We start from the raw sequence: 57,671 nt of genomic DNA, 5'->3' as shown, positions 1-57,671 counted from the left end.
ATGGTTCACGCCAGCGTCTCGACGGCGAGCTCACCGTCGGCATGCTGGCGGCGCAGCTTCTTCTTGTCGAACTTGCCAGTAGACGTCAACGGAACGTCGGCGACGAACGCCCACCGTTCCGGTAGCCACCACTTGGCCACCCGTGCACGCAGGAACTCAGTCAACTCCGCAGCGGTGGCGGTGCAGTCAGCGGCCAGGACCACCACTGCCAGCGGCCGTTCCTGCCACTTGTCGTCGGGCACTCCAATCACCGTGGCGGTGCGTACTGCAGGGTGAGCGGCCAACTCGTTCTCCAATTCCACCGAGGAGATCCACTCCCCTCCAGACTTGATCACGTCTTTGGCGCGGTCGGTGAGAGTGATGAACGCATCGGCGCTGATGGTCCCGACATCCCCGGTGCATAACCAACCGTCCGGCGACACCGCCGGACTGTCATGCTCGTAATAGGACTGAGTGATCCACGGGCCGCGGATCTGAATCTCCCCCACCGACAGTCCGTCCCAAGGTTGTTCTGCACCGCTGTCATCAACGATGCGCGCCTGCACACCGGCCACTACCCTGCCTTGGGTTCCCCGCAGGTAAAGGGACCTCTCCGGGGTGTCGGTGTTCCGCGGCAGAGCGACCGCAGCCAGCGGGGAGGTCTCAGTCATCCCCCAGGCCTGCACGATTCGGATGCCCAGTTCGTCATAGGCAGTCATCAACGACCTCGGAACCGCCGAACCACCGCACGCCACCATCTCCAGCGAACTCACGTCGTGGCCGGGATTGTCGCGCAGGTAGTGCAAGACATCGGTCCAGATCGTCGGCACAGCGCCCGCCATCGTGGGCCGGGCCGCCTCGATCATCTCCACCAATGGCCCCGCCTGCAGGAAACGGTCAGGCAGCAGAAGCTGCGCCCCCGCCATCATCGCCGCATACGGCAACCCCCAGGCATTAGCGTGGAACATCGGAACGATCGCCAACACCGTGTCGTCATGACCGATGCCCAAGGCGTTCGAGGTGCACGCCGATTGAGAGTGCAACCACGTCGAACGGTGGCTGTAGACAACGCCTTTCGGGTGCCCGGTAGTACCGCTCGTGTAGCACATCGCTGCGGCCGACTGCTCGTCGACGTCGGGCCAGTCGAACGTGCTCGGCTGGGCTGCCACCACATCGTCGTAGCGAAGGACGTCCTTTCCGCAGCCCTGCACTGCGGTAAGATCACCCGTGCCGGTCACCAGCACCGTGCGCACCGAGGTCATCGACGGCAACGCCGCCGCCAACAGGTTCAGCACCGTACCGTCGACGATGATCACCTGATCTTCGGCATGATTGGCGATCCACGTCAGCTGTTCAGGTGGCAGCCGCAGATTCAACGTATGTAGCACCGCACCCATCGACGGCACCGCCGCGTAACAGTCCAGGTGCTCCTGGTTGCTCCACTGCAGCGTCGCGACACGCTCGTCTCCACAAATGCCTATCTCGCGCAACGCATTCGCCAACCGCGCCGCACGCTGCCCCAACTCATGATACGACACCCCAGAGATCTGTTGGGGTCCGCGTGCGGTCAACACCTCGCGATCGCCATGGACTGCCGCAGCATGGGCCACGATCGCGGGCACCGTCAACGCAACGTCCTGCATCGTGCTCCTCATCGAGAGCCCGCCCGACAACCCTTGATGAGGCGACGGTCACGCATCGATGAGGTCCTGCCGATCCTGACTCTGCAGCATCAACCGGTACTCGGGGAACAGATTCTTGGCCTGCGGAATCAACTTGATCAACTTCGGCACCGGGCCCTTTGCGCGCACCGTCCCCTTGGCCATCGCCATCGTCAGGTTCACCTTGCCCAGCCAGAACTTGTTTCCAGTGTCCGCCGACATGAACAACTCCACGTTGGGCACCGCGGTACTGGCCGCTCCGGTCTCCACCACCTTCTTCGGCATGTCCACCGTTACCACCGCGTCCGGATCGGTGTAGTGCACCCGTAACACCACACCCGAATTTGCGAGCTTGTCCGCCAGTCCCTCCTTCTCCAAGCCCCGTTGAAAGATCCCACCCAAGAAGGCATAGACCTCGTCCTCGTCCTTGAATACCGCCACCGTCAATCTCCACCAATCTCGTTGTCAGAACAGAACAGTCGCGAGCATCGACTCAAGACGATGCTCCCCCCGCAAAAATCGTCACGCCTGTTGGCGACCTCCACTAGCTTCTGATGCGCTGCGGTAACACCGCCGAGGTGCCCGGCGGCATCCGCTAGCCAGTCCCCGCGGCCAGCGGAGTTGGATGGCGGTTCTCGCTGACGTTCGTCTCCGACACACGCGTCGCAATCGCAGTCGCCGTCCCATCGCCCATGCAGCCATGACCTCAGACCGAGCCGGCGAGCATGAGTTCGGCCCGTTCGACGGGGACCTGCTGCGTAATGACCCGCTTGCTGAACATGAAGTCGCGGGGGCGATTGATGCAGTCGGCGGCGATGAGCTCGCCGGCACGCAGGTAGAAGCAGGTGAAGTCGCGGTCGCGGGTCGGGTCGCCGCTGAGGACCACCTCGTCGTACCCGGTGTTGAGACCCGCGATCTGGAGCTTGAGGTCGTATTGATCTGACCAAAACCAAGGCAGCGCTGATATCTTCTTGGACTTCCCGCACAAAGTCGCCGCCGCGACTTTGGCCTGCTCGGCCGCACTGGGCACGGACTCCAGACGTATACGGCGGCCGTAACGAGCCATGTCGTGGCTGACGCAGTCCCCGGCGGCCATGATGGCGGAGTCGCTGGTCTGGGCTTGGTCGTCGATCACGACGCCGTTGTCGACGACCAAGCCCGCGGCAGCGGCGAGCTCGGTGTTCGGCTCAACGCCGATGCCGACAATGACGAGGTCGGCGGAAATCGATTCGCCACCGGCCAGGACTACTTCGCCGACTTTGCCGTCGCCAGACAGAGCCTCGACCCGCGCGCCCGTCTGGATGTTGACGCCCGCCTCCCGGTGGATCCGGTCGAAGAACGCCGATACCTCCGGGGCGGTCACCCGTTCGAGGACGCGCTCCGTCGCCTCGAGCACGGTGACCTCTAGACCCAACGCACGCAAGGAGGCAGCCGTCTCCAATCCGATGTAACCGCCGCCGATGATCACGGCTCGACGCCCCGGTCTGGTGGCGTCTCGGATCATCTCGACGTCCGCCGCGGTGCGTAGGTAGAAGACTCCGGCCAGGTCGGCGCCTGGGGTGGAGAGCCGACGGGGGCGCGCGCCCGTGCACAGCGCGAGCCTGTCGTAGGGCAGCACCTCGCCGGTGCTCAGCGAGAGGTGACCCGCTGCGCGATCGATTGCCTCCACCGTCGCATCCAGAACTTCGATTCGCAGCTTTGTGTAAAACTCGGCGCTGCGGATCGCGAGCTTGTCGACTGTGCAGTTCCCGGCCAGATATGCCTTCGACAGCGGAGGGCGTTGGTAGGGCGCTGCCGATTCATTGCCGACGAGGACGATCTCGCCGTCCCATCCTTCTTGACGAAGGCTGGCCGCCAGTTGGGCGCCCGCGTGGCTGGCGCCCACGATGACCGCTCGATGCAAAGTCATGCGCCGGCTTTCGGGGTGAGGCGGACCATCAGCTTGCTGATTCCCCTGACGAAGTTGGATTGCACGTATTCGGGCTCACCAATGACCTCGATCTTCTCGAAACGAGGAAGCAGCTCCTCCCACAGGATCCGCAACTGCATCTCGGCCAACCGGTTGCCCATACAGCGGTGGACGCCGAACCCGAAAGAGATGTGGTTGCGGGCGTTGTCCCGGTCGATGATGAAGTCGTCGGGCCGATCGAATACGCGCTCATCGCGGTTTCCCGATGCGTACCACATCACGACCTTGTCACCCTTGCGAATGAACTGACCATTCAGCATGGTGTCGGCCTTGGCGATCCGGCGCATGTAGGCGAGTGGCGTCTGCCATCGGATAATCTCGGAGTTCATGTTGGGGATCAGGTCGGGATTTGCTTTCAGCTTCTCGAACTGGTCCGGGTAGCGGTTCAACGCGAGAACGCCGCCGCTCATCGAGTTCCGGGTCGTGTCGTTGCCTCCGACGATCAGCAGCAGAAGGTTGCCCAAGAACTCCATCGGCCGGTCGATCAGGTCTTTGGTGCTTTCATTGCTCTGCAGCATGGTGATCAGATCGAACCCAGGCTCTTCTCCGGCACCGGTCCGGGCCGCCTTGTCGTGCCAGTGCCGGCTGAGATCTCGGGCCATGGCGCGCATGCCGACGAACGTCTCGTCAAGGTCCGAGGGACCGCCGTTGGTTTGCTCCATCGAGGTTGCCAGATCCGACCACTCGACAAGCTTGCGACGCTGCTCGTACGGAAAGTCCAGCAGGGTCGCAAGCATTCGAGCGGTCAGCTCGATCGAGACGTCGTGAACCCAGTCGAACGGCTGATCCACGGGGAGGTTATCCAGCACCTCCCTTACGCGCGAGCGAATCAGACCCTCCATTTCCCGTAGGTTCTTGGGTGCGACCACCCCTTGGACAGCCGCCCGCTGCAGGTCGTGGCGTGGTGGATCCATCGCGATGAACATCTTGATATCCAGGAAGCGGGGCGGCACCCCGATGACGATCAATGGCTCAGCGGAGAAGACCTCATGATTCTTGTCGACGGCCACGATGTCGGCATGCCGGGTGACGGACCAAAACGGGCCGAAGGCACTGTGCCGCTGATAATGGACCGGAGCTTCGTTACGCAGGCGCTCGTAGTATGACTGCCAGCGCCCCTGGCGATAGAGAAAAGGATTGCTGAGATCGATGTCGGCGAGTTCGACCTCCTCGGCCGGCGGAATAGGACGCTCTACAAAGAGTTTCTTCCCGTTCGTACCGGTCACCCAACGCCGAGTTTTGTCGTAGGCGTGTGCACCTTGAATCTGCAGGTCGATCGGGATGGTCGCCTGAACTTTCTCGGCGACCTTTTCAGAGATTTTTACCATGTTTGACCACTTCCCTTCGTCGTCACATCTGGAACTCCGGCAGATGGACGATCAAGCCGTCCCATGCCTCGGAGGCCGTCATCTGGCAGGACAGCCGAGAGGTCGGCTGACGCTCGGGGTTCATCGCGAGCATCTCCTCTTCGCCGACGCCGGAGGAGCCGACCTGATCGGACCACTGCGGATCGACGACGACGTGGCAGGTACCGCACGCCGCTTCGCCTCCGCAGTCGCCGTCGATGCCAGGCACTGCATTGTTGGTCGCGACCTGCATGAGTGACTGGCCTTCATCGAGAGGCACCTGGTGCTTGTCGCCGTCGTGGGAGACAAAAGTGACAACGGCCATTACCGACTCCTCTTAAGTTGCCCTGAATGTGAATACTTGTTAACAGGATTGTCCAATCCGAGCGCTTCCGCTATGTTTGCGCGGATCAGGAACTTGTGGATTGGGCTCAGGGGGCACGATCGGTGAAGTTCAGCAACGCCGGTGTGCCTCCGGTCGCGTTCGTGCAAATGCTGGAGAGCCAGGCACTCGACCCGGACGCCGTCGCGCGGCTTCGCACCATCATGGCGCGCGAGGGAACCGACGAGGCGACGCTGATGCAGCACGATGTCCAGGCGCCACTGCGGTGGTTTCGCGATCTGTACCCCGATCTAGACGTCGACCGGGCAACCCTGCTCGGCTTCTCGTTTGCAGGACAGGCACAGTTGACATCTTTCGGCCCGTTGAGCGTCCCGCTGGTCAGCGCAGGCTCGGTAGCCGAGATCGTCGAGCTGCTCACCTATCTACCGTTGATCACCACGGCGATCAATGCACAATTCCGTCCAAACGACCAAGGTCTCACCGTCGGGCTCTGGGGGCACACAGGCGATCGGGCCCTGGACTGCTTAGCAGTCACATATACCGGCTCGGCGTTGTTACGACTGCTGGACATGCTCGTCAGTGACGCGCTGACCGTCACGCTCCACTTGAGTTGGTCAGCGCCGGTCTCCCTGAACAAACTCGCGGCAGAGATGGTACTAGCCGGGCGCCTGTTCTTTGACGCACCGATGTCCTACCTTCATGTTCCCGTCAACGCGCTCAATGAAGTGTGCCGGTTCTCCGATCCCCTTGCGTATCGACTCGCCGTCGCCGAGCTGAGGCGGACCCTCGACGAGCAGAGCGGAGCCACGTCCTTCTCCAAGAAGGTGAGACGGTTGTTGGACGAGGATCCCGGACAGCGAAGTTGCCAGCGGGTCGCAGACGAACTCTCGGTATCCACCAGCACACTCAAACGCCGGCTCGCCGAAGAGGGCACCACGTTTCGCGAGTTGCGCCAGTCGTGTCTGCGGGAGAGCGCGATGATGCTGTTAATCACCCGATCAATGTCGGCAAGCCAGATCGCGACCGAGCTCGGATACGGCGATCTTGCTAACTTCTCACACGCCTTCAAGCGATGGACCGGCCGCTCTCCGAGCGAGTACCGACGCTCACAACGCTGAGGATGTCCCCGCACGCCCGGAGATAGCCGGTCATGGGTAGCTTCTTCTTCTGAAAAGAAGTAACCGGTGCTTAAGAATCAGCCACGACGTCACCGAACGGCCGTGGAGGCCGCTGACCGAAGTCGAGTGAGTCATCAGTAGCAGGCCAAACCGTGCCCGACACGGCGACTGAACGGCAGAGCCGGGCGCTGGTGTGAATAGTCATTCGCTATTGTCGATACATGCCAGCGAAGACAGTCCGCACCGAACTCACCTCGGGCGCCATCGAAGGATTCACGCGGGACGGCGTCAATCGCTGGCGTTCCATTCCCTACGCCAAGCCACCAGTCGGCGCGCTGCGGTTCAAGGCTCCCCAGCCGGTCGAAGCGTGGGACGGCGTCCGACCCTGCCACCGATTCCGCTACTGCGCTCCACAGCCCCGCCGATACACCATCGTCGGTCCGGGCAAGTTCCAGCCCATGAGCGAGGACTGCCTCACCCTCAATGTCGTTGCACCCGACGGCGGCTCGGACCGACCTCTGCCCGTGATGTTCTTCATTCACGGCGGGGCGTACTTCCTGGGCAGTTCCGCGACACCGATCTATGATGGCGCGTCGCTTGCCCGCAGCGGTTGCGTGTACGTATCGGCAAACTACCGCCTCGGCGCGCTAGGGGCTGTCGACCTGTCGTCGCTGTCCACCGCAGACATCCATATTGACGACAACCTCTACTTGCGTGACCTCGTGTCGGCGCTCAGGTGGGTACGCGAGAACATCGCGGCATTCGGCGGCGATCCCGATAACGTGACGATCTTCGGAGAGAGCGCGGGCGCGCACGCCGTTACCACTTTGCTGGCCGTGCCAGCGGCGAAAGGGCTTTTCGCACAGGCTATCTCACAAAGTCCGGCCGGCGCGCTATCCCGCTCCCAGGAGCTGGCCGCGGAGTTCGCCGCCAAGTTCGCATCCATTCTCTGCGCCGACGAGCGGGAGCCCGCCCGCCTCCTGTTGGCGGCGCGTCCGGCTCAACTGGTGAATGCATTCGATCGCTTGCTCACCACGAGTGCATCGGACCTTGCTGGCGGTTACCCGGTGGGATGCACATTCGGAACCGACTATCTACCGTCCGAGCCCATTCAAGCGATGCGCGACGGCAAGGCGTACCGTGTGCCGCTGATCGTCGGTACGAACGCCGACGAGGGCCGGTTGTTCACTCGCTTCCTCAAACTCCTCCCGACGAACGAAGCCAAGATCGAAGCGTTACTAGCGGGAGCGGAACCCACCTGTCGCGAGCGAATTACTGCTGCCTATCCCGAATATCCGGCCCCCGATGCCTGTATCCGACTGGGGGCCGACTTCACATTCGGATCGACACTGTGGCAGCTCGCGGATTCCCACAGTCGGCACGCCCCCACATATCTGTACCGCTATGACTTCGCCCCGCGAACTCTGCAATGGGCCGGGCTGGGTGCCACCCATGCGACGGAGCTTCTTGCGGTGTTCGACGCCTACCGCACGCCGCTCGGTCGGCTACTCAGCGCCGGAGCCGATCGCCGCTCGGCCCTACGCGTGAGCGACGACATGCAAGGGCGCTGGGATGCTTTCGCACGCACCGGAGTTCCAGGAGACGGCTGGCCGCGCTACACCAGCGACGCCCGTCCGGTCCTCGTCTTCGATCGCGCTTCGCGAGTGGACAACGACCCCCACGCCGACCGCCGGAAAGCATGGGAAGGTTTTCAAGTCCTCGGACGCTGACGAGCGGTTCCCCGCGGCGACGCATGCGTTCACAGCATTTGGCACCGATTGTTTCTGGGAGCCAAGGGTGAAACGGTGGCAAGGAGCACCTCCGGCGTGCCAATCCCAAAAGGCCGAAGAGGGCCACATTCTTGCCGAGGACTTGACGTACGAATGCAACCCCGTGTTGCGGCCTTGGGATCCGATCTCGTCAATCGCTCGAACCGAATGCGGCCGACGAGGTGGCGAACCCAACATTTACGGAGCTGGCCACGCCGGTCGGGTTGCGCCGCCGGACGCAACGCGTTCGCTCACCAACTGGTCCTCGCGACATTCTGCCGGGTAACGTACTGCGAGTGAACGAGCCCTCACATCGGGAGGGCGGGTGCCGATCAGGACGGGGATTGATGAGCGAGGAAGCGATCACCTACGAGGTCGTCGACGGGGTGGCCTGGTTGACGATCAATCGCCCCGAGGCACGGAACGCGCTCAACGGGGCGGTCCGGCAGGGACTGTTCCACAGCGTTCACCGCTTCAACGCCGACGACTCCGCCAAGGTTCTGGTGCTGACCGGGGCAGGCGATAAGGCGTTCTGCGCCGGAGGGGACCTTAAAGAGATGGCGGAGACGGCGCTCACGGTTCCGCCGCCAGACTTCGCGCCGCAATTCGGGCGCAACATCCAGGTCGCCAAGCCGACCATCGCCGCGGTGAACGGCGTCGCCTTCGCCGGCGGATTCCTACTGGCCCAGCAGTGCGACCTCGTCATCGCAGCCGAGCACGCCAGGTTCGCGGTCAGCGAGGTCAAGGTAGGCCGCGGCTCGCCATGGGCTGTCCCGCTGTCGTGGCTGCTGCCGCCGCGGATTGCGCTGCAGATTTTGATGACCGGCGACCCGATCACTGCCGAGCGCGCCCGCGAGGTAGGCATGGTGAACGAGGTCGTGCCCGCAGCGGAGCTGCGGGTACGAGTTCAGGAGATCGCCCTGCGGATCGCTTCCAACGCACCGCTGTCCGTACTCGCGGCAAAAAAGACCGTATACCTCTCCGCAGCGCACCACCTGACGGAGGCCTACGCCCACGCCGACCAGATATGGGAGCCGGTGTACCTCAGCGCCGACGCGCTAGAGGGTCCCGCCGCGTTCCGCGAGAAGCGCACACCGGTTTGGAAGGGACGTTAGACGTGGCCGTGCCGATGGAGTCCTTGATCACCGACATCGGGGCGGAAACGGCCGAGCTGTGGTCACTGATCGCCGAGCTGCCCGAGGGGCAAGCCGGGTGGGACGCGCCCACCCCCGCGGCAGGCTGGGCGGTCCGCGATCAGATCAGCCATCTTGCGTTCTTCGACGACGCCGCGGTGCGCTCAGCCACCGACCCCGAAGGGTTCACGGCCGAGGTGCTGCCCATGCTCGCCGACGGCCGGATCTCCCCGGACACCATCGCCGAGCGCTACCGGCCGATGCCGACAGCGGAGCTGCTGTCCTGGTTCGACGGCGCGCGCCGCGCCCTCGTCGCTGCCTTCGCAGCGATCGACCCCTCGATGCGGGTGCCGTGGTTCGGCCTCCCCATGAGCGCGGCTTCCTCGCTGACCGCGCGGATCATGGAGACCTGGGCGCACGGTCAGGACATCGCCGACGCGCTGGGAGTGACCCGTGTGCCCTCGGCCCGGTTGCGCCACGTCGCCCACATCGGCGTGGGAGCGCGGGCGTTCAGCTACATGGCCAACGGCCTGGAGGTGCCCGAGGAACCCGTCCGTGTCGAGCTCACCGCACCGGGGGGCACGCTGTGGACCTGGGGCCCCGACGGCGTGCCCAACCGGGTCACCGGCACTGCGCACGACTTCTGCCTGCTCGTCACCCAGCGCAGGCATCGCGACGACACCGCACTGCACGTCACCGGTCCGCTCGCCGACCAGTGGCTCTCCATCGCGCAGGCCTTCGCCGGACCTCCCGGTGGCGGGCGCACCGCAGGACAGTTCGACGGAGGTGTGTCGTGAGGGACCCGGTACGCATCGGAAATTGCTCGGGCTTCTACGGCGACCGGATCGCCGCGGCGCGGGAGATGGTCGAGGGCGGGACGGGCGAGCAGAGCATCGACGTGCTGTGCGGGGACTACCTCGCTGAACTGACGATGCTCATCCTGGCGAAGGCCCAGGCGAAGGATCCGGCGGGCGGTTACGCGCGCACGTTCCTGACCCAGATGGAGCAGGTGTTGGGCACCTGTTCCGACCGCGGTATCAAGATCGTGGCCAACGCCGGTGGGCTCAACCCGGCCGGGCTGGCCGTCAGATTGCGCGAGCTTGCGGACCGGCTCGGTATCACCGTCCGGATCGCCCACATCGAAGGTGACGACTTGCGCGGGAACCTCTCCGCGATCACCCCTGCGGTCGGTGAGGTCAAGCCGGTCTCGGCCAACGCCTACCTCGGGGGTTGGGGTATCGCCGAAGCGCTGGGTGCGGGCGCCGACGTCGTCGTCACCGGACGGGTGACAGACGCCTCGCTGGTCGTCGGCCCGGCCGCCTGGTGGCACGGGTGGGAGCGCACCGACTGGGACCGGCTCGCCGGTGCCGTCGTGGCCGGCCACGTCATCGAATGCGGACCACAGGCCACGGGCGGCAACTACGCCTTCCTCGACGAGATCACCGACCGTCGCTACCCGGGCTTCCCGATCGCGGAGGTGGCGGCCGACGGCTCGTCGGTGATCACCAAGCACGCCGACACCGGGGGGCTGGTGTCGGTCGGTACGGTCACCTCCCAGCTGCTCTACGAGATCGCCGAGCCGGCCTATCTGGGGCCCGACGTGGTGACTCACTTCGACACGATCTCGCTGGCCCAGCAGGCCGAGCACCGGGTGGCGATCACGGGTGTCACCGGCAGCCCGCCACCGGAGACGCTCAAGGTGGCGCTGAACGAGGTCGGGGGCTACCGGAACACCATGACGATGGTGCTCACCGGCTTGGACCTGGAGGCGAAAGCCGCGTTCGCGCAGCAGCAGCTGTTCGACATCCTCGGCGGCCGGGGATCCTTCGCCGAGGTCGACGTCCGGTTTCTGCGTTTCGACACACCGGACGCCCCCACCAACGACCAGGCGTGCGCGCACTTGCGGATCACGGTCAAGGACACCGACCCGCGCAAGGTCGGCCGGGCGTTCTCGAGCGCAATCATGGAGATCGCTCTGGCCGGGTATGCCGGCTTCCACACCACCACGCCACCCACGTCGGAGTCAGTGTTCGGCGTGTATCGCCCAGCGACCGTGCCCCGGTCGAGCGTGACGCAGGTCGTGGTGCTGCCCAACGGTGAGCGCCGGAGGATCGCCGATCCGCCGACCGGTAGCGTGCCGGCCGCGAAGGTCCGGGGCAGCGCGGCAGCCGCGCCGCCGACCGAGCCGACATGCCGCGCGCCGCTGGGCGCGGTTCTGGGCGCGCGGTCCGGCGACAAGGGCGGCAACGCCAATATTGGTCTCTGGGCCCGCGACGACGCCGGCTATGCCTGGGTGCGCGAGCACTTAACCGTCGAGCGACTGCGCGGGCTGCTCGGCCCGGAGGCTGCGCAGCTGCGCATAGAGCGATTCGAGCTGCCCAACCTGCGTGCGCTCAACGTTGTGGTGCACGGGCTGCTGGGGGAAGGCGTGGCATCCTCGACCCGGCCGGATGCCCAGGCGAAGGGCTTGTGCGAGTACCTGCGCTCCCGCATCGTGGACATACCGCAATCCCTTGTCGGCGCGACCTGACAAATCCCGAATTTGGAGTAGCCGGGCCACTCTGTCGACGTATCGCCAATCAAGTCGCCGTCCTCTGCCTGCTGCTTGACGTAGCCCCTTTGCCAAAGCCGTGTTGCCGAACGATGTGATGACGATCGGATGACGCCAACAGCGTCCGGCAGACGGAGAGATGGCTTTGTCCAGTTCCTTGCCGAACTGGACATCCAAAGAGGGCGCAGCGATCTGCCCACGCGGTTGCCGATCTTGGCCAATGAGCGGGCACATCCACGAATGGGGATCACACGCGCAGGCGCCAGCCACCTGCCACTGGGCGTCTACATTTCAACTCAACCTGGGATTGTGAGCAGGTGTTAACGTTCGTAGTGTAGCTCCCGGCGCTGCAGTGCTGCGCGAGCCCTGGTTGCGAGCGAAGGAAGGTAGTAGTGAACAAGGTGGTCGTTGCCGGACGTACCCGGGTCGGCGGCGAACGTCGGGAACGGATTCTCGCCTCTGCCACCGAGTTGATTGCCGAGCGGGGCTACCACGCTGTCTCCATGGCCGACATCGGCGTTGCATCAGGGGTTGTCGGGCCGGCCATCTATCGCCATTTCAACAGTAAGAGCGATCTACTGGCGGCCCTCTTCGAGCGAGTGGTGGACAAACTCCTTAAGCGTGCGACGGCGATCGTCGAGCAGTCCCGCGACGAGGCGGAGGCGCTGACCCTGCTGGTGTCAGACCAAGTCGCCTTGGTAATGGATCAACGCGAGCTGGCAATGGTGTATTACCGCGAAGTGCACAATCTGTCGGATCAGCACCAGAGCCGGTTGCGCCGAAAGCAGCGACTCTATCTAGAAGAGTGGGTACACCTCGTCGGAGAATTGCGGCCCGCGGTCGATGAGATTGAACTTCGGGCGATGGTTCATGGAGCGATCGGAGCCATTCAATCGATCTTGCACTACCGCGGCACTGGCCTGGCTCCCGAACAGACCTCTGCGCTGCTCGTTGCGATGGGTCACGCCGTGCTCGGCGTCCCCGCGTCGAGTCACCAGGTGCGCGGCGTGAACACTGAACCATCCTGTCCGCGTCCCGGTACGCCGCAGCACTAAGCAGGTCCAGGGTGTCAGCAACACACGAAGACGACCTCGCTCAGTATGTCTGCACGACGGTCTTGAGGGCGACAGCCGCCAGGAAAGGACTCATCTAATTGCCTGGCTGCATGCCCAGGGCTTCACGATTGATCAAAGCCGACTGGTGGCCCCAACCCCTCTCCTTCTTCCTACAAGCCGCGTACTGGGTGATGAGGGACGGTACGTCTCTCTGCGCGAGCTGAGCACGGAAACCGGAATCCAGACGAAACAGTCGCCATATTGCGGGCCCTCACGGAAGGCATCGGGCAGGCCACGGAGATGATGCGTGGCTTCGCGCGCTGAACATGTTGAAAGCTTCAGCCCGACGATTTGGAGAGGCTCGCGAATCGACTCGCGACTGCTGCGCGCGAGGCTGCCAACCCACCGGTTGAGATTCGTGAAACCCTCGGGGCGCGGTCATGCTGGTCTCATCACGACCGACGCCGCTGGTGACGACGATGCTGGACCTGATCGACAGCGCGTCAGCAAATGACCTGCCTTCCTTGAGGATTGGCGTGGCGTCCGGGTCAGCGGTCTCGCGCGCGGGCGACTGGTTCGGCAACCCCGTGAACCTGGCCAGCCGAGTGAGCGCGGCGGCGCGGCCAGGCGCAGTGTTGGTGGGACTCCACGCGGGTGATCGTCGACGACGCAGGCCTCCGGTGGTCGTCCGCCGGCGCATATCGTCTGAAGGGCGTCAGCAGCAAGGTCAACCTGTCTCGGGCGCGGCGCGCCCAGGCCGGCCGAGTAAGGCCCCCGTTTGAAGCGAGCTCGCCGGGTATCCGCCTAGTGAACAGTGACCGCCTAATGAACAGTCACCACCGACTTGATAAGCGAACGCCACCTCGCTATCGCGGCCCCTCGTAACCAATCTAGCGGTCGAATTCGATCTAAAGCGACCGAGCAATGATCTCCTTCATAATCTCGTTTGTCCCACCGTAGATCTTCTGAACGCGAGCATCGGCCCACATCCTGCCGATGGGATACTCGGTCATATAGCCGTAGCCGCCGTGGAGCTGCAAGCAGTCATCAAGGGCGACCATCGCACGCTCAGTAGTCCACCATTTCGCCATCGCGACGGTGGGGATGTCGAGTTCACCGCGCAGATGGCGGGCGACGCAGTCGTCGATGAAAACGCGGCTGATGTGGGCGTCGGTGGCGACCTCGGCGAGCTTGAACTTGGTGTTTTGGAAGGCGAAGACGGGCTTGCCGAAGGCATGCCGATCTTTGGTGTATTCCACAGTGAACTCGAGCGCTGTTTCTAGTACTGTCACTGCACCAAGCGCAAGGATCAATCGCTCTTGGGGAAGTTGCTGCATCAACTGAATGAACCCCTGGCCTTCAGTCGTACCCAGGAGGTTCTCAACCGGAATGTGCACATCTTCGAAATAGAGCTCGGAGGTGTCCTGTCCGCGCTGACCGACCTTGTCCAACACCCGACCCCGCCGAAAGCCCGGTCGATCGCCTTCGACCAAAACCAACGAGATTCCGTTCGCTCCGGCACTGGGGTCGGTCTTCGCAACGACGATGATGAGGTCGGCCTGAGCGCCGTTGGTGATGAACGTTTTGGAACCGTTGACAACGTATTCGTCTCCAACGCGCGATGCCTTGGTCGTGACAGATTGGAGATCGGAGCCAGTGCCCGGCTCCGTCATCGCAATCGCGCCAACCATCTCACCAGTTGCCAGTCTGGGAAGAAAGCGTTCCTTCTGCTCATCGGTGCCGTACTCGAGCAGGTAGTGGGCGACGATTCCACTATGAAGCGGCGCGCCCCATGCCGAATCGCCGATGCGGGCCTGTTCCTCAATCAAGACTGCTTCGTGAGCGAACGTTCCCCCACCTCCGCCGTACTGCTCGGGGATTGACATGCACAGCAACCCAAGATCACCCGCCCGGGTCCACAGGTCCCGATCCACGTGGTGCTGCTCGATGAAGCGGGCACTGTGCGGCGCGACCTCCTTCTCACAGAACGTACGTGCCAAATCCCGCAGTGCGTCGAGGTCGTCGTCCATCCAGCTAGAGCGGTTGGCTGCCATTACAAAGTCCTCACTGTGTTTGCTTGCGCACCGATCCCGCAATGGTCTCGCTTCGCCTGTGGGTACATGGTGTACCACGAATCGCACGCCGGGTACAACACGTACCCAGAACTTTCCAGAGCGCGGGGCGTTACGGTGACATCGTGGAGCGACAGCACTGGGTGGACACCACAGCGGTACGCCGCGCGGCCAGTAGGTTGCCGGGCCGTGAACTACGTCGTGAACAGATCATCGAAGCGGCGCTCAGCGCAATCGAAGAGAACGGGCCCCACGCACTCACGGGCCAAATCGCAGACAAGGCCGGTTTGGGACGCACACACTTCTACCGCCACTTCGCAAGTAAAGAAGAACTCGATCTTGCCGTGGCTCGTCACGTCCACCGCGAACTCACTGCGAAGATTCGCCTAACTCTGGATGTCCAGGGATCGCCGCTAGACGTGATACGCGCGCCGGTCACTCAGCACGTCATGTGGGCTGACGAACACCCCAACCTCTATCGGTTCCTGGTGAACCGACACTATCGGCGCAGCACCGAGAAGACCGCGCCCGGCAGCAGCGCATTCGCCTCTGAACTCGCCGTCGCGGGTGCCCGTTACTTTCCTCGCTACGGCGAGGACTCAGAGGCGGCAGACCGCAATGTCGCCGCCATCATGGGCTTGATGGACGCTTCGGTCCTATGGTGGCTGGACCATCGCGACTCCACTCGTGACGAACTCGTCATTCGGTTGACACGGCAAACCTGGTTGATAATCAATGACAGGCTGCAGGAACTGGGATTCCAGCTTGATCCCCACTTACCACTCTGCGAACCGAAAACCTGACCAGGTACAATTCGAGCCTCCCCACGCTAAACCCTCCGTCTTCGACACCGCCATCAACGATGATTGCGTTGGCGCCGCTCACCGACGCCGCGCATCAACGCGAAAGCTTTCAATCCAAGCGACGGCGCAGCATCGCTAGTGCGCGCAACTACGCCACGCCACCGAGGAACTACCCGGAATATCTGGCGACTCTCCAGCAACTCGAGTCCCGCGCGGGCCACGGCCGCAGCATCCATTGGACGCGGTCCGGCGAACAGAAGCGCCGCCCCAGGGTCGGCAACCCGGTCGGTGACCATTTTCGTACTTACCACGTCAGGGCATAGCGCCCGTGCGTGGATTGGCAATCCCGCATGGTCAAGGTCGCCCTGCAGCGATGTGGTGAACGACAATACGGCCGCTTTGGTTGCTGCGTACATCGCTAATCCAGGGATGGGCGCCAGAGCCGAGAGGGACGCGATGTTGAGGATCGCGCCCCCACCCGCGCCCATAGCGACAACTGCCGCGTGTGAGCCGGCAACGACACCTCGTACATTGACATCGAGGATCGACGCAATCTCGGCATCGCTGTGACTCCAGCTGTTACCCGCGAGTAGGATCCCAGCGTTGTTTACCCACACCGCCAGAGGGCCAGCGGCTAAAGCCTGAGCAGCGACTTCCCGATGACCCGACGGATCTCGTACGTCGTGCGTGGCGCTCCAAGCGCCACCGCCGACCTCGGTGGCAGCGCGCTCCGCTGCGTCGCCATCCACATCCGTGAGCAAAACCTTGTGACCGGCAGCGGCGAGTTGTCTCGCGATCTCCAGACCAATCCCTCGACCTGCTCCTGTGACGACGGCTGTTGATGGTTCTAGCATGACCATCCTTTCCGGCAGTTTGCGTAGGTTTGCCGACTACGGTTCGCCGGGGTTTGTTGAGGATCTCCGAGGCCACTTGGAGGACTGCGTCGATTCCGCCGGCGCCCTGTAAGGGCGATGTGCTCGGCTAAGCACTCAAAAGTCTCGTGGAATGACCTAGATATCATCGGCGACACAACGTAATAGGTAGGCCGTCGACAGGGAACAGGCAGGGACGTATTGTCCCACCGAACGCGGTAGCCGTCATCCAGACTCCAGGTGAATTCCCGCAGCATCTCGTGCAGTATTGCCTTCACCTCCAAGGTGCCGAAGTGCATCCCGATGCGCTTGTGCGCGCCTCCTCCGAACGGAAGCCAGGCGAAGCGGTGGGCCTGATCCTCGCGCCGTGGCGGCTCGAGTCGCGTTGGGTCAAACCGGTCCGGCTCGGTCGACACTGTGGGCGCAAAGTGGTTGACCGCAGGCGTGATGACGACGAGCACTCCGGAGGGGACGTAGTAGCCATCAATTAGGGTGTCGGTCACCGTCTTACGCATAACCAACGGTACCGGTGCAACTAGTCTGAGCGACTCCTTGATGACCAAGTCCATCGCCGTAAGCCCCTCCAGGTCCTCAATGTCCGACAGATCGTCGCCTAGACGGTCAGACTCAGCACGAAGTCGATCCTGCCATTCAGGATTCTTCGCCAAGAAGTACGCCACAGCGGCAGTGGTGATCGTTGACGTGTCATGAGCGGCCATCATCAGAAAGATCATTTGATTTATGCTGTCCGCATCAGTGAAGCGTTCGCCGTCCTGGCGCGCGCCTCACATAGCGCGGCGAGTAAATCACCATTCTGCCCCGAGCGTGCCGCCGGTAAGTTCCGGGCGAAGGCCAACGAGAGGCAATCCCTGATCGCCGATAACTGGCTTCAATCCGCTACCGGTCGGCGGCGCGGCAAGTTCGCGAACCGGCCATCGTCGACTCACTCCTGGATAGCGCGCTCGACGCGCTGCGGGAGGGGATTCAGTAGTACCGACAACAGCCGGTCACGGGACTTGCTTGCCGAACCGGACGGCGATTTGGTCATCGAGTGCCCCCTTGATGTTGTTTCTCGCATTATCGGAAGGATTTCACCCATCGTTTACACCGGTGACCACCCTGTCAACGGCGGTCACAGTTGCCGCTCGAATGTCAGCGACTCCCCGCCGTCCTCGGATACCCGTCACTGAACAGAGCCGCCACTAGTCGACGCTATCGGCCCCGCTTGGGGCATAGGGCATGTCGGCCAGATGGGTGTTGGCCGGCTCGGGTGTCCCCCTGCGCGACGAGTTCGCGGGCGCGGGACGCGACAGGACGTAAGCGCGCCGCTTCGGCCTGCGCGCACGAAGGCGATACAAGAAGGTCGGGCTGGGCCAGTTGGTAGAGATCGACCCCCGCGCCGAGCGATACCAGCTCGTGCACATAGTCCACACGGATCTGTCCAGGCGGCGACTCAACCGGTCGTTGAAGCGCTTCTCCACATCGGCACGGACCTCGATAACACTTCCTGGATGGGCACGGAGAACCTTCATCAACCTGACGATGTGTCGGGCCTGCGATTCGAGCATGTAGACGATGGACCCGGATCCCACGTTGGTGTTGGGCCCGTACATCATGAGGAAATTCGGAAACTCTGGCACCGATAGGCCGTAGTAGGCGTGCGCGCCATCCGCCCACACGTCCGACAATTTCCGGTCCGAGCGGCCGTAGACCTCCATCGGGGAAAGAAACTCGGTGGCACTGAAGCCAGTGCCGTAGATGATCACGTCGGCGGCGTGGAAGTCGCCGTTCACCGTGCGGATTCCGCCAGGTTCTACTGCCCGGATATCGTCGGTGACCAATGAAACGTTGGGACGTGCGAGCGCGGGGTAATAGTCGCTGGAGAACAGAATCCTCTTGCACCCGGGCGCATAGTCCGGCGTCAGGTGGGAACGCAGCCGGGCATCCGACACCTGGCGACCTAGGTGCCGGAGGGCGATGACTCCCAAGACTCGCGCTACTGGCTTCGCGTCGACGAGTGCCAACGCCAAGAACTCGAATATCGTCCAAATCATCAGACGTTCGCTGAGCCGCAGAATGGGCAACTTGCGCAGCAGTTGGTGATGCCGCCCACCGTACTGACGGTCGAATTTGGGCAGCACCCATGGGGCTGACCGTTGGAAAACGTCCAAGTGCTCAGCGCCTGCGGCGACCACCGGGACGAACTGCACCGAACTAGCGCCGGTGCCGACGACCGCAAGCCGCTTGCCGCTGAGATTCAGATCGTGGTCCCAATTCGCGGAATGAAACGACGGGCCCGCGAAGCCCGAGATTCCAGGAATATCAGGAACTGAGGGTCGGGACAGCTGGCCCACGGCCGAAATGACGACATCGCACTCCAATTCCTGACTGGTAGTCGTGGTCAGACGCCATGTGTTCGTGCGCTCATCGAAGGCCGCCTTAGCGATTTCGGTTTTGGTCCGAAGGAGGGACAGCAAACCACTTTCGTCGGCGACGCGGCGAAGGTAGGCGAGGATATCGCCTTGTTCTGCGTAACGCCGACCCCACCTGGGATTCGGCGCCGAGGAGATCGAGTACAACTGCGACGGGACGTCACAGGCCGCCCCTGGGTAGGTGTTCTCCCGCCAGACTCCCCCGACACCATCGCCCTTTTCGACAATGAGGACCCTGTCGAACCCTGCGCGTTTGAGGCGAAGTGCAAGGGTAATTCCGGCGAAGCCAGCGCCGATGATGACGATCGAGGGGTTACCAGGGGGATTGTCCTGGGTTGGTTCACGTTTCACGGGTTTCATCGTTAGCTCATACAACCTTCGTGCTGGGGCGCCTCGTGGTCAAGGCGTGCGCAGGGACGCTGTCAACGGACGGTGGCCGAAGTAGCCAAGAACTCGCCACCGAGCCTGAGGGCCTCACGTGCTTCTGGCAGTAGGCGAAACATCGCCTGGAAGACATGGATCTGGCCGCGGAAAACTTGCAACTGCGAGGAGACCCCTGCAGTTTGCAGACGTTTGGCAAAGACTCTGGAGTCGTCGAGCAACATCTCTCGTCCGCCGACCTGAATCAAAGTTGGTGGCATGTCCGTGAGATCAGCATCGAGCACGCTTATCCTCGGGTCGGCTGGATCGGCGCCCGCCACGTACAGACCAATTGTTCTCGACGCAGAGATGGCGGACGCAAAGGGGTCCCGTCTGCGCAGATCACGGTCCATCGCGAGTTGGCATGTCAAATCCAGCACCGGCGACATCAGCAGCATGGCATCCGGCGTCGGCAGTCGATGTTCCCGAGCGCCAAGCGCCGTCGCCGCAGCAAGCTGGCCGCCTGCGGAATCGCCGGCGAGCGCCACCGTGCCAGAAGACGCGGTGATCGCGCTTCCCTCTGTCAACCATCGATAGGCGATCAGTGCATCATCTGCGGCCGCCGGGAAGGGATATTTCGGGACCAATCGATAGCGCACGGCAAATACCGGCCTGCGGGCGGCCGCGGACAGTTCGCTGATGAGGCCACGGTGGGTCTCGGGAGAGCACATAGAAAATGCGCCGCCGTGTATATAAAGAATCGGCGGAGCATCCGAGGCCACGTTGGCCGCCTTGACCCAGTCGCCTCGCACACGTTCACCGGCGAAGGGCGTGTCTACCTTCTCGACACTGATTGCGCGCCTTGGCCGCGACACCACGAGTGTTCCCCGTAGCACGCGGTCCATGACCGCGAAGCCATGGTCGTTGGCCGGAATCACTTGCGTGAGAGGTCGAAGAACGCCTCGCGCCGTTGCCGCGACCAGGTGGCTCGCCATGCTCGGATTCGGCCTGGCAGGTGAACTCATCCGGCGGTGTCCACCTTCTGTGGGGCAGTGTCCGCCTTTTTCGCCGGTCGCCGTTCGAAACGGTAGTCGGCCAAGTCGAATCGTCGACTGCGCCAGATCGACTCGACCGTCGTCGTGGGACGCAGAGGCACGTCCCCATGCTTGTCGAAGTAATAGCTGTTCGCGCCCGCGCAGCTGTCCTGCCAGAAGACCTGCGTATGCCGCCGTGCCAGCATCTCCGCGAAGAAGCGTTGATTCGCCTCCTCGCGTACCTCGACGTAGTTCGAGTCGGCCGTCCTGGCATGCCGGAGGCAACGGAGAATGTGACCCGCCTGTGCCTCGATGAGTGCGAAGTAGGACGACCCGTTGTATCCGTACGGGCCAAACACTGAGAAATGGTTCGGGAATCCTGGCACGCTGACTCCCTCATATGCCTGGAGTCGGTTCTCGTCCCACCACTGTGCCTGGTCTCGGCCGGCGACACCTCTGAGCGAGTAGGTGGGCATGCTGTCCGATTCCATGACCTTGAATCCCGTTGCCAGGACGAGCACGTCGATCTCGTGTCTGACGCCATCGGCCGTAATTACCGCGGTCTCATCCACCCGGGTGATGGGGTTGGTTTCAAGAAGGACGTTCTCGCGGTTGAACGTCTTCAAATATTCGTTGTGAAAGCTTGGTCGCTTGCAGCCCAGCGCGTAACGCGGCGTCAGCTTCTCCCGAACGACCGGGTCGGTGACCTGCCGACGCATATAGCTGATCGCTGCACGCTCGATCGCCGACGCCAGCGGTATGGCGGTATGGAAGTGCGCTGCGACGGGAAAGGTGAGTTCGACAAAGGCCTGGCTGGCTCCCCGCGCGGCGATCTGCGCTCCGGGTGCGAGCCGGAGAAGAGCACTCAGCGGGCGGGGCACCGCGAAGTCGAATTTCGGCAGACACCATATCGGGGTGCGCTGAAAGACGGTGAGTGTGTCCACGTCCTTGGCTATCGAGGGGATCAGTTGCACCGCCGAGGCGCCCGTCCCGATGACGGCGACCCTCTTTCCGGTGAGGGTCTGCTGGTGGTCCCAGCGCGACGTGTGCATCGTGACCCCGCCGAAGTCCCCGACCCCCGGTATGTCCGGCGATTTTGGTCGCGTGAGAACCCCGGAGGCATTGATGACGAACCTCGCTGTCAGTTCCTCGTCCGTCGAGGTAAACAAACGCCACAATGTCGATTCTTCGTCGAACTCAGCCCTCACAACCGTGACTCCGAAGCGGATGCGCGACGCGAGGCCATATTTTTTCACGCAATGCTTCGCGTAGTTCTTCAGTTCGATCCCCGGCGCATAGGTACGGGACCACGACGGGCGTTTCTCAAAGGAGAATTGGTAACTATATGACGGAATGTCTACTGCAATCCCCGGGTAGGTATTCCAGTACCAGGTTCCACCCACCCCTTGGGCCTCATCAACGATGAGGAAGTCCGAGAAACCTTCCTTCAGCAGCTTGATGCCCACTCCGATCCCGGAGAATCCAGCTCCGATGACCAATATCTCGTGGGTGGGGACCTCGTACGTAGGGGCTCCGGAGGTGGGGGCATTCTCGTCGCCCGCAACATGGACACTCAAGCGTCTTTCCTCACTCTCGAGGCTGCGCGCTTAGGCGGTACCTTCCCGACGCCCACGTCCAGGATGTCGGCTTTGACGTCAGACCGCGTTGGCAGGGCGCCTGCGCTTTTTCGGCCCTGGGCTACCTTGGCCTTGCGGCCCTGGGCAACCTTGGCCACATTCGAGCCGTTTTGGGCGTGTTCGGTTGGGTGGTGCTCAGTTCGTGCGGTTGTCGGGGTCGTTACATAATCACCCATGTCGACCTTGGACAGTGCGCGCTTGAACTGGGTGGCGAAACCGGGGTACATGGTGCCGTTGTATCCGTCATTCGTGAGGTACCAGCTCTTGCAACCCGAATTCCAAGTCGTACTTCCCAACCGCTGCTGTACCTCGCCGTGGTAATTATTTTGCCGATCTTCGCGGACCTCGAGCGTACTGAGATCATTCGCGATGATCGCGCCGATGGCTTTGACGATGTAGTTGATCTCGGCCTCCATGTACACGAGGGCCGAGTTATGGCCGGGCCCTGAATTTGGTCCGAAGGTGAAGAAAAGATTGGGATAGCCTGCGACGGTGACGCTCCGGTACGCATAGGCGCCCTGGGACCACTCGTCGGAGAGCTCACGACCATGCGCGCCTCGGATGGGAAAAGGTGTGCCAGCCTTGCATACATCGAAGCCGGTGGCGAAGACGATGCAGTCCAGTTCGTGTTCGATGCCATCTGCGGTCCGTATGCCATTCGGCGACAGGGTCGCGATCGGCCATGAGACGAGCTTGCAGTTGTCGCGCTGAAGAGCGGGGTAGTAATCGCTGCTCATCAGCATCCGTTTGCAGCCGGCACGGAAGTTCGGCGTCAGCTGGCGCCTGAGCCAAGTATCCGATACCTGCCTCCGCAAATTCGCCTTCGCCAGTAGCTGGATGCCAGTGGTGACCGGGGTATCCCAGACCATGCCGACGGCCATGAGCTCGTGGCCCCAAAACCACGCCTGCCGTCCGACGTTCTGCACGCGAGGCAAGCGACGAAACGCCGTCCGCACCCACTGCGGATGGGAGAAGTCGGGCCGAGGGAGGACCCAGCCGGGGGTGCGTTGGAAGACCTTGACCGACCGCGCAGTCTTCACCAGTTCGGGAATGATCTGAACAGCGCTGGCTCCGGTGCCGATCACGGCGACACGTTTGTCGCTCATGTCGTAGTCGTGATCCCAACGCGCACTGTGGATCTTGTGACCATCGAAGGTGTCCAGTCCGCGGATGTCCGGCAGGCTCGCATTCGCCAGCGGCCCACTGGCCATCACTGCGGTGCGCGCCGTGAACTGCGAGCCGTCAGCTGTCTGCGCCGTCCACAGTGCGCTTTCCTCGTCGAACTCCAGACCGGTGACGTTCACTCCGAACCGGATGAAACGCGACAGCGAGTACTTGTCGACCATCGTCTTGATGTAGCCGAGGATCTCGGCGCTGCCCGAATACGCGCGGGACCAGTCCGGATTTTGCTCGAACCCGTAGGAATAGAGCAGCGACGGGATGTCGCACGCCGCGCCGGGATAGGTGTTGTCCCGCCAGGTACCACCCACCTCGTCGGCACGTTCAAGGACAACGAAATCGTCGATACCCTGTTGTAGCAACCGGATTGCGGTTCCCAGGCCGGCGAAACCCGCACCGACGATCAAGACGGTCGTGGTGTCGCTCATCTGGCCACCGGTTCGTAGGTCAGCTCTTCTGTCCACGTCGGTGACTTACCGAGCACCTCGGTGGGGAAGTGGTCGATCGCGGTACCCAGCCGCTGCGAAATGAAATGCAATGGCTGAGAACGCTTGATGCTGGCGGACATGTGAGCCTTCAAGATGTGGTAGCCCGGAACGCGGCGCGTGAACTCACTACGATCTCCGACGTTCTCGTACCGCATCACCGCGTTGTAGAGCTTCTCCTCCGACAATCCCATGGCGTTGAGATTGGTCAACATCCTGGTGAGCAACGGCACGTAGAGGACGCCGCCGAGAAGGATTCTCGGGTCGATGAGCGCCCCCATCGTCTGAGTCGCATGAATGCGCATGGGGCTGGCGCCGAGGTCGTTCAGAACCTGGAATCCCACTGCCAAGTGCCGCGATTCGTCGTTGTTGACCTTGTTGAAGACCTCGGCGCAGAGCGGATCCTGCACCTCGTCGAGAAGGAACTTGAGCAATGCTCCGTCGAGCGCAGTCTCCAAGGCTGGGATCGCCGCTCCGATCACCGTCAGCGGGAGGGCCTCGGCGTATCGGTCGATCCACTCGATGACCAGTCGAATATTCTTGTTCGGCACCGGGATTTCCCCTTCCTCGAGCATCCCCCACCGCTGCATGAGCGCCAGCTCCGCGTTGGCGTGCCGCTGCTCCTCGGCATGGAAATACCGGTAGATGTCACCTAGAGCCTCGAACGGCGCTTTCGGCGCCATGGCGGCGAACGCGCGTGCACCGACGTGTTCTATCCACACCACGTCAGCCATGAACTGCTTCAGTTCGGGCCGCTGCTCATCAGTGATTTTATCGGCGCCCGGCGCATCCCAATCGATGTCGGCCAGCGCCCACTGCCGATTCTTGATCGTCTCGAGCATATCGCTGTATTTGAATGCCATTGGAGTCTCCTTTGTCTTTGTCTGGAATGACTTAGCGCGCGATTCGCTCAACCAAACCGAGCGCACGGGTATACGTGGCAGGCACTGCCCGCTTAAATAACCAGAGAATCTTCGCGTCGACTTGGGGTAGGACGTGCAACTGACCGCGATCGTTCGCGTCCAACGTTTTGCGCGCCACCGATTCCGCCGACACGCCGGTCCACTTCATCAAATTCGTTGCCAGCTTGGCGGCCGACTCCTCAATACCAGGGTTATCGACGATGTTGGTCTTGACAAATGTCGGGCACAGTACAGTCACCGCCACACCAGTACCACTCAGCTCGGCCGCCAAAGTCTCGGATAGCGAGAGCACGCCGGCCTTGCTGACGTTATAGGCACCCATCCGGGGCGCTGCTCCAAAACTTGCAGCCGATGCGACGTTGATAATTCCCCCGCTGCCCTTCGCACGAAGTCGCGGTACGAAGATCTCGCAGCCGTAAATCACTCCCCACAAGTTGACTGAAAGTGTCGCTTCCCAGTCCCGCTTGGGCGTCGCGCCGATGACATTGCCACCGATTCCGATGCCCGCGTTGTTGATCACCAGGCTGGCTGCCGCGCCGAACCACTTCTCGGCGCTGTCGGCGAGTTCGCGGACCTGCTCTTCGTCCGTGACATCGCATGCGATGTCGAGCCCCTCGCCGCCGGCTTGGACGACGAGCCCGACCGTCTCCTTGGCACGCACCGGGTCGATGTCGGCACACACCACTCGTCCACCTCTACGGGCGAGCTCCACCGCGAAGGCACGGCCAATTCCGCTGCCCGCTCCCGTTACGACCGCGTTGGCGCGGCGGCTCAGGCGAGGCGGTCTGTCCCACCTCAAGATATCCATCACTACTGAATCCTTTGCAGATTACGGCGACGCCTGACCTGTGAGACAAGCCGGCCTGCAGCCATCTGGTGGCGGCGAACACAATTGTGGTCGCCTGCCACCAGTTTGATGCGGCGCTCCTGCCTTTGTCAAGATGTATTCGTGCGGACAAAGGCAGCAAGGTGGGGCGGGCGTACTGGCGCCGAACGACGGGCTGACCGGCGGCGGCGCCTAGTGAACGCGGCGACGGAGATCTGGACGGAAAGCGGATGGGCTGCCGTGACAATGCGTGGGGTCTGCTCCAGAGCCGCGCTGAACGACCGATATTTCTACGAGGAGTTCAAGACGCGCGATGAGTTGCTCGTAGCAGCGTGGGACAACGTGCGGGACGAGATGCTCGGCGAGGTTTCGGCAACATTTGCCGAACGCGTCGGTCAACCACCGATCGAAACCATTCGCGCCGCAATCTCGATCGTTGTTCTCCGCATCGCGCAGGATGCCGGGCGAGCACAGATCCTGCTGACACAGCACGTCGGCAGTTCAACATTGCAAGATCGCCGAGCGGTGGCCTTGCAGGAAGCAACCCAGCTCGTCATGGCCGCCAGCAAGCCGCATCTGAAGCCTGACGCAGACGAAATGGCTCTGCGTATGGACACGTTTGTAGCGGTCGGCGGCTTCGTCGAACTGATCAGCGCTTGGCACGCAGGACTACTGGTCGATGTAAGTCAGGTCGACATCGTCGAACATACGAGTAGACTTGCTGAGACGCTGGCTCGCCGCTACGTGGTTGATAAGTTTGGCTAGCTGGTACTCCGGAGGCAATTTCCCGGTGGCGGAGGCTGCATTGGCCGCAGGGGTCGTGACACACCGTTGACTTACCTTAGAAACGGTGGAAGGTCCGTCTCGTCGACCTGCCAAGCCGACGCTCCTGCTGTCGAATGGCGGCTTCACTCAGAGGCCAATCTGCTTGGCGATGATCTCCTTCATGATTTCGGTGGTGCCGCCCCCGATACCCAGGATGCGCGAATCGCGATAGTGCCTTTCGACCTCGGTCTCGCGTAGGTAGCCCATGCCACCGTATAGTTGGACGGCCGTGTCAACGGCGAGCGCGCAGGCCTCTACGGCTTGGTTCTTGGCCATCGAGACCATCCGCACGTCGGTGTCTCCGGCGACGATGCGGTCCACAGCGGCACGGGTGTACGTACGGGCGACGTCGACGGCCGTCGCGATATCGACGATCTTGTGCCGCACCACCTGTCGGGTGGATAGCGGTCGACCGAAGGTTTCGCGCTTCTTCACCCAATCCAGCGTCAGGTCGAGGCAGCGCTGGGCCGTGGCGTAGCACTGGACGGCGATGAAAGCACGTTCGACCTGGAACTGTTGCATGATCTGCAGGAATCCGCTGCCTTCGGGGCCAACCAGATTGACCACCGGCACGCGCACGTCGGTGAATCCGAGTTCGGCGGTATCGGAGCACAGCCAGCCCATCTTCTTCAGTGCCCGCGAGACCAAGAAACCCGTGGCGCCACGCTCCACCACGAGCAGAGAAATCCCCGACGGGCCCGGGCCGCCGGTACGCACGGCGGTGGTCACGAAATCGGCGCGGACACCCGAGGTGATGAACAGCTTCGCACCGTTGACCACGTAGTGGTCGCCGTCGCGCCGTGCGGTAGTGCGGATGCCGGCGACGTCAGAACCGGTGTCGGGTTCGGTGATGCCAAGGCTGCCGATCTTCTCCCCGGCCAGGGTCGGCGCCACGAAGCTGCGGATCTGCTCGGGATCGCCCTGCGCGGCCATATGGGGCACTGCGATGTGATGCGTAAGTAGGCTGGCCAGTAAGCCCGACGAGCCGCCGGCCTCCATCACGGCCTCGGTGAGCAGCACCAGGTCGCGCAGGTCACCGCCGGAGCCACCGATCTCTTCGGCGAACCCGATGCCCAGCAACCCCGCTGCGGCTGCGCGGCGGTGGAGTTCTCTAGGGAGCTCTCCGGCGTCCTCCCAGTCTTGCAGGTGAGGAACGATCTCCTTCTGGGTGAACGACATCGCGAGGTTGCGCAACGAGATGCGCTCGGGCGTCATCCACGGGTCGGCTGCGGCCGCCTCCGCTTCCCGCTGATCCGGCTGTTTCATGTGAGTTGCTCCTGCTGTGATCACTCGGGGACGGCACGATTGCCACGTCGACCCCATTGTCGTCGAATGTTAATGACCGATAACGTAGCGTGTCAGGAGATCGACGTTGATGTCACCTGGAGGAAAGTTGATTGACGTCCTGCCCGACCGGGTCGACACCCGCGCGCCGGTATACCTCGAGAATCGCGAGGGACTCATCGCGCAGCTCCATGCGCTCGCCGAACAGCTGGCGCTGGCCAACGGTGGCGGCGGCGAGAAGTACGTCGCCCGGCACCGTAGCCGCGGCAAGATGCTGGCTCGGGAGCGCGTCGAGCTGCTCATCGACCCCGACACGGCCTTCCTGGAACTCTGTCCGTTCGCGGCGTGGGGCACGAAGTTTCCGGTGGGCGGCAGCGTTGTGGTCGGCATCGGCATCGTCGAAGGCGTCGAGTCGATGATCATCGCGCACGACCCGACCGTGCGCGGCGGAGCCTCGAACCCCTACACCTTCCGAAAAGTGTTCCGGGGCATGGCAGTCGCCCGCGAGAACCGGCTGCCCATCATCAACGTCGTCGAGTCGGGCGGGGCGGACCTGCCCACGCAGGCCGAGATCTTCGTGCCCGGGGGCCAGCTATTCAACGACCTCACCCAGCACAGCGCGCAGGGCCTGCCGACACTGGCGCTGGTATTCGGTAACTCGACGGCAGGCGGCGCGTACATCCCCGGCATGTGTGATTACGTGGTGATGGTCCGCAACCGGTCCAAGGTCTTCCTCGGTGGTCCGCCGCTGGTGAAGATGGCGACCGGCGAAGTGTCCGACGACGAGTCGCTCGGCGGCGCCGACATGCACGCCCGCACCTCCGGGCTGGCCGACTACATGGCCGAGGACGAGCAGGACGCCATCCGGATCGGGCGGCGCATCATGGCCAGACTGAACTGGCGCAAGCTCGGGCCCGGCCCGACACAGCCACCGACCCCCCCGCTGCGAGACCCCGACCAACTCCTCGGGATCGCTTCGGTGGACCCGAAGGTTCCCTTCGACCCACGTGATGTCATCGCCCGAATCGTGGACGGGTCCGCCTTCGACGAGTTCAAGCCGCTATACGGCACCTCGCTGGTCACCGGTTGGGCCTCGATCCACGGATACCCGGTAGGGATCCTTGCCAACGCGCGCGGAATCCTGTTCAGCGAGGAGGCGGAGAAGGCCGCCCAGTTTATTCAGCTGGCGAACCAGATCGACACGCCACTGGTGTTTCTGCAGAACACCACCGGCTACATGGTCGGCGCGGAGTACGAGCAGGGTGGCATCATCAAGGACGGCGCGAAGATGATCAACGCCGTCTCCAACAGCGCTGTCCCACACCTGACGATCGTGATGGGCGCGTCCTACGGTGCGGGCAATTACGGGATGTGCGGGCGGTCCTACTTTCCCCGCTTCCTGTTCACCTGGCCCAACTCGCGTTCGGCCGTCATGGGCCCGGCCCAGCTCGCGGGCGTGCTGTCGATCGTGGCCCGCGAGTCGGCCGCCGACCGGGGGCTCCCGTTCGACGAGGAGGCCGACGCCCAGATGCGCGCTGCCGTCGAGGGCCAGATCGAGCGTGAGTCGTTGGCGCTGGCCAACAGCGGCAGGCTCTACGACGACGGGATCATCGACCCGCGCGACACCCGTACCGTTCTCGGGTTCTGCCTTTCCGTGGTCCACAACAGCGAGATCCGTGGCCAGCGTGGCTACGGCGTGTTCCGGATGTGATGGCGATGCCCGTGATCAAGAAGCTGCTGGTGGCCAACCGGGGAGAGATCGCCCGACGCGTGTTTCGCACCTGTCGCGAACTCGGCATCGCGACCGTCGCCGTGTACTCCGACGCCGACGCCGACGCCTGGCACGTGGACGATGCCGACGAGGCCGTCCGGCTACCGGGTTCCTCGCCGGCGGAGACCTACCTCGACGGTGACCGGGTGATCGCCGCCGCCCTCCTCACCGGCGCCGACGCCGTGCATCCCGGCTACGGCTTCATGTCGGAGAACGCCGGCTTCGCGCGGGCCTGCGCCGACGCCGGGCTCGTGTTCGTCGGCCCGCCGCCGGATGCCATCGACGCGATGGGTTCCAAGCTGACGGCCAAGGCGATGATGGCCGATGCGGGCGTGCCGGTTCTCCCGGGCGGCGACGCGACCGGCCTGGACCCCGACAAGCTGCGCAAGCTCGGCGCCGAGATCGGCTACCCGCTGCTGGTCAAGGCGAGCGCGGGTGGCGGCGGGCGCGGCATGCGGGTTGTCGAGTCGGCCGACGACCTCGACGGAGCCGTGGCCTCGGCCTCGCGCGAGGCGATGTCGGCGTTCTCGGACGGCACGGTGTTCCTCGAGCGGTACGTGCAGCGTCCCCGCCACGTTGAGATCCAGCTGTTGGCCGACATGCACGGCACGGTTGTCTCGCTGTTCGAGCGGGAGTGCTCGGTGCAGCGCCGCCACCAAAAGGTCATCGAGGAGGCGCCCTCGCCCGTCGTCGACGACGACCTGCGCGCCCGGATGGGCGCGGCGGCGGTCGCGGCGGCACAGGCCGTGGGTTACGTCGGGGCCGGAACGGTCGAGTTCGTCCTCGACGCGAACGGCGGCGATGACGACGGGACGTTCGCCTTCCTGGAGATGAACACCCGGCTGCAGGTCGAGCACCCGGTCACCGAACTCGTCACCGGGCTCGACCTCGTGCGCCTGCAGTTGCTGGTGGCGATGGGTCGGCCACTGCCTGCCGAGGTGAGCAAGCCGCGGATCACCGGCCACGCGGTCGAGGCCCGGCTCTACGCCGAGGACCCCACGAAGGGCTACCTGCCGCAGACCGGAACGCTGCGCACGATGCAGATCCCCGACCACGTCGGGGTCCGGGTGGACTCCGGCGTGCGCGACGGCTCGGTGGTCAGCCACCACTATGACGCCATGCTGGCCAAGGTGATCGCCTGGGCGCCCACCCGCGCCGAGGCGCTCGGCGCGCTGTCCGCCGCGCTCGCCGGCGCCCGGATCCACGGACTCACCACCAACCGGGATCTGCTGGTTCGCGTTCTGCGCCACGACGAGTTCGCCGGACGCGGCACCGACACCGGGTTCCTCGACCGCCACGACGTGGCCGACCTCGGCGCAGCCCTCATCGACCGCGACGGGGAGGGCTTGCACGCCATCGCGGCCACACTCGCCCAGGTCGCGGGACGCCGCGCGGCGGCCCCCGTCCAGCCGACGCTGCCTGCCGGGTGGCGCAACAACCCGTCCCAACTGCAGTCCACCGGATGGCTGACCGCCGACGGCCGCGAGCGTCGGGTGGGCTATGCGCTGCTCCGCGACGGCGTCGAGGTCGAAGTCGACGGCAAACCGGTCGAGGACGTCAGGGTGCTCGTGCAGCGGCCGGACCGGGTGGTCCTGGAGACCGGCGGGGTACGGCGCGGCTACGACGTCGTCCTCGACGGCGACATCGCCTACGTTGACAGCCCTGCCGGGTCCACTGCGTTCACCCAGGTACCGCGGTTCCTGGACCCCAGCACGCTCAAGCCGGCGGGCTCGCTGACGGCGCCTATGCCGGGTTCGGTGATCCGGCTGCCCGTCGCCGCGGGCGACGTCGTGACGGCCGGGCAGGCCTTGGTCGTGGTGGAGGCGATGAAGATGGAACACACCATCGCCAGCCCGATCGACGGGATCGTCGCCGAACTCTCGGTCGAGGTGGGTCAGCAGGTGTCCACCGGCGATGCCCTCGCGGTGGTCGGAGCGGCCGACAGTGCAGACGAGGATTGAGCACCATCAGACCCGTCACCGGCCCCGGTGGCGGGTGACTTCGAAGTAGGAGAGCGGTATGGAACTGCACGAGACCGAGGAACGGCGAGCGCTGCGCAAGGCCGTGTCCGAGATCGCCAAGGACTTCGGGCACGACTACTACGTGGCCAAGTCGCTCGGCGGGGAGAAGAGTTCGGAACTCTGGCAGGCCGTGGGCAAGCAGGGGTTCCTCGGGGTCAACATCGCCGAGCAGTACGGCGGCGGTGGCGGCGGCATCTACGACATGCAGATCGTCGGTGAGGAACTGGCCGCGGCCGGCTGCCCGCTGCTGATGACGGTGGTCTCCCCCACCATCTGCGGCACGATCATCGAGGCTTTCGGCAGCGACGAGCTAAAGGCGCGCTGGCTGCCGGGCATCGCCAGCGGCGAGATCATCATGGCGTTCGCGATCACCGAGCCGGATGCGGGCTCGAACTCTCACAACATCTCCACCCACGCCAAGCGCGTCGGTGGGGATTGGGTGCTCAACGGCACCAAGTACTACATTTCCGGCGTCGACGAGGCGGAGGCCATCCTGGTCGTCACCCGCACCGCGACCGACGACCGCGGCCGCGGACGGCTGAGCCTGCTGGTGGTCCCGACCGACGCGCCCGGGTTGACCAAGACCCTCATCCCGGTGCAGGCGGTGACACCGGAGAAGCAGTTCACGCTGTTCTTCGACGACGTGCGGGTGCCGGCCGAGAACCTGATCGGCGCGGAAAACGACGGTCTGCGTCAGGTGTTCATGGGCCTCAACCCCGAACGCATCATGGGCGCCGCCCTGGGCAACGGCATCGGCCGCTACGCGCTGGACAAGGCGTCGGCCTACGCGCGCGAGCGCAAGGTCTGGGACGTGCCGATCGGAGCCCACCAGGGCCTGTCCCACCCGCTTGCGCACGCCAAGATCCAGCTGGAGCTGGCCCGGCTGATGACCCAGCGGGCGGCCTCACTGCACGACGCCGGCGACCCCGGTTCCGCGGAGGCGTCGAACATGGCCAAATACGCTGCGGCGGAGGCCGGCATCCTGGCCCTCGACCAGGCGATCCAGACCCACGGCGGCAACGGGTTGGCCACCGAGTACGGGCTGGCCACTCTCTGGGGCCCGGTGCGGCTGATGCGCACCGCGCCGATCAGCCGAGAGATGATCCTCAACTATGTGGCTCAGCACAGCCTGAACCTGCCCCGCTCATACTGAGCATCCTTCATCCGTTCGTGTCCGCTTCGGTCTACAAGACGGACGGTGGTGATCGGTCGCCCGCCGGGGCCGGGTCCTGCCTTACCGAGCATTTGTCAACCAAAACTGCCGAGGAGGCAAATCAACATGGATCGCGGTATCGGTCAGTGGGTCACCAAACGGGCCTTCCTCAACGGGCAGCGCACGGCGTTCGTCTGCGGTGACACCAGCTTCACGTACTCCGACTTCGATCGGCGCACCAACCAGGTCGCTTCGAACCTGTTGCGTCTCGGCGTCCGCAAGGGGGACCGGGTGGCCATACTGCTGGTGAACTCGGTCGAGTTCATGGAGGTCCTCCTCGGCTGCGCGAAGATCGGCGCCATCACCATCCCGATCAACGTCCGACTCGCAGGCCCGGAGATCGGCTACATCCTCGCCGACTCCGGCGCCGACGTGTTCGTGTTCCACGAGCCGCTCGCGGCGGCGGCGGTCAGCGCGCTGGCCGAGCCGGGGGTCCGGGTCCGCCACACGGTCCGGGCCGGGGGCGCCCCGGCCGACGGCGAGATCGCCTACCCAGACCTGCTCTCCGGCGGCGCCCCCGAGCCTCTCGACAGCGACGTCGAGGGCCGCGACGCCGCGTTCATCATGTACACCTCGGGCACCACCGGCCGCCCGAAGGGCGCCATCCTCACCCACGACAACCTACTGTGGAACGCCATCAACGTGCTGGGCGCCGAACAAGGCCTGACCGGCAGCGACGTGACTGTTGCAGTCGCCCCCATGTTCCACATCGGCGGGCTCGGGGTACATACGCTGCCATTGCTCTACGTCGGCGGGACCAGCGTGATCCTCCCGTCGTTCAACCCGGTGAGCACGCTCAAGGCGATGGCCGAAAGCCGCGCCACCGTCCAGTTCATGGTGCCGGCGATGTGGTCGGCGCTGACCCAGGTGCCCGACTTCGACTCCTACGATCTCTCCGCGTTGCGTCTGGCCATGGGCGGCGGCGCACCGATGCCGCTGACTGTCATCGACTTCATGCAGCAACGTGGCGTCCCCTTCACCGAGGGATTTGGGATGACCGAGACTGCACCCATGGTCTCGGTCTTGGACGCCGCCAACATCACGACGCGGGCCGGATCAATCGGCCGGGTCGCCATGCACGTCGATGCCCGCATCGTGGACGCCGACGACCGGGACGTCCCGGCCGACACCGTCGGCGAACTCCTGGTGCGCGGACCCAACGTGTTCGTCGGGTACTGGATGAAGCCGGCGACCACCGCCGAGGCCTTCCGGGGCGGCTGGTTCCACACCGGCGACCTCGGCCGGATCGACGCCGACGGCTACATCACGCTCGTCGACCGCAAGAAGGACATGATCATCTCGGGCGGGGAAAATGTCTACCCCATCGAGGTCGAGCAGGTGCTGTTCCGTCACCCCGGTGTGCTCGACGCCGCGGTGGTCGGCGGTCCGGACGACAAGTGGGGTGAGCGCGTCGTCGCGGTGGTGGTGGCCGACCCAGCCGCCGAGCAGGAACCCAGCGCCGACGAACTGATCGCCTGGTGCCGCGAACGGCTGGCGCATTTCAAGTGCCCCCGCGAAGTGCACCTCCTTCCCGAGCTGCCCCGCAACGCCACCGGCAAGCTCCTCAAGACCGAGCTGCGCAAGCGATTCACCGGCGTCGAGGGCGGCGTCGTCCAGCGCTGAGGCACGACACCGGAGGCGGAGCGCGGGTTTGGGAAGTGTTGTCACGACGAGTAGCCACGGTCGCCGCTGCAAATAGCTGAAGATGTTAATCGTCGCTAACGTCTAGCGCGTGGCAAGACCACGCGCGCCACTTGTCGGATGTTCTTATCCTCGATCCACCGATGAATTGGCTGGTCGTGGGGTGTCGGAATGAGGAAAGTGCCCTCTGAGCTGCGATGATGAGTGTTCTCTACGCACTTATCGGCACAACTCGGAAAGGCACTTCCGGTGCAAGTGTCCCATAGGTTCGCCGCATCGTCGGCGGTCTTCGATGATGAGCGTCTGGTGTCGTGCGCAGGCCTGGTACCGGTGATGGCCCTTGCCGAGCAGACCGGACTGTCATCGTCATTGGCCGACAAAGTTCGGTTCAGCTGCGAGCGGGTCAAGTCCGGTGCGGCCAATCCGTCGCCGAAGCTGACCACGCTGATCGCCGGGATGTGCACCGGCGCGGACAGCATCGACGACCTCGACGTAGTTCGTAGCGGCGGGATGAAGACCCTGTTCGGCGAGGTGTACGCCCCGTCGACCATCGGAACCTTGTTGCGGGAGTTCACCTTCGGCCATGCCCGGCAACTGGAGTCGGTGCTCAGTGAGCACGTGGGCGCTCTGTGCGAGCGTGTCGATCTGTTGCCCGGCGCCGACGGGCGGGTGTTCATCGACATCGACTCACTGCTGCGCCCGGTCTACGGCCAGGCCAAACAAGGTGCGAGCTACGGCCACACCAAAATCGCCGGCAAGCAGATCCTGCGCAAGGGTCTTTCCCCGTTGGTGACCACCATCAGCACCGAACACTGCGCTCCGGTGATCACCGGAGCACGACTGCGGGCGGGCAAGACCAACTCGGGCAAAGGCGCGGCCCGCATGATCGCCCAAGCCGTCGCCACCGCCCGCGGCGCCGGTGTCACCGGGCGCATCCTGGTGCGCGGCGACTCGGCCTACGGCAACAGCAGCGTGGTCACCGCCTGCCGCCGCGCCGGTGCCCGGTTCTCGCTGGTGCTGACCAAGACCGCCGCAGTCGTCGCGGCCATCGCCGACATCAATGACACCGCGTGGATCCCGGTGTGCTATCCCGCCGCGATCCCGACACCGGTGCCTGGATCTCCGATGCCGAAGTCGCCGAAACCACCTGCACCGCTTTCAGTTCCACGAAGACTCCGATCACGGCACGGTTGATCGTGCGCCGGGTCAAAGACGCCCGATACCCCGACGCCCTGTTCCCGGTCTGGCGATATCACCCGTTCTTCACCGACACCGACGAACCCGTCGACGTCGCTGACATCACTCACCGCCGCCACGCGATCATCGAAACCGTGTTCGCCGACCTCATCGACGGACCCCTGGCCCACATGCCCTCGGGACGTTTCGGGGCGAACTCTGCCTGGATACTGTGCGCGGCCATCGCCCACAACCTGCAGCGCGCCGCCGGCATCCTGGCCGGCGGTGCACACGCGGTGGCTCGCGGCGCCACCCTGCGCCGACGCCTCATCACCATCCCGGCCCGACTGGCCCGCCCCCAACGCCGACCCATCCTGCACCTACCAGCCCACTGGCCGTGGGCGACGCACTGGCTCCGATTGTGGCGCAACACCATCGGCCACAGCCCGCCAGCAACCGCCCCCACCTGACCAATCCGCCGAAAGGCCACGACCGGAGCACACAGGAAAAAGCTGGACAGACCAGCCGATACCCCCTGCTCACAGCCAGCAAGCGACCACCAAACCATTCCAGCCTCAGCCACGACAGCTCATCGGTGGATCAAGGCTTATGCCTCCTGGTTGTCTGGGCCGACAAGTCGCAACCTGCGCCACGACTCGCCTGTCGCCTTGCGCGATGGGTGCTTGAGCGTGTCTGACGTCGATGAGCTTCGGTGAATGGGTTGCTTCAGCTCCGTACGGCGGCGATCGACGACTCCACTCGATCAGCCTGCCCGCAGCAGAGCCCCGCGGCAGCGTCGAAACATGAATCGAACTCGGATTATCAGGCCGGGCGGCGCCGGATCGTCGCGCTGACCATCCTCAGATTCGGCGTGTTCGTCAGTAGACGGCACAGTTACGCAGCAAGGGCGTTCGCGGGACACGAACGACTAGGACCGCCCCAAGGCTTGTGTTGGGTTCAGTGCTACTTCGCCGAGCCAATAGCACATCAGTAGGGCGACCTCGACGTCTAATCGTTCCGCGGCGATCGGGCGACCGCGGCGCTCGAGTGCTCGATTTACGCGATACTTGACGGTATTGGCGTGTATCTGCAATTCGTTGGCGGCGGCTTTGAAGCTGGAACCGGCACGCAAGAACACCCTCAACGTGTCTCGTAGACGCTGGTCCGATGCAGTGTTCTGAGCCAACGGGCCCAGCACATCGTAAATCCATTCCTTCAGAGTCGCGTCATCGGTCATCAGCATCGAGGCCAGGGCCACACCGGGATCTCGTGCAGCGACGATCCGGTGCCGTGAGGAGCCGTCGGCTGCCACCGCGACCACACGGGCCTGCTCAGCCTGTCGGTAGGTGCGGCGGAAGCCTTCAATCCCCGGAAGTGGTTCACCGACGGAAAGTCTTGGGCCGTCAGGTTGAGCCCGGACGAAGTCGCGCAGCTGCGATAAATAGTCCGACGGGCGGTGAACCGTCATCCATGCGCATCCGACGAGGCGGTCGATGGAGAAGTAGACCGATTGCTTCGCTCCAGTGGCGGAGACCGCGTGTTGCATGAAGCGCTCCATGGCGATGAACTCGTCGGTGTCGGCGCCCGCATCTCGGTCGAGCCATACCATGAGAGCCACATGCGTTGCGCCCAAGAAGTACCTCATAGCCGACGACGCTTCGGTCAGGTCTACGTCGCGTCCGTTGAGGATGTCTCGAATGGCTTGTGCACGCAAACTTCGTCGGCGCTCGTCCCACTCCGCGCGTTCAGTCTGATATGTCTCCAAGACCTGCTCAGACATCCAGTCGATGTAGCGGAAAGACACACGGGTGATGTGTTCAATGAGCGCCAATTTCTCCTCGGGCGGTAGGTCCGCGCTCCGAAGGCCAGCGATGATGAGGTTCAATCCATACTGGTGCCCGAGCCTGTATGCCCGCAGCAGCGCGTTGACGGGTACCTCGCGTTGCGCCATCCTCCGGGCGTGTTCAAGGGCGGCCGTCGGTGACTCCATGCGGTCGAACGGGATCGAGTGACGGACGACGGAGAACCAAGTGTCTACGTTCGCGGCGACGGTGTCACTCAGTAGCTCTTTGAGCTGTTGATCGGCAGCGAGTTCGGCAACTTGCTCAATCAGAAGGCCATGTATGGACTCGGGCAATTCTCTGACGAGGTCGCCGAGGTCTCGGAATAGGTGATGAACCGCGTGACCGGGGGTGTCTTGAACTTCGGATGAATCAAGCACAGCTGCGACCGTACTCGATTACTTGTCTTTGCGAGACAACAGACGCCCGCAGGTTCGACCCTTCGAGACATACCGATCGCGGATCCGGGTATCTACGCTGTTAAGGAGCGGTGAGCCACGTTTTACCATTTCAGCAGCCGAACGAGGCATTGCTGTGGGCCACGGCGAACGGATGCGCGTGAAGAGGAAGGCGGAGGCATGAGTTGTCTGCTCGCAATAACCTTGTTTGCGGCCTTCGCGGCCGGAGCAGCCCCATTGCGAGGAACGATCAGCACCGCCCTGGCCGCAATAGACGACTTTCTCGATCGTTTCGGCCACGAAGTTTCCGGAACTGCTCATGCGAAGGAACGCCCGCCGCTCTGACGAGGTGGTCGAATCGGGCGCCGGATATGCCCGCCCGCCTCCCGCATACCGAAGCTGAAGCCTGGATAGCAGTAGGCTGTCCTCTGGACTCGCCCCCGGCCGTCGACTGACTCCAAGATCCCAACAGCAGCGCCGATCTGATCCGGGTCGCCCCGGCGGCGGGTGTGTTCGTCAAGGTGTGCGGGCACTGGTTCGGAGAACTCCGACCGCTCGATCCGACCTGGACAGCGCCCACCAGCAAAATGCTTCGGTTCGAATGATAATTCGGCCCAGGCGATGGTCGAACCATACGGTTTGGCATCGCTGCCTTCGGATGCGCCGATACTGCGCCGCCGGGGTTCCGTTCATGGAGGTAGTTCTGACACCTCGACAACGAACCAGAGTGGCCGGGCCGCGGCCATCGCAGGGCCCTGAAAGACGCTCAGTCCGACGAGTCGTTCAGCGTGCGGTCGAGAAAATCTGCGACTGCCGAAGTGAAGGCGTCGTTGTCGTCGCCCGCAACCATGTGGCCCGTGCCCGAAACGTCGACAGCCTCGGCGTGCGGTACGACTTCGAGGAACTCCTCGACCGACTGCTGCGACGTCACGTCGGAGTGAACGCCGCGAATGAGAAGCGTTGGTGCTCGCACGCGGCGGGCCCCTTCGATGAGAAGGTCGCTTATGGCGCCGAATTCTTTGGCACCAGTTGCTGGGTCGCCCTGCAGGAACTCGAAGTTGGAAGCTATGAACGCCGGATCCCATCGCCAGATCCACCGACCGTCGTCGCGCTGCTGCAAGACCTTTCGGAGACCGTCCAAGTTCTTGGGCCGAGCGCGATGCCGGTTGTACTGGGCAATGACGTCCGCGGCCGCGTCGAGCGTATCGAATCCGTCGGGATGGGCGCCCATGAAAGACACGACGCGGCGTGCTCCGTGAAACTCCATTCGCGGAGTTATGTCGACCAGTACGACGGCTCCCCACAGATCGGCAGGCGCCACCAAATGCGTTCCCAACACCGTCATGCCGCCCAAGGATGCGCCAACGACAGCTGGCGGGCGGCCATCGCTGGCATATCGGCGAATCGACAGCAGGTCGGATGCAAGTCGGTCGAGATCGTATCGACCATCGGGGTCCCACTCGCTGTCGCCGTGACCGCGGGCGTCGTAAGCGACGACGGTATACCCGCGCGCGTGTAAGCGGCGCGCGGTAGTCGCCCAGGCATGGCGGTTCTGTCCACCGCCGTGCAGCAGTATGACGACCGCGCGGGCGGATTCGTGTCGGTAGACATCGGCTGCAAGGGCGGTTCCGTCTTCGTTGCGGACGCGCTCGAACGTTGAGGTCATTTGCTGTGTCCTCGATGGTCGCCTTGGGCAGCGTTCTCGTTCCGCGACCGGATCACGAGGCGCTCTGGGCGACGACGGTCACTGTTCCCTGTGCGGCGCATACCGGGCGTCCCGTATTGGTGATGTCGATCCTGGCGACGCCGCTACGCTTCCCCAGCGCGATGATGTCGGCGACCGCAACGCAGACTCCACTGGACACCGGACGTAGGAGGTTCAGTTTGAATTCGGTTGTGGCCACCCATGACCCAGGTGGGATCACCGGATAGAACACCACGCCCAAGCAGTGGTCGACCATCGCTGACAGGCATCCGCCATGCAGAGTGCCGAAAGGAGTCAACAAATCGGCTCGGGCGTCCATTTCCACTACCAGTCTCCCGGCGGAGAACTCGATGTGGCGGAAGTCCAAGTACTTGGCGAGCCCTCCCGAGGTTCCCCCCGCGTGCTGGAGCTCCTCGGCTATTTGCTTGTTGAACTGGGGGAAGTCCATGGTCAGCGCCTCGTTTCGTTCAGCGATACCGATGCCATCGCTGAGACACTACTCCGCAGTTGTCGCAGCAATGCAACTGTGAGTGTCGGCCAGTAGCGCGGGAAGCAGGAATCGGCGCAAGAAAGCATCGATTCCTTCGGGGCTGCGGTGCCGGGGGCCGCGAACCGCGAGCAAGCTGAGGATGATGCGCAAAATCCATTCGGCGGCGTCATCGACCGAAACGCCGGCTTCGAGTTGATGCCAGTGTGCGGCGAACACGGGTCGCAGAAACTCGGCGACGAGTTCGAACAGCGCCACCGACGTTCCCTCGGCCAGTCCCACGCCGGCGAGTTCATCGTCGCTGGCGAAGAGCATGCCGATTATCGGTTCGCGGCGTGCCGCGCGCACCGTGACTGCAACGAAGTCCAATATGGCAGAGCCCAAGTCGGTGTGCGCCAAGATCCGTCCGCTGGTGCGGTGCAGGTAGCGTTCCGCTGCGCGGACGATGACACCGGATACGACGGATTCGCGACTAGCGAAGTAGCGATAGACCGTGGCGCGCGATACGCCCGCATGCCTGGCGATATCCTCCATCGTGGTGCCCGACAGCCCCTTGCCTTGCAGGCACGTTTCGGCGGCGTCGAGTAGGCGATCGCGCGCCATATCGCGGTTTCGCCCAGGAGTCGCGTCGCCCCGCCGCAACGATCTCTTCGTCACGGGTACGAGTATGCCCTGTCAAGGGACCCGCTCTGTCGAACACCCGCGGTTGTCGCATGGAAACGGATGTGACAATATCGCAGTCGTGTCGCATAGAAGACCTCGACGATGAGCGTGATCTGACCGTTGGCCATCCCACCACGCACTCCGGTTGTCGTCGGCGTCGGTGAACTGACACATCGCGGTGAAGGCACCGTCGATCCCATCGATTTGGCCGCCGAGGCCGCGCGTCGAGCGCTGCATGATGCTTCGGCCGCGATCGGGCATCGCATCGATACCGTGGCGACGCCCGGAATCTTGATGATCCCACGCGACAACCCCGCGTCGAGGATTGCCGAAGCGACTGGGCTGACGCCGGATCATCGCATCAGTTGTCCGGTCGGCGGCAACACCCCCCAGTATCTGGTCGAGGTCCTCGGCCGCCGCATTTGGCGCGGCGTCAGCGACGGGGCTCTGATCGTCGGAGCGGAAAGCGGCGCGTCAGCACGCAAAGTCGCATCCGGTAGCGCACTTTTGGAGCCCAAACCCATCGCAGCACAGGACGAGTCACTCGGTGACACCCGCCCGGGACTGAGCGAAGCCGAGGTGGGCGCCGGGTTACATTGGCCGCACGAGGTGTACCCGATCTTCGAATCCGCGATCGCGGCCCGATCAGGCCGCACATTCGACGAACAGCGCCGCTGGCTGGGTGACTTGATGGCTCCGTTCACGGTTGAGGCGTCCCGACATCTCGAGCAGGCCTGGTTTCCGCGTGCCCGTAGCGCAGACGAGCTCAGCACGGTCTCCCCGGCTAACCGGATGGTGTGCGAGCCGTATCCGAAGCTGCTCAACAGCATCATCGCCGTGGATATGGCTGCCGCTTTCGTGATCATGGCCGCCGAAGTCGCCGAGGAACTCGGAGTGCCCAGTGATCGTTGGGTCTTCCCGTGGTCGTCGGCCACATGCAACGACGTGTATTTCCCGGTTCAGCGGCCTGATCTGGGTCGTTCCGCCGGAATAAGGGCCGCCGGCAAGGCGGTATTGGCGGCCAGTGGACTTCACATCGACGACATTAGATGGTTTGATTTCTACTCTTGCTTTCCTTCCGCGGTCGAGGCGGCGATCGACGCCTTGGATCTCGACCCGGCGGATGACCGCGGGTTCACGGTGACCGGCGGACTGCCCTACCACGGAGGGCCGGGTAACAACTATGTCAGCCATTCGATCGTCGAGATGGTGCGACGCTGCAGGAGCGACCCGGACGCCGTCGGGCTCGTGTCCGGACTGGGCTGGTACATCACAAAGCACTCGCTGGGTCTGTGGTCGGCGACTCCACCGCCAACGGGATGGCAGACTCCGGACATGGCCGATGCGCAGTCTGCGATCGACGGCACCTCCCTCCCGGTCGCTTCTCCCGCCGACGCATCCGGAGAGGCGACCATAGATGGATACACGGTCGTGCACGACCGTGACCAAGGCCCCTCCTGGGTGCCGATTTTCGCGCGCATGACCGACGGCCGCCGCGTCGCGGCGCGCAGTGACGATGCCGAGGTGGCGGTGGCAATGTCACGAGACATGTGCGTCGGACACCAAGTCGCCGTGCGGCAGGCGGACGGACACGTCGAATTCGAACTGTCGTGAACGCCGACGCGCTCGTGCTGACCAAGCCGCGCACCCTTGAACGGCGGCATCTTCCGGTGCCGCGCATCGACGACGAGTCCGGTCTCCTGCGGATCGAGGCGTGCGGGCTCTGCGGAACCGACCACGAGCAGTTCAGCGGACACCTGCCGACGGGGTTCGCCTTCATCCCCGGACACGAGATCATCGGCGTCATCGAGGGAATCGGTGACGCCGCGCGCGAGCGTTGGGGCGTCTCGGTGGGTCAGCGAGTCGCCGTCGAGGTGTTCCGATCGTGTCGGGAGTGCGACTCGTGCGGCCGCGGCGAGTATCGCAGGTGCTCGAGCAACGGCCTCGCCACCATGTTCGGCTTCGTCGACGTGAACATCCCGCCCGGCCTGTGGGGAGGCTATGCAACCCACCTGCATCTGCCGTTCGATTCCATGCCGTTGCCGGTCCCGGACGGACTCGACCCGATCGTCGCGACGTTGTTCAATCCGCTTGGGGCAGGGATCAAATGGGCTGCCATGTTGCCCGAGACAAGCCCGGGCGACGTCGTCGCGGTCCTCGGACCAGGGATCCGCGGGATTTGTGCTGCCGTAGCCGCCAAGGAGGCCGGAGCGGCATTCGTCGCGATGACCGGGGTCGGCCCTCGCGACCGAACTCGGCTAGCCGCAGCCCACCAGTTCGGCGTGGACCTGACCATCGACGTCACCGAAGACGACCCGGCGCAGGCCCTGCAAATGGCGACCGGCCGGCTCGCAGATGTCGTCGTCGACGTCACCGCGAAGGCGCCAGCCGCATTCGCGGACGCCGTCGCACTCGCGCAGCCCGGCGGACGCGTGGTGGTCGCGGGCACACGCGGCGGCGGCGGAGCGCCGGGCTTCGAGCCAGACCTGCTCGTATTCAAGGAACTACGCATCTTCGGTTCGTTGGGGGTCGACTACCCCGCCTACCAGAGCGCCATCGAGCTGCTGGTCTCTAGGCGTTGGCCCTTCGAAGAATTGCACCGCGAGATCACCGGTTTCGCCGGCCTGCCCGGGCTGCTCGACCTTCTGGCCGGCAACGAGCCGGACCGGGTCCCCGCTCTGCACAACGTCTTTGTGCCGATCGCCTGACAGCGCCAACTAGCGCCCAACCGGAAGGATCCACCGTGAGCAGCCAAAGCCGGGTTGACATGCTTGCCCTGACAGATGCCCGCGAGCGCGCCGCTCAATGCGGGATTCCGGACGCCATGGCTGAACTGTCTGTTTTCAGGATCGCGCTTCATCAGCCCCCTGTAGCCGTCGCATTGCATGGAATGCTGGAGGCGTTGCTGTGGAAAGGCGCGCTGGATGCGCGGCTACGGGAGCTGATCATCATGCGAATCGGCTGGGTCACTGATTCGGTCTATGAGTGGACGCAACACTGGAGGGTTGCCCGCTTGCTCGATGTGCCCGAACGCGACCTGCTCGGGGTGCGCGACTGGCAGAACGCCGGCCACTTCGGCGAAGCCGAGCGGGCGGTACTGGCGGCGACAGACGAGACGTTGCGTGACGGCACCATCTCGGATGAAACCTGGGCTGAGTGTCAGCGCGCGTTGCACGGGGACCCGGCCGTCCTCGTCGAACTCGTCGCCGCGATCGGGAATTGGAGATTGTTCTCAGCGCTGCTGCGGTCCTTGCACGTGCCGCTAGAAGACGGCCTCGAAGGATGGCCCCCTGACGGAGTTCGACCCTCCGTTGACTGAAGGGTGATCGGCTCGCCATGTCGACTCCGTGCTATGACTCTGCCCCTAGCACCTGTTGGTCGGGATCTGACGATGTCGAACGGTCGGGCGGTTGCATCTGCAGACGGCGATTCCACCACCGAGGATTGCGCCGGGCCTGAAGACTGAGCCGACGGAATTCCATCCGCTGCAGTCGAAGGAGAACTGGAACACCCAGCAGCGGGACGATCGCACCACGGACCGCACCTCGGCGACCATTCTCCAGCAATCCGGCTACAGCACTGAGCCCCGAAATGTAAAGAATACCGTTGTAAGGCACCAGGATTGGGCCGCATAGTCCTTCGCACTCGGACAGGCTTGGCACACCAAATCTCCAGCGCTTCGGCCAGTGTATGAAGTGAGCCAACACGGTCGTCAGGAACAGGCCGTTCACAACACCGAGGACAGCCTCGTGACGCTTATCGGCACGTTCCGCCATGCGAAGTACTACTGCGGTGCTCATGCCCCAACCCGTCGCTGCCGGCACCGGACCAATCACCGACGCGAACGGCATCGCAACTCCGGACAGCAATTCGTAGAAGACATGCGCGCTCGCTGACACGGCGCCAACTTGTGTGCAGATTTGCCGGGACGTCTTCGGACGCTGACGGGACGGCGGTAATGGCCCTTCCGCCCGCATCAGCGGAATGCCTGAACGCGCGATGCGGCCACGGCGCAACGCACTTCTTCGTGAAGAGGTCGTTCCATATGGCGGCTTTCACCACAAAAGTACTTGTCGACCTACACGTTACTCCGTAGCTGTTGGCCGCCATCGGCGTCGAAGAGTTCCTTGGTCCAACGTTCGAGGATTTCTGCGCTATCCCAGTCGTCGGGATGGAACCCGGCGTGGGTGTAGGAACGGAAGCGCTCAATCGCTGCTCGGCTGAACAGCGGGTTATGACGGAAGGCTCGAAGGCTGCGCAGCAACCGCACCGGGTTGTAGGCGGCACGATCGCCGGCCAGAGAGCGGGTGGTCTGGATGACCAACTCGGTGAACAATAGGAGACTGGCGATCCGCATTCCCCAGACCCTGGTGCGTTCGCTTCCACCGACCGTCTCGTAGACATCGAAAGCGACGGCCTTGTGCTCGCATTCCTCCAGTGCGTGCCAAAGCAGAATCGGCCGCACCTCGGTGTAGCCGATCAGTTCTTGAGCTTCGTCGCTGGTGAGAATGATCTCGGCGAATGTCGCCGTGTAGTGCTCGAGGGCTGCCGTCACAGCCAGGCGCATCTTGGGAGAAAAACGCTTCTCGAGTCGGCCAACCAACTTCTTGATATGCCGATCGATCCCCTCGGTGGGATAGCCCATCGCTTGAAGGCGATCGTTGAGCAGCCGATGCTGGTGCCGGTGGGTGGCCTCTTGAGCGATGAATCCCTTGACCGCCTCCTTCAGGTCAGCGTCGCTGATGTGGTCCCGGTACTCGCGGACTGACCGGATGAAGAAGTCTTCGCCTTCGGGGAACGTGGCCGACAAGGTGGACACAAAGTGGCTCATCACCAAGTCGCCATCGACGAAGTGCTGCCGACTGGTCTCAGCAGGCATGTCGAATCGGACACGGCGGGGCTTCGGGACGACCCGCGTGGTGGGCCGTGTGGACGAATCGTCGCTCATGTTGTTCTCCTGTTGTCATGGGCACTGATGATCTGACTTTACGCCTAGTCAGAATTAGATGGCAAGCTATGCGTTGTGCGATCGGTGCGGGTGTACAGCGGGATGTCCGCCGAGGAGCGTCACCGGAACAGGCGCACGCGTCTCATCGAGGCCGCGATGGAGTTGATCGGCACGCACGGCGTTGCCGCCGCCACGGTGACTGCCGTATGCGCTGAGTCCGGCGTGACGTCACGCTACTTCTATCAGCATTTCCCTGACAGAGACGCCCTCTTGCGAGCTGTCTACCAGCAGCTCTACGCAACCTTCCAGGAGGTGATAGTTGACGCGATCCCCGATGCCGGCGCCCCACCCGAGGTGCTCGCGTACGCGCCGATCCGCGGGCTGGTCAGCATGATCAACAATGATCCTCGACTGGGTCGGATCTTGTTCGTGGAATCTGCAACGGAGCCGCTGCTTCGGGAGTTACGCAGCGACATGATGACCGGTTTCACCGACCTCGTATTGCGTGAGGCCAGACTTCACCTTGACATCGCCGACTCCGCAGTGGGCGTTGCCCATTTGGCCTCGACATTGGGTGTGGGTGGGTTATTCGAAGTCTTGCGCCGCTGGCTCGACGGAGAACTCGAGTTCACCACCGATGAACTCGTTCAGCACTGCGCAGGTTTCCTGGGCAGCCTCGGCAGCTATGTGCTGCTGCAGAACGCAGTCGAGTCGGCCACGACCAAAGCCAAACCTCAGAGTTAGCTTCTGGCGCCTCCCGGCCGCGCTTCGCGAATGTCGAGGTGCCTCCGCTTGCTTCATTCCGGACTGAACACATGAACGCCGCTGTACAACATTAGAGGCCAGCGTCGTCGACCAAATAACGTTCGGCGAGCGTCTCGGCAAGCCGACTCGTGTGCTCCACGATCTCCCCCTGGATGACGTCAAGCAAACCTGCATGCCATGCGGTGATCAATTCGACGAAGCCACCAACGGCCACCAGTGTGTCCATCCGAAGGGCGGTTTCATCGGCTTCCGGCCTCAGGTGTGGCTCACTGGCTGCGATCACCAGGTGTGTCGCCTCCTGCAGTGCGACAGCGCGCCGATCCTGAAGCGGGGAACTGCCCACGTGTTGAGCCAGTAGAATCTTCGCCCTGCCCGGATCCTCTGCAATCCGGTCGACCACCGCGGCGATGGTCACGCGGATGGTCTCCATCGGCGGCTGCCCGATGCGTTCTGCGAGCGTCGCAGAAACCTCACCGAGCATCTCGTTGCGCACGCCGTCCCATGCAGCGACAAGTAACTCGTCGCGGGTCTTGAAGTCTTCGTAGAAGTAACGGTCGTTCAGGCCGGTTTTGGCGCACACTCCTCTCATCGTGACTGCTGCCCAACCGCTTTCACTCCAGATTTCCGTCGCGGCATCAATGAGGCGCTGACGGCGCTCCGCCCGGCGTTCAGCACCGGTACGCCCGCCCCATCTCTTCGACCGCGTCCGCACATGTCCATCTTGGCAAGCCACAGTAGGTCGCAACACTTTGGTAGCATCCGCCCCCAATGGGGGCGCGTGCCACCATAGGACTCCGCGGAGGGCAGCGATTGACGATCAGAACGCTCAAACTTCGAGTTCTCAGAGACGTGGCAGCGGCTGTCGTCATTCCCGCCCCCAGCAGTGATCGTGCGGCACTGGCGACGGTGGCGGTAGGAGGCGCCCTGCACGCCGTGCAGGTATTCGCGGCCGACTGGCCCGCCGCAATCCCGTAGGGAGTCGACTCATGACGCTCTTGAGCGAGGCCCCCACCGGTCGCCGTCACCACTTGCACTACGTGCGGTAGCGTACCGATACCGGCAGTATCGCTACCAGTGGAGGCCAAGTGACCGACGGCAGTGCAGATGCCCCAAGCCAGGCCAAGCGGCCTGGTCGGCGCGCCAACGGATCCACCGACCCGGCCGACACTCGCGAGTACAGCGAACGGTTGGCGACCCTGGCCCGGTTCACCCTCCGACACAAAGCGCTCGTCATCGGGGTATGGCTAGGCGCCGCGGTGGTTCTCGCGCTGCTGTTCCCACAGCTGGAAACCGTGGTGCGCCAACAGTCGGTGGACCTCATTCCTCGCGACGCCCCGTCCTTGCAGACGGTTGACCGCATGAGCGCCGCGTTCGGCGAAGAAGGCTCGAAAACCATGGTGTTCGTCGCCATGGAAGACCCCACTGGCTTGACTCCAACTGCACGGCAGCGCTACGGCGAACTCGTGCGCCGGTTGCAGGCCGAGGGCGACCACGTCCTGCTGGTGCAGGACCTGCTGGCCGATCCGATTACCGAAGCTCAGGCAGTCAGCGCCGACCGCAAAGCCTGGTATCTGCCCGTCGGTGTCACCGGCACCCTCGGAGACCCCACGGCAGCCGAATCCTTGAACGCGGTGCGCGACATCGCCGCGGAGGTGTTCACCGGATCGACCACGACCGTCCAAGTGACGGGACCACCGGCGACCTTCAGCGACATGATCGCCTCCGCCGAGCACGACCTGCTGTTGATCTCGATCGCTACCGCCGGCGTGATCGCCCTGATCTTGCTGATCGTCTACCGGTCAGTGTTCACCGCGCTGTTGCCACTGCTGGTAATCGGGTTGAGCCTGGCGGTTGGGCGCGGCGTGCTATCCGCCCTCGGCGAGATGGGCATGCCGGTCTCCCAGTTCACCGTCGCATTCATGACGGCGATCCTGCTCGGCGCCGGAACTGATTACACAGTTTTTCTGATCAGCCGGTACCACGAGCAGCGCCGCGCCCAAGTACCCGCCGATCAGGCGATCATCCACGCCACCGCCAGCATCGGGCGCGTCATCCTGGCGTCCGCCGCCACCGTGGCACTCGCGTTCTTGGCCATGGTCTTCGCGCGGCTCAGCGTCTTCGCCGCCCTGGGCCCCGCGTGTGCCATCGCCGTGCTGTTCGGATTTCTGGCGACCGTCACCCTGCTGCCACCCGTGCTGTCGCTAGCCGCCAAACGCGGCATCGGTGAACCCAAATCCGATCGCACCCGCCGCTACTGGAACAGCGTCGCCGTCGCCGTGGTCCGCCGTCCGGTGCCACTGCTGATCGTCAGCCTGGCCATCCTGCTCGCCCTGTCGGCAGCCGCTGCGACCATCAAAATCAGCTACGACGACCGCAAGGGACAACCAGACACCACGGCCAGCAACCAGGGCTACCAACTTCTGGACCGCCACTTCCGCAAGGACGTCGTCATCAGCGAGTTCCTCGTCGTAGAGAACCCGACCGACATGCGGACCGGGAGGGGGCTGGCCGATCTCGACGAGATGGCCTCTCGCGTCTCCCAGATCCCCGGCGTCACCAGGGTGTCCGGAGTCACCCGCCCCACCGGGGAGCGCCTCGACCAAGCAGAACTGGCCTGGCAGAACGGCCAGATCGGCGAGAAAATGGCCGGCGCGGTCGCCGAGGGCAACTCACGCAAGGACGACCTCGCCAAACTCACCGGCGGCGCCGACCAGCTCGCCGACGGCCTCGCCCAACTCGATGGCACGGTGCGCACCGCCCTCGCGCCACTGGCCGGAATCCTCACCCAAGCTCAATCCGCGGGAACTCAGGTCAACCAGTTCCGCCCACTGCTGCAACAACTTTCCGCCACCGCCCCCGCCGTCGACCAAGCCATCCAATCCGGCCCAGGACTGCGACCGCTGGCCAACCAGGCGCAGAACGCGATCACCCAGCTCGATCCACTCGTGGGCGCGCTCAACACCTCACCGTGGTGTGCCGCCACCCCGCAGTGCGCCCAAATTCGTGACCAGGTGAAGATTTTGGTCAGCCTGCGCGACAGCGGATTCTTCGACCAGATCGCCGACCTCGGGGACCGCTACGATCCCGCGACCAATGCCACCGTTGGTGGCACCCTCTCCAACGTCCAGAACGCAGTCGCCTCGCTGGACAAGGCATTCGGAGCCCTCGGTGACCCCGCCGACCTAGCCACCAATCTCCGCCGATTGCAGGAGGGAATCGGACAGCTCGCCTCCGGCGCTCAAGCACTCGCGACCGGTGTCCGCACCCTCGCCGACAGCAACATCGAAATGCTGTCCGGTATGAGCCAGATCGCCACCCAACTACAGAATTCCTCACGCGCAGCGGCGGACTCCGACTCCTCGAGCGGTTTCTACTTGCCCGCTAATGCATTCGAGAACCGGCAATTCACCGATGTTGCCAAGCAATTCCTCTCACCGGACGGCAAGACCGCGCGGTTCATGATCGAAAGCAGCCACGACCCTTACAGCGTCGAAGCCATGGAGCTCGCCAGCCGCATCACCGACACCGCCAACACCGCACGACCCAACACGTCGCTCGCCGACGCCACCGTATCCGTCGCCGGCTTCCCCGCCGTCAACTCCGATATCCAACGATTCCTATGGGCCGACTTCGCACAACTGGCCGTCGCCACCATAATCATCGTCGGCGTCATCCTGGTCCTACTGCTGCGCGCACTCCTGGCACCGCTCTACCTCTTAGGCACCGTCGTGCTCAACTACCTCGCCTCGCTCGGCATCGGCGTTGTGGTATTCCAATGGGGACTGGGCTACGAAATCGCTTGGCCCGTACCATTACTGGCATTCATCATCCTCGTCGCCGTCGGCGCCGACTACAACATGCTGCTCGTCTCACGGCTCCGCGAAGAATCCGGGACCAACATCCGCGTCGGCGTCCTGCGCACCGTGGCAAACACCGGAGCCGTCATCACCTCAGCTGGTCTGATATTCGCCGCCAGCATGTTCGGCCTCATGGTCGGCTCAGTCGCAATCATGATCCAAGCCGGCCTCATCATCGGCTTCGGATTGCTGCTCGATACCTTCCTCGTGCGCACCCTCACCGTGCCCGCCATCGCCACACTTCTACGCGAAGCCAGCTGGTGGCCTTCCAAAGCAACGCGGACCCCAGTAGCTGACACCGCCACGCAGAAATAAGGAGCAACGCACTACTAGTGGAAGCGAGGAATGCGAGGAACGCGAGGTCCATTCGCAGACGTGATCTTTGGTTGCGGATCCGTCGTGATCTGGTGTTGCAAGCCCGTCGAGTAAGCGTCCAAACTGACATCCTGATTTCAAGGTTCCCGCTCTCGGTAAATCAAAGGCGGCCTTGACCACCAAGGTGTCTCAGTCCGCAGGCAGTCCGCAGTAGATTTTCGCGACTCCTGCGCGCGCCAACCCACCCAATGCAGCTGAGCTGGGAAAACTTACGCGGGCCAACGTACCCAACGTCATCAAAACCCCAGGTGGCGTGGTTCGGGACGAAGAGGTCGTGGGTTCGAATCCCGCCACCCCGACTCGTGTGACTATAGGTACAAGGCCCTGACTGGTTATCCGGTTCAGGGCCTTCTTCCTTTTCAGTCCGTCATTGCGTGAGAAGCTGACGCCGTGTCGACTATGCCTTCGCGCCATGTGCTGCCCATCGCCGATATCACCCGTCCCGGGTACACCCCGTACGACGCCAAAGACCCGAATGCGAAGTTCGCGCCGATCGAACCGTTGCGGCCGCCCGAAGGGGCACCGAACGTCCTCTTGGTGATGATCGACGATGCCGGCTATGGCGCATCCAGCGCATTCGGCGGTCCGTGCAACACGCCAACCCTGGAACGGCTGGCGGCCAAAGGTCTGCGCTACACCAAGTTCCACACCGCTGCGCTGTGTTCGCCGACTCGAGCGTCACTGCTGTCGGGACGCAACCACCATTCCGTGAACATGGGCGCGATCACCGAAATCGCCACCTCGGCGCCCGGAATGACGTCCGTGCGGCCCAACACCTGCGCTGCACTGCCGGAGATTCTGAAACTCAACGGCTACTCCACCGCGCAGATCGGCAAGTGCCACGAAGTCCCCGTCTGGGAGACCAGCCCAATGGGCCCATTCGACCATTGGCCCACCCCAGGTGGCGGGTTCGAGTACTTCTTCGGGTTCGTCGGTGGCGAGACGGACCAGTACTACCCGTCGTTGTACGAGAACACCACACCGGTCGAGCCATCCGGAACGCCCGAGGAGGGCTACACCCTCAACGAGGAGTTGGCCGACAAAGCCATCGCCTACCTGCGCCGGCGCGCCGCACTTACACCCGACCGTCCGTTCTTCATGTACTACGCACCCGGCGCAACCCATGCACCCCACCACGTGCCCGCCGAGTGGGCCGACCGCTACCGCGGAGTGTTCGACGACGGCTGGGACTCCTTGCGCGAGCGCACCCTGGCCCGCCAGATCGAGCGTGGCACCATCCCGGCCGGCACCGACCTCACCGCACGAAGTGAGGGCCTACCCGCGTGGGACGACATGGACGATGCGCTCAAGCCCGCACTCGTCCGCCAGGCCGAGGTCTATGCCGGGTTCATGGAGCAGACGGATTTCCACATCGGCCGCGTCGTCGACGAACTGGAAGCTCAAGGGATCCTCGATGACACCCTGATCATCCTGATCTGGGGTGACAACGGTGCCAGCGCCGAGGGAACACTCCAGGGCTCACTCAACGAGATGATCACCCTCAACGGCATGCCCGAACTCGAAACACCAGAAATGATCATCGCCGCCAAAGACCGGTTCGGGTTACCCGGCACCGCCAACCACTACGCGGCGTCCTGGGCTCACGCCCTCAATGCCCCGTTCCAATGGACCAAACAGGTCGCGTCTCACTTCGGGGGCACCCGAAATCCGATGGTGATGCACTGGCCCGCCCGAATCAAGAGCGACGGAATCCGTCACCAGTTCGGCCATGTCAACGACATCGCCGCCACCATCCTGGAGGCGGCGGGCCTGCCCGAGCCGACGATGGTCAACGGCGTACAACAGCGCCCCTACGAGGGCACCAGCCTGCTCTACACAATCGATGAGCCGGAAGCCAAGGAGCGCCACGACATCCAGTACTTCGAGATGTTCGGCAACAGAGCCATCTATCACCAAGGCTGGACCGCGGTCACGAAGCACCGAACCCCCTGGGAGACCGGCGATGTCGAGCTCGCAGCGCTCGACGACGACCGCTGGGAGCTCTATGACACCAGCACCGACTGGAGCCAAGCTCACGACCTCGCCGCCGAGCAGCCTGACAAACTCGCCGAACTGCAACGTCTCTGGCTGATCGAGGCAGTCAAGTACAACGCTGTACCCATCGATGACCGCGGCGCCGTGCGTGGCATACCCCAGGAAGCAGGCCGCCCTGAGCTGCACATCGGCACCAGTCAGCGGATGTACCCGGGGATGAGTTTCGCCGAAGCCACCACCGTCAACACCAAGAACCGGTCCTTTGCCCTCACCGCGCCGATCACCGTGCCTGACACTGGCGCCGACGGCGTGATCGTCGCGCTCGGCGGGCATACCGGCGGCTGGGCGCTCTACCTTCACGAAGGCAAACTGACCTTCTGCTACAACTTCCTCACGCTGAAATACACAACTGTGCGTAGCGCCGATGTGTTGTCTCCAGGTGAGCACGAGGTACGCATGGAGTTCGCTTACGACGGTGGAGGTGTCGGCCTCGGCGGTACGGCAACGCTTTTCGTCGACAATGCGGCCGTCGGTTCCGGTCACGTCGAACGCACAGTGCCAGCGGCATTTTCGGCCAGCGAAACGTGCACGGTGGGCGCCGACCCCGGCTCGCCCGTTTCGGAGGAGTACCCGGCCGGCAAGAATCGCTTCACCGGCGGCATCTCGTGGGTGCAGATCGACGCCGGCGACCTCGACCCCGAACACCAGGCACGTCAACGCGCGCAACAGATTCGCGTCGCTTTCGGAACCCAATAGCAGGCCAGAAGGCGTCAGTCGTGCGGGTGGCCCTTCTTGCCATGCCCCTTGCCATTGCCTTTGCCATTGCCATTGCCATGGCCGTTCCCATTGCCGATGCCGGGGCCCCGTTCCCACTGGTCCGGGGTCGGCGTCGGTGCGACAGAGGTCACCGGGGTGACGGGCGAGCGCTGCGGTGGCGGGTCGGCGATCAGCAGGATGGCGCCGAGGATCGCGGCAGCGACGACCGCCAGGCCCGCCAGCACAATCTTGACCCGCGAGCGTCGCGGTGGCAGCGGTGTCGGCAGGAGCAGCGTGGCCGGCCGGGCCGGCGAGGCTGCCCGCAGGGCAACCCGCATCTCGTCGGCGTCGGCGAAGCGGTAGGCCGGATCCTTGGCCATCGCGCGCTCCAGGACGTGAACCAGCGCCGGGTCCACGTCGGGACGCAGCATCGCGATCGGCATGGGGGCTTCGTCGACGACTGCGCGCATGGTGGCGATCGGGTTGCCCCGGTCGAAGGGCCGCCGCCCGGTCAGCGCCTCATAGCCGATGACTCCCACGGCATAAAGGTCGTCCGAGACCGACGCCGGCTGGCCGGTAATCCGTTGCGGGCTGAGGTAATCCGGTGTGCCGAACACGGTCCCGGCGTGAGTGTGGGCGGTTCCGGCGGTCTTGGCGATACCGAAGTCGGCGAGCTTGGCGATGCCGGACGTGGCGATCAGGACGTTGCCCGGCTTGATGTCGCGGTGCAGGATGCCTGCGCTGTGGGCGGCGGCCAGCGCACCCAGCAGGTCGGTCAGTACCCAGCGCACACGGTCGGTAGACAGCGGCCCGGCCGCGATCTCCTCGGCCAGGGTGGGCCCGGGCAGCCGTTCCATCACGATGTACGGCGTTCCGTTGTCGTCACCGCTGTCGTGGACCGCGACGATGTTGGGGTGGTTGAGTGCGGCAGCGGCGCGCGCTTCGTCCTCGAATCGACGACGCGTGAACTCGTCGGCGGCCAGGGCCGGATAGAGCAGCTTGATCGCGACCGGGCGGGACAGCCGGGTGTCCCAACCGTCCTGCACCTCGGCCATGCCGCCGCGGCCGAGCACGCCACGTAGCTCGTAGCGGTCGGCGAGCGCCGCCGTCATAGGTCCCCTCTCCGGTTTGCGCTTGTCTCCGAGTATTCCGCAATGCCGGTGTGCGGCATGCCGGCACCATGCCCCGGTTCTGGGTATTTCACCGACCAGGTGTGACCGAGACCCCAACCAAGCGGTTGATAGCCTCGGCCGATGGCCGCGCTGAGCTGGATCGCCGAACTGTTGCAGTTCGACCGCAGTGGTGATGACTTCTGTATTCGCGAACCGCGGCGAGGCGGTACCGAGCGACTGTTCGGCGGGCTGATCGCCGCCCAATCGCTGGGCGCGGCGGGCGCCACCGTGGATGACGGCAAGCTTCCGCAGTCGTTGCACGCCTATTTCGTCCGCGGGGGACGTTACGACGCCGACGTCGAGTTCCACGTCGACCGCATCCGTGACGGACGCGCATTCGCCACCCGGCACGTCACCGCCAGTCAGGGCGGGAAGGTGATCCTGGAGATGATCGCGTCGTTCCACCATCCCGAGCCCGGCCTCGAGTGGTCCCCCGACGCTCCGCCCAAGCTGGAGTTCGATGCGGCCGCGCCGAAGCACAACGTCCTGGATTTCGGCGACAAGTTCGATCTGCGCACCATGCCGTCCGACGATTCCGAGTTCGCGATCTCGCCGTTCTGGATCCGCGCGCAATCCGAGATCGAAGACGACGCCCTGATCCGGGCCTGCACGCTGACCTTCATGTCCGATCTCGGCCCGGTCCCCTCAGCGCTACCGCCGACGGTCCCGCTGCGGTCCGACCTCGGCTTCGCGGCCAGCCTGGACCACTCCGTCTGGTTCCACCGCCCATTTCTGCCCCACGGCTGGCACCGCTACGAACTGCAGTCGGCGAACCACAACGATTCCCGTGGCCTGGCCCGCGGCTCGCTCTACGACGCCGCGGGCGCGTTGATCGCCAGCGTCAGCCAGGAAGCGCTGTGGCGCATCCCCACGTGAGTCAAAGCCGCGACTTGACCGCCGCCGACAACCGCTTGCCGTCGGCCTTGCCCGCGGCGATCGCGGTGGCGGCCTTCATCACCTGACCCATCTGACGCACACCGGGGCGTTCGCCGATCTGCTCGGCGACCTGCGCGATGGCGGTGTCGGCGACGTCGGCCAACTCGGCGTCGGTCAGCGGCGTCGGCAGGTACTCGTCGATGACCCTGGCCTCGGCGTGCTCGTTGGCCGCCAGCTCGCCCCGGCCGTTCTGGGTGTAGATCTCGGCGGCCTCGCCGCGCTTCTTGGATTCGCGGGCCAGCACCGCGATCACCTCGGCGTCGGACAGTTCCCGGGCCTGTTTGCCCGAGACCTCCTCGCTCTGGATCGCGGCCAGCATCATGCGCAGAGTGGCGGTGCGTAGTTTGTCCTGCGACTTCATCGCGCCGGTGAGATCTGCGCGCAGCGTGTCCTTGAGCTCGGCCATGAGGTCAACCTACGCCGCGTTCAGTTCTCGCCCGCCACGAATTTCGCGTCGACCGAGGCGGAGACCTCGATATCGGCGGGTGCGAACTCCATTTCGGGCGCCCCGCCGCCGGGGGCCGCCATGGCGCGCATCATCCGCGGGGACGACGAAACCTCGGGCGCCCGCCCCAGCATGCCGGCGTCGGCGATCGCCACCGGCCGCACCGGGCCGAGGCCGATCGCATCGGCGTAGCGCTGAGCTCGGGTGACGGCGTCCTGCACGGCGCGGGTGTGCACCTGTTCCACCAACTCATCGCGATGCTTGGCGGTCAACGCCCATTCGATGCGCGACAGCGAAAACCCGCCGGTGTCGGTGACATGACCGCCGACCCATCGCGACAGCGCGGTGAAATCGCTGAACTTGACCTCGATGTCGACGCTGGCGTGGTGCACGAGCGGCAACTGCTTGCCCTCGTTGTTCCAGGGCCGGTTGGCCCAGGTGCGAACCTGGCCGGTGGACCACCAGGTGACCGGGCCGGTGTCGGGGTGGTGCAACGGAGTGATGGTGGATTTCACCGTGTCCAGAGCGCGGACGACCCGCTCGTACACCGGCTCGATCGCCGGCCCCTCGTAGCCGAGCGTGGCATGGGCCGTCGCACGTTCGGGCGGGTGAAAGGCGGAAAACGACCCGCGCACGATGATCTCGGTCGACATCCCCTCACCGTAGTTTCTGACCGGCAACTACGGTGAAACTATGACGACGGGTCGGCCGTATCTCCCTCACTTTTCGGCAGGGAACGTCATCCCGCTTCGCCCGTTGAGCCTGACCAACATCTTCAACGGCGCGGTCGCCTACGTCCGTACCAACCCGAAGGCGACGCTGGGCCTGGCGACCGTGGTTATTCTCGCGTCGCAGATCATCACGCTCGCACTGCAAGTCGGACCGCTGTCGGCACTCCGAGGATTCGACTCGACGCTGCAGGGTGAGGGTCCGTCGGCCGGGACGCTCACGGCGTTCGCCACCGGTGCGTTCGTCGGCTTCGTCGTCACGACGCTCACCTCGCTTCTGCTCAGCGGGATGCTCACGGTGGTGATCGGCCGCTCGGTGTTCGGCGGAGCCATCACCATCGGCGAAGCCTGGCGGCGGCTGCGCGGACGGTTACCGGCGCTGATCGGGTTGACGGCGTTGCAGGCCCTGGCTCTGATCGTCGTCTCCGGCGGCGTGGCGATCGTGGTTGTCGGTGCAGGCGCACTCGGCGGCGGGCTCGCGGCGTTCGCGGTCGGTATGCCACTGGTGCTGCTCGCGCTGGTCGGGGTGCTCTACGCGTCGACGGTTCTGCTGTTCGCTCCCGCGGTGATCGTGCTGGAACACCGCGGCATCGTCGGTGCGGTCAAGCGGTCATTCGCCTTGGTGAACAAGGACTTCTGGCGCGTATTCGGCATCTGGATCCTCGCCACGATCGTGGCCGCGGTGATGGCCTGGGGTGTGGGTGCGCCGTTCAACGTGGCCGGGCAGACCATGTCGATGATCGCCGAGGCTCCCACGGTGCCTGCGCTGATCCTCAGCGCCGTCGGCGCCGCGATCGGGCAGATCGTCACCGCACCGTTCAATGCGGGCGTGGTCGTCCTGCTCTACGCCGACCGGCGATTCCGGGCCGAGGCGTTCGACCTGATGCTGCAGACGGGGGCGGGTGCACCGGTGGAAACGACCGACCAACTATGGCTGCCGCGGTACGTCTGAGGTGACAGGCATCGACATCGACCGTGACGCCGCACACGACGCCGCCCAGAACGAGCTGAGCAAGCCGATCTACCCGCGGGCCTCACCGGCCGATCAGATCGGCGAATGGCTCAGGGACCTGCTGTACCGGATCACCGCCGCAGGCTCGGAGATCCCCGGTGGCTGGTTCA

The 57,671-nt window shown here is 64.1% G+C and carries 48 protein-coding genes and 2 pseudogenes (1 of these 50 cut by a window edge); 24 read left to right on the top strand and 26 right to left on the bottom strand.

What is annotated here, in order from left to right:
* Nucleotides 1-5: 5 nt before the first annotated feature.
* The 5 genes from G6N44_RS20105 to G6N44_RS20085 all read right to left on the bottom strand — a co-directional run bounded on the left by G6N44_RS20105 (nucleotide 6) and on the right by G6N44_RS20085 (nucleotide 5,280).
* Nucleotides 6-1,622, bottom strand: coding sequence for a fatty acid--CoA ligase (locus G6N44_RS20105; RefSeq protein ID WP_078290122.1), 1,617 nt, complete (start codon nucleotides 1,620-1,622; stop codon nucleotides 6-8).
* A 48-nt stretch (nucleotides 1,623-1,670) separates the two neighbouring features.
* Nucleotides 1,671-2,081: an SCP2 sterol-binding domain-containing protein gene (locus G6N44_RS20100; protein WP_067992196.1), complete on the bottom strand. Its 411-nt coding sequence runs from the start codon at nucleotides 2,079-2,081 to the stop codon at nucleotides 1,671-1,673.
* A 265-nt stretch (nucleotides 2,082-2,346) separates the two neighbouring features.
* Nucleotides 2,347-3,549, bottom strand: coding sequence for an NAD(P)/FAD-dependent oxidoreductase (locus tag G6N44_RS20095; RefSeq protein ID WP_067992193.1), 1,203 nt, complete (start codon nucleotides 3,547-3,549; stop codon nucleotides 2,347-2,349).
* Entirely contained in the window at nucleotides 3,546-4,937 is a 1,392-nt protein-coding gene (locus tag G6N44_RS20090) for a cytochrome P450 (protein WP_011895434.1), read from the bottom strand. The genes G6N44_RS20095 and G6N44_RS20090 overlap by 4 nt, the downstream gene beginning before the upstream one ends.
* Before the next feature lie 22 nt (nucleotides 4,938-4,959).
* Nucleotides 4,960-5,280: a 2Fe-2S iron-sulfur cluster-binding protein gene (locus G6N44_RS20085; protein WP_011895435.1), complete on the bottom strand. Its 321-nt coding sequence runs from the start codon at nucleotides 5,278-5,280 to the stop codon at nucleotides 4,960-4,962.
* 122 nt (nucleotides 5,281-5,402) lie between these two features.
* On the opposite strand from G6N44_RS20085, the gene G6N44_RS20080 reads away from it, so the two are divergent.
* From G6N44_RS20080 to G6N44_RS29780, 7 genes are all read left to right on the top strand, one after another.
* Nucleotides 5,403-6,416 (top strand): helix-turn-helix domain-containing protein, encoded by a 1,014-nt coding sequence (locus tag G6N44_RS20080; RefSeq protein WP_041800299.1) that lies wholly within the window; start codon nucleotides 5,403-5,405, stop codon nucleotides 6,414-6,416.
* Between the two features lie 221 nt (nucleotides 6,417-6,637).
* Entirely contained in the window at nucleotides 6,638-8,146 is a 1,509-nt protein-coding gene (locus tag G6N44_RS20075) for a carboxylesterase/lipase family protein (RefSeq protein ID WP_067992190.1), read from the top strand.
* Between the two features lie 386 nt (nucleotides 8,147-8,532).
* On the top strand, nucleotides 8,533-9,300 hold the full coding sequence (locus tag G6N44_RS20070; RefSeq protein WP_011895438.1) for an enoyl-CoA hydratase/isomerase family protein: 768 nt from the start codon (nucleotides 8,533-8,535) through the stop codon (nucleotides 9,298-9,300).
* A gap of 2 nt (nucleotides 9,301-9,302) precedes the next feature.
* Nucleotides 9,303-10,115, top strand: coding sequence for a TIGR03084 family metal-binding protein (locus tag G6N44_RS20065; RefSeq protein ID WP_011895439.1), 813 nt, complete (start codon nucleotides 9,303-9,305; stop codon nucleotides 10,113-10,115).
* The gene (locus G6N44_RS20060; RefSeq protein WP_067992188.1) at nucleotides 10,112-11,848 is read left to right on the top strand and encodes an acyclic terpene utilization AtuA family protein; all 1,737 of its coding nucleotides are present in this window, start codon (nucleotides 10,112-10,114) and stop codon (nucleotides 11,846-11,848) included. Before G6N44_RS20065 ends, G6N44_RS20060 begins: the two co-directional genes overlap by 4 nt.
* A gap of 413 nt (nucleotides 11,849-12,261) precedes the next feature.
* Complete coding sequence (locus G6N44_RS20055; protein ID WP_011895441.1) at nucleotides 12,262-12,924, top strand: TetR/AcrR family transcriptional regulator; 663 nt, start codon at nucleotides 12,262-12,264, stop codon at nucleotides 12,922-12,924.
* Nucleotides 12,884-13,228 (top strand): adenylate cyclase regulatory domain-containing protein, encoded by a 345-nt coding sequence (locus tag G6N44_RS29780; protein WP_078281695.1) that lies wholly within the window; start codon nucleotides 12,884-12,886, stop codon nucleotides 13,226-13,228. Before G6N44_RS20055 ends, G6N44_RS29780 begins: the two co-directional genes overlap by 41 nt.
* Nucleotides 13,229-13,832: 604 nt before the next feature.
* On the opposite strand, the gene G6N44_RS20045 is transcribed toward G6N44_RS29780, so the two are convergent.
* A complete protein-coding gene (locus G6N44_RS20045; protein WP_011895443.1) occupies nucleotides 13,833-14,978 on the bottom strand; it encodes an acyl-CoA dehydrogenase family protein in 1,146 nt (381 codons plus the stop codon).
* 143 nt (nucleotides 14,979-15,121) lie between these two features.
* Here G6N44_RS20045 and G6N44_RS20040 point away from each other — a divergent pair, with 143 nt between their 5' ends.
* Nucleotides 15,122-15,799 carry a TetR/AcrR family transcriptional regulator gene (locus tag G6N44_RS20040; RefSeq protein WP_225397498.1) on the top strand — a complete coding sequence of 226 codons (678 nt, stop codon included), beginning with the start codon at nucleotides 15,122-15,124 and terminating at the stop codon, nucleotides 15,797-15,799.
* A gap of 53 nt (nucleotides 15,800-15,852) precedes the next feature.
* On the opposite strand, the gene G6N44_RS20035 is transcribed toward G6N44_RS20040, so the two are convergent.
* The 8 genes and pseudogenes from G6N44_RS20035 to G6N44_RS20000 form a co-directional block, all read right to left on the bottom strand.
* On the bottom strand, nucleotides 15,853-16,653 hold the full coding sequence (locus tag G6N44_RS20035; RefSeq protein ID WP_109558230.1) for an SDR family NAD(P)-dependent oxidoreductase: 801 nt from the start codon (nucleotides 16,651-16,653) through the stop codon (nucleotides 15,853-15,855).
* A 163-nt stretch (nucleotides 16,654-16,816) separates the two neighbouring features.
* Nucleotides 16,817-17,521 (bottom strand): annotated as a pseudogene (locus G6N44_RS20030) (cytochrome P450); the annotation flags it as partial.
* Between the two features lie 352 nt (nucleotides 17,522-17,873).
* Nucleotides 17,874-19,463, bottom strand: a complete 1,590-nt coding sequence (locus G6N44_RS20025) for a flavin-containing monooxygenase (RefSeq protein ID WP_068001988.1) — start codon at nucleotides 19,461-19,463, stop codon at nucleotides 17,874-17,876.
* A gap of 62 nt (nucleotides 19,464-19,525) precedes the next feature.
* The gene (locus tag G6N44_RS20020) at nucleotides 19,526-20,488 is read right to left on the bottom strand and encodes an alpha/beta hydrolase (protein WP_067992185.1); all 963 of its coding nucleotides are present in this window, start codon (nucleotides 20,486-20,488) and stop codon (nucleotides 19,526-19,528) included.
* Nucleotides 20,485-21,963 (bottom strand): flavin-containing monooxygenase, encoded by a 1,479-nt coding sequence (locus G6N44_RS20015; protein ID WP_375167650.1) that lies wholly within the window; start codon nucleotides 21,961-21,963, stop codon nucleotides 20,485-20,487. The genes G6N44_RS20020 and G6N44_RS20015 overlap by 4 nt, the downstream gene beginning before the upstream one ends.
* A 107-nt stretch (nucleotides 21,964-22,070) precedes the next feature.
* Nucleotides 22,071-23,741 (bottom strand): flavin-containing monooxygenase, encoded by a 1,671-nt coding sequence (locus G6N44_RS20010; RefSeq protein ID WP_011895450.1) that lies wholly within the window; start codon nucleotides 23,739-23,741, stop codon nucleotides 22,071-22,073.
* On the bottom strand, nucleotides 23,738-24,661 hold the full coding sequence (locus tag G6N44_RS20005; RefSeq protein WP_011895451.1) for a hypothetical protein: 924 nt from the start codon (nucleotides 24,659-24,661) through the stop codon (nucleotides 23,738-23,740). The genes G6N44_RS20010 and G6N44_RS20005 overlap by 4 nt, the downstream gene beginning before the upstream one ends.
* Nucleotides 24,662-24,692: 31 nt before the next feature.
* Entirely contained in the window at nucleotides 24,693-25,529 is an 837-nt protein-coding gene (locus G6N44_RS20000; RefSeq protein WP_011895452.1) for an SDR family NAD(P)-dependent oxidoreductase, read from the bottom strand.
* Between the two features lie 108 nt (nucleotides 25,530-25,637).
* On the opposite strand from G6N44_RS20000, the gene G6N44_RS19995 reads away from it, so the two are divergent.
* Nucleotides 25,638-26,312 carry a TetR/AcrR family transcriptional regulator gene (locus G6N44_RS19995; protein WP_011895453.1) on the top strand — a complete coding sequence of 225 codons (675 nt, stop codon included), beginning with the start codon at nucleotides 25,638-25,640 and terminating at the stop codon, nucleotides 26,310-26,312.
* A 147-nt stretch (nucleotides 26,313-26,459) separates the two neighbouring features.
* Here the strand turns inward: G6N44_RS19995 and G6N44_RS19990 are convergent, their stop codons facing one another.
* Nucleotides 26,460-27,659: an acyl-CoA dehydrogenase family protein gene (locus tag G6N44_RS19990; RefSeq protein ID WP_370492758.1), complete on the bottom strand. Its 1,200-nt coding sequence runs from the start codon at nucleotides 27,657-27,659 to the stop codon at nucleotides 26,460-26,462.
* Between the two features lie 106 nt (nucleotides 27,660-27,765).
* Here G6N44_RS19990 and G6N44_RS19985 point away from each other — a divergent pair, with 106 nt between their 5' ends.
* From G6N44_RS19985 to G6N44_RS19965, 5 genes and pseudogenes are all read left to right on the top strand, one after another.
* On the top strand, nucleotides 27,766-29,367 hold the full coding sequence (locus G6N44_RS19985; RefSeq protein WP_067992181.1) for an acyl-CoA carboxylase subunit beta: 1,602 nt from the start codon (nucleotides 27,766-27,768) through the stop codon (nucleotides 29,365-29,367).
* A 5-nt stretch (nucleotides 29,368-29,372) separates the two neighbouring features.
* A complete protein-coding gene (locus G6N44_RS19980; RefSeq protein WP_172527842.1) occupies nucleotides 29,373-31,388 on the top strand; it encodes an acetyl/propionyl/methylcrotonyl-CoA carboxylase subunit alpha in 2,016 nt (671 codons plus the stop codon).
* Nucleotides 31,389-31,446: 58 nt separating this feature from the next.
* Nucleotides 31,447-32,601 (top strand): acyl-CoA dehydrogenase family protein, encoded by a 1,155-nt coding sequence (locus tag G6N44_RS19975; protein ID WP_067992172.1) that lies wholly within the window; start codon nucleotides 31,447-31,449, stop codon nucleotides 32,599-32,601.
* 126 nt (nucleotides 32,602-32,727) lie between these two features.
* Nucleotides 32,728-34,284 (top strand): acyl-CoA synthetase, encoded by a 1,557-nt coding sequence (locus G6N44_RS19970; RefSeq protein ID WP_067992169.1) that lies wholly within the window; start codon nucleotides 32,728-32,730, stop codon nucleotides 34,282-34,284.
* 267 nt (nucleotides 34,285-34,551) lie between these two features.
* A pseudogene (locus G6N44_RS19965) lies at nucleotides 34,552-35,948 on the top strand (IS1380 family transposase).
* 458 nt (nucleotides 35,949-36,406) lie between these two features.
* On the opposite strand, the gene G6N44_RS19960 reads toward G6N44_RS19965, so the two are convergent.
* The 5 genes from G6N44_RS19960 to G6N44_RS19940 all read right to left on the bottom strand — a co-directional run bounded on the left by G6N44_RS19960 (nucleotide 36,407) and on the right by G6N44_RS19940 (nucleotide 40,512).
* The gene (locus tag G6N44_RS19960) at nucleotides 36,407-37,699 is read right to left on the bottom strand and encodes a PucR family transcriptional regulator (protein WP_078290120.1); all 1,293 of its coding nucleotides are present in this window, start codon (nucleotides 37,697-37,699) and stop codon (nucleotides 36,407-36,409) included.
* Between the two features lie 18 nt (nucleotides 37,700-37,717).
* On the bottom strand, nucleotides 37,718-38,017 hold the full coding sequence (locus tag G6N44_RS19955; RefSeq protein ID WP_131805205.1) for a hypothetical protein: 300 nt from the start codon (nucleotides 38,015-38,017) through the stop codon (nucleotides 37,718-37,720).
* Nucleotides 38,018-38,483: 466 nt separating this feature from the next.
* A complete protein-coding gene (locus tag G6N44_RS19950) occupies nucleotides 38,484-39,383 on the bottom strand; it encodes an alpha/beta fold hydrolase (RefSeq protein ID WP_011895462.1) in 900 nt (299 codons plus the stop codon).
* Between the two features lie 52 nt (nucleotides 39,384-39,435).
* Nucleotides 39,436-39,870 (bottom strand): PaaI family thioesterase, encoded by a 435-nt coding sequence (locus tag G6N44_RS19945; protein WP_011895463.1) that lies wholly within the window; start codon nucleotides 39,868-39,870, stop codon nucleotides 39,436-39,438.
* A 48-nt stretch (nucleotides 39,871-39,918) separates the two neighbouring features.
* A complete protein-coding gene (locus tag G6N44_RS19940) occupies nucleotides 39,919-40,512 on the bottom strand; it encodes a TetR/AcrR family transcriptional regulator (protein ID WP_011895464.1) in 594 nt (197 codons plus the stop codon).
* 180 nt (nucleotides 40,513-40,692) lie between these two features.
* Here G6N44_RS19940 and G6N44_RS19935 point away from each other — a divergent pair, with 180 nt between their 5' ends.
* Genes G6N44_RS19935 through G6N44_RS19925 form a run of 3 tightly spaced genes read left to right on the top strand, consistent with a single transcriptional unit; the run spans nucleotide 40,693 to nucleotide 43,891 of the window.
* On the top strand, nucleotides 40,693-42,186 hold the full coding sequence (locus tag G6N44_RS19935; protein WP_067992167.1) for an acetyl-CoA acetyltransferase: 1,494 nt from the start codon (nucleotides 40,693-40,695) through the stop codon (nucleotides 42,184-42,186).
* Complete coding sequence (locus tag G6N44_RS19930; RefSeq protein WP_043985022.1) at nucleotides 42,183-43,280, top strand: zinc-dependent alcohol dehydrogenase; 1,098 nt, start codon at nucleotides 42,183-42,185, stop codon at nucleotides 43,278-43,280. The genes G6N44_RS19935 and G6N44_RS19930 overlap by 4 nt, the downstream gene beginning before the upstream one ends.
* 35 nt (nucleotides 43,281-43,315) lie before the next feature.
* Nucleotides 43,316-43,891, top strand: coding sequence for a carboxymuconolactone decarboxylase family protein (locus G6N44_RS19925; protein ID WP_041800308.1), 576 nt, complete (start codon nucleotides 43,316-43,318; stop codon nucleotides 43,889-43,891).
* Nucleotides 43,892-43,922: 31 nt separating this feature from the next.
* Here the strand turns inward: G6N44_RS19925 and G6N44_RS19920 are convergent, their stop codons facing one another.
* Both G6N44_RS19920 and G6N44_RS19915 read right to left on the bottom strand, forming a co-directional pair.
* Entirely contained in the window at nucleotides 43,923-44,471 is a 549-nt protein-coding gene (locus G6N44_RS19920; RefSeq protein WP_052537336.1) for a hypothetical protein, read from the bottom strand.
* A 179-nt stretch (nucleotides 44,472-44,650) separates the two neighbouring features.
* Complete coding sequence (locus G6N44_RS19915; RefSeq protein ID WP_011895469.1) at nucleotides 44,651-45,520, bottom strand: metal-dependent hydrolase; 870 nt, start codon at nucleotides 45,518-45,520, stop codon at nucleotides 44,651-44,653.
* A gap of 75 nt (nucleotides 45,521-45,595) precedes the next feature.
* On the opposite strand from G6N44_RS19915, the gene G6N44_RS19910 reads away from it, so the two are divergent.
* A complete protein-coding gene (locus G6N44_RS19910; RefSeq protein WP_232783764.1) occupies nucleotides 45,596-46,264 on the top strand; it encodes a TetR/AcrR family transcriptional regulator in 669 nt (222 codons plus the stop codon).
* Nucleotides 46,265-46,355: 91 nt separating this feature from the next.
* Here G6N44_RS19910 and G6N44_RS19905 read toward each other — a convergent pair whose 3' ends face one another.
* Nucleotides 46,356-46,997 (bottom strand): TetR/AcrR family transcriptional regulator, encoded by a 642-nt coding sequence (locus G6N44_RS19905; protein WP_085981140.1) that lies wholly within the window; start codon nucleotides 46,995-46,997, stop codon nucleotides 46,356-46,358.
* Nucleotides 46,998-47,134: 137 nt separating this feature from the next.
* Here G6N44_RS19905 and G6N44_RS29715 point away from each other — a divergent pair, with 137 nt between their 5' ends.
* The 3 genes from G6N44_RS29715 to G6N44_RS19895 all read left to right on the top strand — a co-directional run bounded on the left by G6N44_RS29715 (nucleotide 47,135) and on the right by G6N44_RS19895 (nucleotide 53,268).
* A complete protein-coding gene (locus tag G6N44_RS29715) occupies nucleotides 47,135-47,260 on the top strand; it encodes a hypothetical protein (RefSeq protein ID WP_255620133.1) in 126 nt (41 codons plus the stop codon).
* Between the two features lie 110 nt (nucleotides 47,261-47,370).
* On the top strand, nucleotides 47,371-50,457 hold the full coding sequence (locus tag G6N44_RS19900; RefSeq protein ID WP_067992162.1) for an MMPL/RND family transporter: 3,087 nt from the start codon (nucleotides 47,371-47,373) through the stop codon (nucleotides 50,455-50,457).
* Between the two features lie 459 nt (nucleotides 50,458-50,916).
* Entirely contained in the window at nucleotides 50,917-53,268 is a 2,352-nt protein-coding gene (locus G6N44_RS19895) for an arylsulfatase (RefSeq protein ID WP_163670180.1), read from the top strand.
* A 14-nt stretch (nucleotides 53,269-53,282) separates the two neighbouring features.
* On the opposite strand, the gene G6N44_RS19890 is transcribed toward G6N44_RS19895, so the two are convergent.
* On the bottom strand, nucleotides 53,283-54,380 hold the full coding sequence (locus tag G6N44_RS19890) for a serine/threonine-protein kinase (protein ID WP_163666848.1): 1,098 nt from the start codon (nucleotides 54,378-54,380) through the stop codon (nucleotides 53,283-53,285).
* Between the two features lie 141 nt (nucleotides 54,381-54,521).
* Here G6N44_RS19890 and G6N44_RS19885 point away from each other — a divergent pair, with 141 nt between their 5' ends.
* The gene (locus tag G6N44_RS19885; protein ID WP_163666846.1) at nucleotides 54,522-55,316 is read left to right on the top strand and encodes an acyl-CoA thioesterase; all 795 of its coding nucleotides are present in this window, start codon (nucleotides 54,522-54,524) and stop codon (nucleotides 55,314-55,316) included.
* Between the two features lies 1 nt (nucleotide 55,317).
* Here G6N44_RS19885 and G6N44_RS19880 read toward each other — a convergent pair whose 3' ends face one another.
* Both G6N44_RS19880 and G6N44_RS19875 read right to left on the bottom strand, forming a co-directional pair.
* On the bottom strand, nucleotides 55,318-55,782 hold the full coding sequence (locus tag G6N44_RS19880) for a GatB/YqeY domain-containing protein (RefSeq protein ID WP_163666844.1): 465 nt from the start codon (nucleotides 55,780-55,782) through the stop codon (nucleotides 55,318-55,320).
* A gap of 20 nt (nucleotides 55,783-55,802) precedes the next feature.
* A complete protein-coding gene (locus tag G6N44_RS19875; protein WP_163666842.1) occupies nucleotides 55,803-56,474 on the bottom strand; it encodes an SIMPL domain-containing protein in 672 nt (223 codons plus the stop codon).
* A gap of 40 nt (nucleotides 56,475-56,514) precedes the next feature.
* Here G6N44_RS19875 and G6N44_RS19870 point away from each other — a divergent pair, with 40 nt between their 5' ends.
* Nucleotides 56,515-57,501, top strand: coding sequence for a DUF7847 domain-containing protein (locus G6N44_RS19870; RefSeq protein WP_163666840.1), 987 nt, complete (start codon nucleotides 56,515-56,517; stop codon nucleotides 57,499-57,501).
* Nucleotide 57,502: 1 nt separating this feature from the next.
* Nucleotides 57,503-57,671, top strand: the start of a protein-coding gene (locus G6N44_RS19865; protein ID WP_163666838.1) for a DUF4129 domain-containing protein. It continues 419 nt past the right edge of the window; the window shows 169 of its 588 coding nt (coding positions 1-169); the start codon lies at nucleotides 57,503-57,505; the stop codon falls past the right edge of the window.

Origin of the sequence: Mycolicibacterium alvei (assembly GCF_010727325.1) — a bacterium.
GTDB classification, from domain to species: domain Bacteria; phylum Actinomycetota; class Actinomycetes; order Mycobacteriales; family Mycobacteriaceae; genus Mycobacterium; species Mycobacterium alvei.
This window is presented reverse-complemented; position numbering and strand designations above follow the sequence as displayed.

Excerpts from the sequence above, each read along its gene's own strand:
- G6N44_RS20085 (WP_011895435.1), bottom strand. The coding sequence starts at position 5,280 with ATGGCCGTTGTCACTTTTGTCTCCCACGACGGCGACAAGCACCAGGTG.
- G6N44_RS19890 (WP_163666848.1), bottom strand. The coding sequence starts at position 54,380 with ATGACGGCGGCGCTCGCCGACCGCTACGAGCTACGTGGCGTGCTCGGC.
- G6N44_RS20035 (WP_109558230.1), bottom strand. The coding sequence starts at position 16,653 with ATGCTAGAACCATCAACAGCCGTCGTCACAGGAGCAGGTCGAGGGATT.
- G6N44_RS20005 (WP_011895451.1), bottom strand. The coding sequence starts at position 24,661 with ATGGCATTCAAATACAGCGATATGCTCGAGACGATCAAGAATCGGCAG.
- G6N44_RS19940 (WP_011895464.1), bottom strand. The coding sequence starts at position 40,512 with ATGGCGCGCGATCGCCTACTCGACGCCGCCGAAACGTGCCTGCAAGGC.
- G6N44_RS19975 (WP_067992172.1), top strand. The coding sequence starts at position 31,447 with ATGGAACTGCACGAGACCGAGGAACGGCGAGCGCTGCGCAAGGCCGTG.
- G6N44_RS19970 (WP_067992169.1), top strand. The coding sequence starts at position 32,728 with ATGGATCGCGGTATCGGTCAGTGGGTCACCAAACGGGCCTTCCTCAAC.
- G6N44_RS19885 (WP_163666846.1), top strand. The coding sequence starts at position 54,522 with ATGGCCGCGCTGAGCTGGATCGCCGAACTGTTGCAGTTCGACCGCAGT.
- G6N44_RS20090 (WP_011895434.1), bottom strand. The coding sequence starts at position 4,937 with ATGGTAAAAATCTCTGAAAAGGTCGCCGAGAAAGTTCAGGCGACCATC.
- G6N44_RS20025 (WP_068001988.1), bottom strand. The coding sequence starts at position 19,463 with ATGAAACCCGTGAAACGTGAACCAACCCAGGACAATCCCCCTGGTAAC.
- G6N44_RS20075 (WP_067992190.1), top strand. The coding sequence starts at position 6,638 with ATGCCAGCGAAGACAGTCCGCACCGAACTCACCTCGGGCGCCATCGAA.
- G6N44_RS19980 (WP_172527842.1), top strand. The coding sequence starts at position 29,373 with ATGCCCGTGATCAAGAAGCTGCTGGTGGCCAACCGGGGAGAGATCGCC.
- G6N44_RS20010 (WP_011895450.1), bottom strand. The coding sequence starts at position 23,741 with ATGAGCGACACCACGACCGTCTTGATCGTCGGTGCGGGTTTCGCCGGC.
- G6N44_RS20105 (WP_078290122.1), bottom strand. The coding sequence starts at position 1,622 with ATGCAGGACGTTGCGTTGACGGTGCCCGCGATCGTGGCCCATGCTGCG.
- G6N44_RS19950 (WP_011895462.1), bottom strand. The coding sequence starts at position 39,383 with ATGACCTCAACGTTCGAGCGCGTCCGCAACGAAGACGGAACCGCCCTT.
- G6N44_RS19915 (WP_011895469.1), bottom strand. The coding sequence starts at position 45,520 with ATGAGCGACGATTCGTCCACACGGCCCACCACGCGGGTCGTCCCGAAG.
- G6N44_RS19945 (WP_011895463.1), bottom strand. The coding sequence starts at position 39,870 with ATGGACTTCCCCCAGTTCAACAAGCAAATAGCCGAGGAGCTCCAGCAC.
- G6N44_RS20070 (WP_011895438.1), top strand. The coding sequence starts at position 8,533 with ATGAGCGAGGAAGCGATCACCTACGAGGTCGTCGACGGGGTGGCCTGG.
- G6N44_RS20020 (WP_067992185.1), bottom strand. The coding sequence starts at position 20,488 with ATGAGTTCACCTGCCAGGCCGAATCCGAGCATGGCGAGCCACCTGGTC.
- G6N44_RS19870 (WP_163666840.1), top strand. The coding sequence starts at position 56,515 with ATGACGACGGGTCGGCCGTATCTCCCTCACTTTTCGGCAGGGAACGTC.
- G6N44_RS20045 (WP_011895443.1), bottom strand. The coding sequence starts at position 14,978 with ATGGCAGCCAACCGCTCTAGCTGGATGGACGACGACCTCGACGCACTG.
- G6N44_RS19995 (WP_011895453.1), top strand. The coding sequence starts at position 25,638 with ATGCGGCGCTCCTGCCTTTGTCAAGATGTATTCGTGCGGACAAAGGCA.
- G6N44_RS19895 (WP_163670180.1), top strand. The coding sequence starts at position 50,917 with ATGCCTTCGCGCCATGTGCTGCCCATCGCCGATATCACCCGTCCCGGG.
- G6N44_RS19880 (WP_163666844.1), bottom strand. The coding sequence starts at position 55,782 with ATGGCCGAGCTCAAGGACACGCTGCGCGCAGATCTCACCGGCGCGATG.
- G6N44_RS20095 (WP_067992193.1), bottom strand. The coding sequence starts at position 3,549 with ATGACTTTGCATCGAGCGGTCATCGTGGGCGCCAGCCACGCGGGCGCC.
- G6N44_RS20000 (WP_011895452.1), bottom strand. The coding sequence starts at position 25,529 with ATGGATATCTTGAGGTGGGACAGACCGCCTCGCCTGAGCCGCCGCGCC.
- G6N44_RS19875 (WP_163666842.1), bottom strand. The coding sequence starts at position 56,474 with ATGTCGACCGAGATCATCGTGCGCGGGTCGTTTTCCGCCTTTCACCCG.